At 54.3% G+C, this 57,671-nt stretch carries 40 protein-coding genes, 1 tRNA gene and 1 pseudogene (2 of these 42 only partly in view); 10 read left to right on the top strand and 32 right to left on the bottom strand.

The window, feature by feature from the left end; genetic code table 11:
• Positions 1-1,396: the 5' portion of an amidase gene (locus tag HZZ01_RS02700; protein ID WP_179895401.1), read on the bottom strand. It extends 41 nt beyond the left edge of the window; only the first 1,396 of its 1,437 coding nucleotides appear in the window; its start codon is at positions 1,394-1,396; its stop codon lies beyond the left edge, outside the window.
• 364 nt (positions 1,397-1,760) lie between these two features.
• Between HZZ01_RS02700 and HZZ01_RS02695 the strand changes: the two genes are divergently transcribed.
• Positions 1,761-2,330 (top strand): hypothetical protein, encoded by a 570-nt coding sequence (locus HZZ01_RS02695; protein WP_179895400.1) that lies wholly within the window; start codon positions 1,761-1,763, stop codon positions 2,328-2,330.
• Positions 2,314-2,541, top strand: a complete 228-nt coding sequence (locus HZZ01_RS02690; RefSeq protein ID WP_179895399.1) for a hypothetical protein — start codon at positions 2,314-2,316, stop codon at positions 2,539-2,541. Before HZZ01_RS02695 ends, HZZ01_RS02690 begins: the two co-directional genes overlap by 17 nt.
• Before the next feature lie 92 nt (positions 2,542-2,633).
• On the opposite strand, the gene HZZ01_RS02685 is transcribed toward HZZ01_RS02690, so the two are convergent.
• The 24 genes from HZZ01_RS02685 to HZZ01_RS02570 form a co-directional block, all read right to left on the bottom strand.
• Positions 2,634-3,476 (bottom strand): oxidoreductase, encoded by an 843-nt coding sequence (locus HZZ01_RS02685; RefSeq protein ID WP_179895398.1) that lies wholly within the window; start codon positions 3,474-3,476, stop codon positions 2,634-2,636.
• A gap of 97 nt (positions 3,477-3,573) precedes the next feature.
• Complete coding sequence (locus HZZ01_RS02680; protein ID WP_179895397.1) at positions 3,574-5,355, bottom strand: thiamine pyrophosphate-requiring protein; 1,782 nt, start codon at positions 5,353-5,355, stop codon at positions 3,574-3,576.
• A gap of 62 nt (positions 5,356-5,417) precedes the next feature.
• Positions 5,418-7,376: a hydantoinase B/oxoprolinase family protein gene (locus HZZ01_RS02675; protein ID WP_179895396.1), complete on the bottom strand. Its 1,959-nt coding sequence runs from the start codon at positions 7,374-7,376 to the stop codon at positions 5,418-5,420.
• A gap of 1 nt (position 7,377) precedes the next feature.
• The gene (locus HZZ01_RS02670; protein WP_179895395.1) at positions 7,378-9,423 is read right to left on the bottom strand and encodes a hydantoinase/oxoprolinase family protein; all 2,046 of its coding nucleotides are present in this window, start codon (positions 9,421-9,423) and stop codon (positions 7,378-7,380) included.
• 18 nt (positions 9,424-9,441) lie between these two features.
• Positions 9,442-9,888 (bottom strand): GNAT family N-acetyltransferase, encoded by a 447-nt coding sequence (locus tag HZZ01_RS02665; RefSeq protein WP_179895394.1) that lies wholly within the window; start codon positions 9,886-9,888, stop codon positions 9,442-9,444.
• Between the two features lie 242 nt (positions 9,889-10,130).
• Positions 10,131-10,643 (bottom strand): Lrp/AsnC family transcriptional regulator, encoded by a 513-nt coding sequence (locus HZZ01_RS02660; protein ID WP_090959808.1) that lies wholly within the window; start codon positions 10,641-10,643, stop codon positions 10,131-10,133.
• 166 nt (positions 10,644-10,809) lie between these two features.
• Positions 10,810-12,126, bottom strand: a complete 1,317-nt coding sequence (gene gabT / locus HZZ01_RS02655) for a 4-aminobutyrate--2-oxoglutarate transaminase (protein WP_003852389.1) — start codon at positions 12,124-12,126, stop codon at positions 10,810-10,812.
• 113 nt (positions 12,127-12,239) lie between these two features.
• Positions 12,240-13,373, bottom strand: coding sequence for a M20 aminoacylase family protein (locus HZZ01_RS02650; protein WP_179895393.1), 1,134 nt, complete (start codon positions 13,371-13,373; stop codon positions 12,240-12,242).
• A gap of 1 nt (position 13,374) precedes the next feature.
• Entirely contained in the window at positions 13,375-14,301 is a 927-nt protein-coding gene (locus HZZ01_RS02645; protein WP_179895392.1) for a glyoxylate/hydroxypyruvate reductase A, read from the bottom strand.
• Entirely contained in the window at positions 14,301-15,143 is an 843-nt protein-coding gene (locus HZZ01_RS02640) for a GNAT family N-acetyltransferase (RefSeq protein ID WP_179895391.1), read from the bottom strand. Before HZZ01_RS02640 ends, HZZ01_RS02645 begins: the two co-directional genes overlap by 1 nt.
• A gap of 11 nt (positions 15,144-15,154) precedes the next feature.
• The gene (locus HZZ01_RS02635; RefSeq protein ID WP_179895390.1) at positions 15,155-16,486 is read right to left on the bottom strand and encodes an FAD-binding oxidoreductase; all 1,332 of its coding nucleotides are present in this window, start codon (positions 16,484-16,486) and stop codon (positions 15,155-15,157) included.
• A 123-nt stretch (positions 16,487-16,609) separates the two neighbouring features.
• Positions 16,610-18,274 carry an ABC transporter ATP-binding protein gene (locus HZZ01_RS02630; protein WP_179895389.1) on the bottom strand — a complete coding sequence of 555 codons (1,665 nt, stop codon included), beginning with the start codon at positions 18,272-18,274 and terminating at the stop codon, positions 16,610-16,612.
• Positions 18,271-19,122 (bottom strand): ABC transporter permease, encoded by an 852-nt coding sequence (locus HZZ01_RS02625; RefSeq protein ID WP_179895388.1) that lies wholly within the window; start codon positions 19,120-19,122, stop codon positions 18,271-18,273. Before HZZ01_RS02625 ends, HZZ01_RS02630 begins: the two co-directional genes overlap by 4 nt.
• The gene (locus HZZ01_RS02620; protein ID WP_179895387.1) at positions 19,119-20,075 is read right to left on the bottom strand and encodes an ABC transporter permease; all 957 of its coding nucleotides are present in this window, start codon (positions 20,073-20,075) and stop codon (positions 19,119-19,121) included. Before HZZ01_RS02620 ends, HZZ01_RS02625 begins: the two co-directional genes overlap by 4 nt.
• A gap of 25 nt (positions 20,076-20,100) precedes the next feature.
• On the bottom strand, positions 20,101-21,708 hold the full coding sequence (locus HZZ01_RS02615; protein WP_179895386.1) for an ABC transporter substrate-binding protein: 1,608 nt from the start codon (positions 21,706-21,708) through the stop codon (positions 20,101-20,103).
• 83 nt (positions 21,709-21,791) lie between these two features.
• Positions 21,792-23,069 carry an FAD-binding oxidoreductase gene (locus HZZ01_RS02610; RefSeq protein WP_179895385.1) on the bottom strand — a complete coding sequence of 426 codons (1,278 nt, stop codon included), beginning with the start codon at positions 23,067-23,069 and terminating at the stop codon, positions 21,792-21,794.
• 10 nt (positions 23,070-23,079) lie between these two features.
• Positions 23,080-23,748, bottom strand: a complete 669-nt coding sequence (locus HZZ01_RS02605; protein WP_179895384.1) for a haloacid dehalogenase type II — start codon at positions 23,746-23,748, stop codon at positions 23,080-23,082.
• 28 nt (positions 23,749-23,776) lie between these two features.
• The gene (locus tag HZZ01_RS02600; protein ID WP_179895383.1) at positions 23,777-25,246 is read right to left on the bottom strand and encodes an aldehyde dehydrogenase; all 1,470 of its coding nucleotides are present in this window, start codon (positions 25,244-25,246) and stop codon (positions 23,777-23,779) included.
• Positions 25,247-25,691: 445 nt separating this feature from the next.
• Complete coding sequence (locus tag HZZ01_RS02595) at positions 25,692-27,149, bottom strand: NAD-dependent succinate-semialdehyde dehydrogenase (RefSeq protein ID WP_179895382.1); 1,458 nt, start codon at positions 27,147-27,149, stop codon at positions 25,692-25,694.
• A gap of 160 nt (positions 27,150-27,309) precedes the next feature.
• Positions 27,310-28,269 (bottom strand): HTH-type transcriptional regulator Cbl, encoded by a 960-nt coding sequence (cbl, locus tag HZZ01_RS02590; protein ID WP_179895381.1) that lies wholly within the window; start codon positions 28,267-28,269, stop codon positions 27,310-27,312.
• Positions 28,270-29,156: 887 nt separating this feature from the next.
• Positions 29,157-30,074, bottom strand: coding sequence for a nitrogen assimilation transcriptional regulator NAC (gene nac / locus HZZ01_RS02585; protein WP_090959775.1), 918 nt, complete (start codon positions 30,072-30,074; stop codon positions 29,157-29,159).
• Positions 30,075-30,529: 455 nt separating this feature from the next.
• Positions 30,530-31,555: an ABC transporter permease gene (locus HZZ01_RS02580; RefSeq protein WP_175501452.1), complete on the bottom strand. Its 1,026-nt coding sequence runs from the start codon at positions 31,553-31,555 to the stop codon at positions 30,530-30,532.
• Positions 31,556-31,578: 23 nt separating this feature from the next.
• Complete coding sequence (locus HZZ01_RS02575) at positions 31,579-33,063, bottom strand: sugar ABC transporter ATP-binding protein (protein WP_179895380.1); 1,485 nt, start codon at positions 33,061-33,063, stop codon at positions 31,579-31,581.
• 32 nt (positions 33,064-33,095) lie between these two features.
• Positions 33,096-34,019, bottom strand: coding sequence for a sugar ABC transporter substrate-binding protein (locus HZZ01_RS02570; protein WP_179895379.1), 924 nt, complete (start codon positions 34,017-34,019; stop codon positions 33,096-33,098).
• Positions 34,020-34,524: 505 nt separating this feature from the next.
• Between HZZ01_RS02570 and HZZ01_RS02565 the strand changes: the two genes are divergently transcribed.
• Positions 34,525-34,600, top strand: a tRNA-Asn gene (locus HZZ01_RS02565).
• 16 nt (positions 34,601-34,616) lie between these two features.
• On the opposite strand, the pseudogene HZZ01_RS02560 reads toward HZZ01_RS02565, so the two are convergent.
• A pseudogene (locus tag HZZ01_RS02560) lies at positions 34,617-35,522 on the bottom strand (ArdC family protein).
• 436 nt (positions 35,523-35,958) lie between these two features.
• Between HZZ01_RS02560 and avs3a the strand changes: the two are divergent.
• From avs3a to HZZ01_RS02545, 3 genes are all read left to right on the top strand, one after another.
• A complete protein-coding gene (avs3a, locus tag HZZ01_RS02555) occupies positions 35,959-42,237 on the top strand; it encodes an AVAST type 3 anti-phage nuclease/ATPase Avs3a (RefSeq protein WP_179895378.1) in 6,279 nt (2,092 codons plus the stop codon).
• Positions 42,179-42,904 carry an AVAST type 3 anti-phage proein Avs3b gene (avs3b, locus tag HZZ01_RS02550; protein ID WP_179895377.1) on the top strand — a complete coding sequence of 242 codons (726 nt, stop codon included), beginning with the start codon at positions 42,179-42,181 and terminating at the stop codon, positions 42,902-42,904. Before avs3a ends, avs3b begins: the two co-directional genes overlap by 59 nt.
• Positions 42,905-43,190: 286 nt before the next feature.
• Positions 43,191-46,577: a VPA1262 family protein gene (locus HZZ01_RS02545; protein WP_179895376.1), complete on the top strand. Its 3,387-nt coding sequence runs from the start codon at positions 43,191-43,193 to the stop codon at positions 46,575-46,577.
• 416 nt (positions 46,578-46,993) lie between these two features.
• On the opposite strand, the gene HZZ01_RS02540 is transcribed toward HZZ01_RS02545, so the two are convergent.
• Together HZZ01_RS02540 and HZZ01_RS02535 are read right to left on the bottom strand one after the other, a co-directional pair.
• Positions 46,994-47,395 carry a cell envelope integrity TolA C-terminal domain-containing protein gene (locus HZZ01_RS02540; RefSeq protein WP_179895375.1) on the bottom strand — a complete coding sequence of 134 codons (402 nt, stop codon included), beginning with the start codon at positions 47,393-47,395 and terminating at the stop codon, positions 46,994-46,996.
• A 109-nt stretch (positions 47,396-47,504) separates the two neighbouring features.
• Positions 47,505-47,777: a hypothetical protein gene (locus HZZ01_RS02535; RefSeq protein ID WP_179895374.1), complete on the bottom strand. Its 273-nt coding sequence runs from the start codon at positions 47,775-47,777 to the stop codon at positions 47,505-47,507.
• A gap of 477 nt (positions 47,778-48,254) precedes the next feature.
• Between HZZ01_RS02535 and HZZ01_RS02530 the strand changes: the two genes are divergently transcribed.
• Complete coding sequence (locus tag HZZ01_RS02530; RefSeq protein WP_179895373.1) at positions 48,255-50,168, top strand: methyl-accepting chemotaxis protein; 1,914 nt, start codon at positions 48,255-48,257, stop codon at positions 50,166-50,168.
• Between the two features lie 125 nt (positions 50,169-50,293).
• Here HZZ01_RS02530 and HZZ01_RS02525 read toward each other — a convergent pair whose 3' ends face one another.
• From HZZ01_RS02525 to HZZ01_RS02515, 3 genes are all read right to left on the bottom strand, one after another.
• On the bottom strand, positions 50,294-53,392 hold the full coding sequence (locus HZZ01_RS02525) for an efflux RND transporter permease subunit (protein WP_179895372.1): 3,099 nt from the start codon (positions 53,390-53,392) through the stop codon (positions 50,294-50,296).
• Entirely contained in the window at positions 53,389-54,504 is a 1,116-nt protein-coding gene (locus HZZ01_RS02520; protein ID WP_179895371.1) for an efflux RND transporter periplasmic adaptor subunit, read from the bottom strand. Before HZZ01_RS02520 ends, HZZ01_RS02525 begins: the two co-directional genes overlap by 4 nt.
• A gap of 617 nt (positions 54,505-55,121) precedes the next feature.
• The gene (locus tag HZZ01_RS02515) at positions 55,122-55,388 is read right to left on the bottom strand and encodes a hypothetical protein (RefSeq protein ID WP_179895370.1); all 267 of its coding nucleotides are present in this window, start codon (positions 55,386-55,388) and stop codon (positions 55,122-55,124) included.
• Positions 55,389-55,587: 199 nt separating this feature from the next.
• Here HZZ01_RS02515 and HZZ01_RS20915 point away from each other — a divergent pair, with 199 nt between their 5' ends.
• Both HZZ01_RS20915 and HZZ01_RS02510 read left to right on the top strand, forming a co-directional pair.
• A complete protein-coding gene (locus HZZ01_RS20915) occupies positions 55,588-55,722 on the top strand; it encodes a hypothetical protein (RefSeq protein ID WP_255434088.1) in 135 nt (44 codons plus the stop codon).
• A gap of 72 nt (positions 55,723-55,794) precedes the next feature.
• The gene (locus tag HZZ01_RS02510) at positions 55,795-56,493 is read left to right on the top strand and encodes an RluA family pseudouridine synthase (protein ID WP_179895369.1); all 699 of its coding nucleotides are present in this window, start codon (positions 55,795-55,797) and stop codon (positions 56,491-56,493) included.
• 16 nt (positions 56,494-56,509) lie between these two features.
• Here HZZ01_RS02510 and HZZ01_RS02505 read toward each other — a convergent pair whose 3' ends face one another.
• The gene (locus HZZ01_RS02505) at positions 56,510-57,049 is read right to left on the bottom strand and encodes a DUF2058 domain-containing protein (RefSeq protein WP_179895368.1); all 540 of its coding nucleotides are present in this window, start codon (positions 57,047-57,049) and stop codon (positions 56,510-56,512) included.
• Between the two features lie 151 nt (positions 57,050-57,200).
• Between HZZ01_RS02505 and HZZ01_RS02500 the strand changes: the two genes are divergently transcribed.
• Positions 57,201-57,671, top strand: the 5' portion of a protein-coding gene (locus tag HZZ01_RS02500) for a TetR family transcriptional regulator (protein ID WP_179895367.1). It continues 162 nt past the right edge of the window; the window shows 471 of its 633 coding nt (coding positions 1-471); its start codon is at positions 57,201-57,203; the stop codon falls past the right edge of the window.

The raw sequence follows: 57,671 nt of genomic DNA, 5'->3' as shown, positions 1-57,671 counted from the left end.
TGCGCTCGAAAGCGGCACTGGCAGCCAGCACTAAAGCATCATCAAGATGACGTCCGACAATCTGCAGACCGACAGGCAGGCCGCTGGCGGTGAAACCGGCGGGCACAGACGCGGCGGGCTGACCGGTGAAGTTGAACGGGTAACAGAACGAGAGCCAGTGATCGTTACGGACCATACGGCCATCAATGATCTCCGGTCCCTGCATCCCCAGCGGAAACGGCGGCACCGCCAGCGTGGGGGTGATCAACAGATCAAAGCGCTGCATAAAGCGCCACAGGCTGTTGCTGACCGCTTTGCGGGTGGCGATGGCATCGGTGAAGTTTTCCGCCCGCCAGTCGCGCTGCAGCATGGCGACCAGATGCGGCGACATCTCACTGCCCTGCTCCGCCATCATCTGGCGCATGCCGGTGAGATCGCTCTCCATCGCCACCAGCGCGCCAAAGGCGGCGGCTGGATCAGGGAAGCCAGGATCGGCCAACTCCAGTTCTGCCCCGATTTCAGCGGCGAAACGCTTCACCGCTGCGCTGACCACCGCCCGTACTTCCGGGTCAACAGCCACATAGCCAAAATCTGCGCTGAAGGCGATGCGGAGTTTACCGGGCAGATGTTGCGTTGTGCCCAGCCAGTCAACGTCGCTGCAGGGAATAGAGTGGCGGTCGCGCATATCCGGCCCCGCCATCAGCGACATCATCAGCGCGGCATCGCGTACGCTGCGCGTCATCGGCCCGATATGCTCCAGCGACTCCCAGCTCGACACGCCGGGATAACGTTCATCACGACAGCCGGGCCACAGCGGCACCCGGCCCATCGACGCCTTAAACCCAAAAATACCGCAGTGCGCCGCCGGAATGCGCACCGAGCCGCCGCCGTCGCTGCCCAGCGCAATCGGACAGAGCCGCGCCGCCACCGCCGCACCCGATCCGGCGCTGGACCCGCCTGGCGTCATCGCCAGATTCCAGGGATTGCGTGGCGACGGAAACAGCGGATTGTGTCCGACTCCGCTGTAGCCAAATTCCGGTGCGGTGGTTTTGCCCAGCAGAATAGCGTCTGCGGCCAGCAGGCGCTCCACTGTGATGTCGTCATCTTCCGGGACGAACGCTTTGTACGCCGCCGAACCGGAGGTGGTTCTGACGTTTGCGGTGCAGATGAGATCTTTTACCGCCAGCGGTACGCCCGCCAGCGCGCCCAGTGTTTCTCCGCGTGCCCGTCGGGCATCCACGGCTCTGGCCTGTTCCATCGCCCGTTCCGGCGTCGGCGTACAAAAGGCCTGTATTGCCGGCTCCCGCCGCGCCATCCGCGCCAGCGCCGCCCCGGTCAGCTCGCAGGCCGAGACGTCCCCGCTGCGGATCAGCGCGGCCATCGTGGTGGCATCTTCGTCTAATAAGGAGTCAAACATGGATTACCTCGCCAAAAGTGTACCTGTCAGCGAGTGCATGAAGCGTGCCAGATAGCCGCGAAGTACGGGTCTGAGACAGGGATGCGAGGTGGAATACGGGCTGGGATACAAGATCGAATTCTTATGATGTCAGAAGCGGGCCGCTGTTTATTTTTTCAGCACAGTGATGGCGCAGGGCTGCGCGATAAGGGTGCGTAACAGCTGAATGGTTTGCGGGCTGGCTTACAAAACTATGTCGATAATCAGCAACAACGGCTGAAACGCTGGAATGAATAGCCATCTTTTTAATAAGGATATTTGATGTTACTGAGCAGGCACTGAAAATCGAGTCTCAGGGATTCATAGGCTGCGGCAGGGATGATAAGTGCGCATTGAAGAAGATATTTATCTTGAAACCTTCGAGTTCAGGCGAAAAAGATTCATTTACGATCGCCAGGTTTATCACAGCTATGTGTTTGTTGTCGGTAATGAGGCTTACACCGTCATCGTTGGCGACCGGATAGATGAACAGACCTTTACCCGTATCGGATACCGGATGCCACCCGGTATTTCCTTTCCGGTTAACGGCCTGGCTGAGGTCTGTTTTGACGTGTTCGATGGTCTGGAATGCCTGGGTGATTTCCGCCATATCAACATTGCCGGATTAGGTAGTGCTGTCGTTTTAAAAAGCGTAGTACTCGCGTTAATAACACACCATGAAAGCTTCTCTATTGGCGGTTTTGTTTTCCAGCCTGCGTCAGGAGAGATTGTTGACCGTAATCGTCCCACCCCCCTTGAGGAGATCTACGACGCAATGCTTGGGTTAAAAAATGAACTACGCTACAATCGCCGGACAGGGTTGCCAAAGAAAGCGCCGCAACCTTTAATCCCGGACTGTTTCCGGGCTTATAAAGTAGTGACTACAGGGAGAGCTTGCTATGTCGTTTTACAATAAACACGATGACACACCCCCTTTGGCTCCGGTCGAAACCAGATATAAGGAGTTAAGGACACTATTGGTCGCTGAATGGCTGGCCAGGCCGGATCTGCCCGCCATTAAAGCCCAGCTAGCGCAGTCGAAAAAACGATCGTCGTCTGCCCTGTTACGCCGCAAGCTGAAAGCGCTGAATGCGCGTGAAATGCAGAAAGCTAAAATCAGCGCTTAGCTTTTAAAGGCCCGATAAACGGGCCTTTCGTATTTTTATCAACTTCAGACTCACCTGCAGACGGCTTTCCGCCCACCACAGTGCATTCACCTCTATTCCGGAAAATCCGTTTCCACAGACGTCTTTTTCCACGCGTCGATCTCAGCCAGACGCTCTTTGAGCTTGCTGGTCACGGCCTCATGTCCCCAGGCGCCCATCACCAGATGGCGCGGCGGATTATCATGTTCGGTGATGGCGATCATTGCTCTGGCAGCCCGTGCGGGATCGCCCTTCTGAGTGCCACTGTATTCGGACGTTGCTTTCATCCGCGCCGCAGCTGTCTCTGCATAGTCCGGGAGCGTGCTCGGCGTCTGATGCAGTGAGCGTCCGGCCCAGTCGGTGCGGAACGGGCCGGGTTCGACACAGGTAACGTGAATACCCAGCGGACCGGCTTCCAGCGCCAGCGAATCGGACCAGCCTTCCACCGCATGCTTGCTGGCAGAGTAGTAGCCTGAGCTGGCAAAACCTATTAAGCCTGCCACCGAGGTAATGTTGATGACGTGACCGCTGCGCGCCTTTCTCATGGCGGGCAGCACGGCGCGGGTCAGGGCAAACAGGCCGAAAACGTTGGCATCGAACTGCGCGCGGATTTCGCTTTCCACACCCTCTTCCACCGAACTCTGGTAACCGTAACCGGCATTATTCACCAGCACATCCAGGGTGCCGAACGTGTCAATTGCCGCTTTGACGGCCTGGTCGATGCTCGCCTGCTGGGTCACATCCAGCGCCACCGCCAGTGCGTTGTCGTGTCCTTCAACCAGATCGGCAATGGACGAAGTGTCACGCGCCGTTACGACGACCTTAAAGCCACGCGCGATGGTCTGCTGCGCCAGTTCACGACCAAAACCGGTCGAACATCCCGAGATTAACCAGACAGGGCTGGAATGAGCAGTCATAACAAGACTCCCGTTGAGTGTGATTAGGGGGATAAAACCCGGACGCGAGGGCATCCGGGAATAAAGGTTAGTGAGACGCGACCGCCCCACTTAGCCCTTAATGCTTTTTATGAAACAGCTGGCTGGCGGTGTCGCTGATAATCTGCGCTGCGCCGCGATCGCCCTTCACCATTGATGCCATAAAGGCTTTCGCCTGCTTAAAGGTGATGTGTGGCGGTAATGGGGCGACTTCAGGATCGGTTTTCACCTCCAGCAGGACCGGGCGATCGGCGCTGAGCGCACGCTGCCAGGCACCGGCCAGATCGTCAGGCTTATCGACAAAGATGCCGATCATCCCCAGCGACTGTGCAAATTCGGCATACTTTACGTCCGGCAGCTGCTGAGAAGCATCGAAGCGGGGATTACCCTCCATCACGCGCTGCTCCCAGGTAACCTGATTAAGATCCTGGTTGTTGAACACGCAAACGATCAGACGTGGATCGGCCCACTGCTGCCAGTATTTCTGAATGGTGATCAGCTCGGCCATGTTGTTCATCTGCATTGCGCCGTCACCCACCAGCGCCACCACCGGCTTTTCAGGGTGCGCAAATTTAGCCGCAATCGCGTAGGGCACCGCCGCGCCCATACAGGCCAGGCCGCCTGAGAGCGAAGCGCGCTGCCCCTGCTTCACCCGATAGTCGCGGGCAAACCAGTTGGCGCAGGAGCCGGAATCCGAGGTAACAATGGCGTTGTCCGGGAGTTGTGGCGACATCTCCCACACCACCCGCTGCGGGTTGACCGGATTGGCCGGTGCCATCGCACGCTCTTCCATCAGCGTCCACCAGTCACGTACCTGAACCGCAATATCCTCCTGCCAGCTGCGATCCTCTTTGTGCTCCAGCAGCGGCAGCAGCGCGCGCAGGGTTTCTGCCGCATCGCCATGCAGGTTCACTTCGCTGGGATAGCGCAGTCCCAGCATGGCGGGGTCGATGTCTATCTGCACCGCACGTGCCTTGCCCTCTTCCGGCAGAAATTCCGTCCACGGGAAGCCGCTGCCAATCATTAGCAGGGTGTCGCAGTTTTGCATTAAATCGGATGAAGGTTTCGTGCCGAGCAGGCCAATCGAGCCAGTCACAAACGGCGCGTCGTCCGGCAGTACATCTTTGCCGAGCAGTGCTTTTGCCACACCCGCGCCCAGCACGTTGGCAACCTGCACCACTTCAACAGCGGCGTTGCGTGCGCCTGCGCCAATCAGAATCGCCACTTTTTTGCCGGCGTTGAGCACCTCGGCGGCGCGTTGCAGATCCGCCTCGTAAGGAATAACTTTGGGACGCTGATAGCCGCTGCCTGAATGGGTGAAGCCGTGCAGATGCTGCGGGGGCTGCCACTCTTCATCCTGAATATCTTTAGGGATGATGATCACCGCCACGCCATTTTGCGCTTTGGCGATGCGCACGCCACGGTCCAGCAGATGACGCACCTGCGTCGGGGTTGAGGCTTCCTGAACAAAGTTAGCCACGTCCGAGAAGATGCGATCCAGGTTCATCTCCTGCTGATAACTGGCACCCCGTGCGGTCGCTTCCGCCTGTCCGGCAATCGCCAGCACCGGGGCGTGATCCATTTTGGCGTCATAGAGTCCGGTCAGCAGATGGGTTGCGCCCGGCCCGCCCGTAGAAAGGCAGACGCCCAGCTCCCCGGTGAATTTGGCATGCCCGGCCGCCATAAAGGCTGCCATCTCTTCGTGGCGCACCTGAATAAATTCGATGCCATCGCCTTTGGCGTTAGCGCGCTGAATGGCCCCCAGCACGCCGTTGATCCCGTCTCCCGGATAGCCGTAAATACGTGTGACGCCCCACTCTTTCAGGCGCTGGACAAAAAAATCACTGGTTTTCATGCTCATCGTCGCGTTGTCCCTTGTAGTCCATGCAGACTTAAAGCGTAGTAGACGATGCACCAGGACTCTTAATTGTTCGACATTGCCGGATATCGCTGACGCAACGCACTGAATATTTGATTCATATCCGCCGTTTCGCCTGTCTCCGCCACCGCCCGGAATATCTGGGTTTTCAGGAAGTGACGCCAGCTTACCGGCGCTTCCGCAAGAAAGAGGGTAAGTAAGTGATACCGCTGTGGTGTCCAGAGCGTTTCGAAGCGACGTCGTGCTTCGCCGTGCTCAAAATGATGCGCGGCCTGCTGCGGCATGGCGGCGCGCAGGCGCGCTGTTGCCGCCTGATCCACGCGGTTATCTGTTACCACCACGCCATACTGCGCCCTGGCTGCCGCGACGCTGAGATAGCCGCAACGGACATCCTGCATGACCGCCTCAATCTCGCGCTGCGACGGCAAACCGTAACCGCCCGCGCCGGGTCCGCGCACGTCGACCACGTCACCTGGCTGGCATTGGATCACGTCAGTGTTGCCGTGATTGATAACCTCACCGTCACGCCGGGTCCTGAAATATGACAGCGCCCCGCTCTGTCCGCCCACCACACCCGCCGAGGCAAATACCGACCGGTTGCGGTTGCGCGCGGTAATGGTGGTATTGGGCGAGAAAATCTCGAAGGACATTTCGGTCGCTAAGCCGCCGCGATAGCGACCGGCGCCGGCACTGTCCTGCGCCAGTCCGTAGCGATGAAAGCGAATCGGCACTTCCGCTTCGTTGATCTCAATCGGGGTATTTTTCAGGAAAGCAGAAAGCCCGCCAGAACCATCAGGCCCGTCGTGACGCGGCGTGCCGCCCGCGCCGCCGCCCACCGGGCCCAGCGAGGCGACCACGCTCCGGTTCTGCGTCTGGGTACGAATGTTCATGATGGAGTTGCCGCCCGGTGAATTCGCAGGCAGACGGTCCGGCATCGCCAGCGAGAAGACGCCGACAGTAGCGATCTGCGACAGCGCACAGGTCAGCGAACGCATGCCCACCGCCGCAGGCGCTTCACAGTTCATCACGGTGCCTGGCGGCAGGATCGCCCGGGTCGGCCGCAGCGTACCGGCGTTCAGCAGCAGCGAGCGATCAAGGGTAGAGAGCACATAGGTGACGCCCACCAGTGCCAGCGGATGCCGCTCACGTCCGCCGGTCGGCATGTTCAGCGACGAGGCCAGCTGCGGGTCGCTGCCGGTGTAGTCCAGCTCCAGTTGATCGCCCTGCACCCGCAGAGTAATGGCGATACGACAGGGATAGCCGCCCTCGCCATCTTCATCGGCGTAGTCGGCATAAAAGTATTCGCCGTCAGGAATGGTGCTGATAATGCTGCGCGCCTGCGCTTCGGCATAATCGAGAATGCCCTCGATGCCCTGCAGGAAATCATCGAGGCCAAAGCGGGCGATGATGTCATGAATTTTACGCTCACCGACGTTCACCGAGGCCAGCTGTGCCTTGAAATCGCCCCAGTTCTGATCCGGCACCCGCACATTGAGGCGCATGATACTGGCGACCTCTTCGTTGAGCTGACCCTGACGCATGATCTTCAGCGGCGGAATGCGGATCCCCTCCTGCACGATATCGGTCAGCGAGCGCGACAGCGAGGCGGGCACCGCGCCGCCGACGTCGGTGTTATGAATATGACCCACTACGAAGCAGACGATTTCGCCCTGGTGGAACACCGGTTTCCAGATGTGGATGTCGGGCGAGTGGGTCGCGACGTTCCCGGCGTAGGCGTCGTTAGTGATGCAGATATCGCCGTCGGCGTACTCTTCTATCAGCGCCAGCACCGGCGCATAGTCGATGCCGCTGTACCAGGGCGCGCCGAAGCTGCGTGGCGAGGCAAATGCCAGCCCGCTGCGGCTGACAATCTGGCAGGAGAAATCTTCCGTCTCTTTAACAAACGTCGAGTGTGCGGTGCGCATCAGGGTAAAGGCCATCGCATCGGCAGCGGCGGCGCAGTAGTTCGCCAGGATCTGTAAATTACGTCCATCAATCGCCATGTTATGCCTCGCTCGCCGTGATCAGCAGATTACCGAATGAATCGACCGTGACGCCCATACCGGGCGGCACACAGGTGGTGCAGTCATCCTGGGCGATGATGACCGGACCCTCAATCTGATGCCCGGCACGCAGTACCGAACGCAGCACTAAATCCACCTGATGCCAGCCGCCATCCATCCACGCCCGGGTCTGCTTCAGTACCGGTACCGGTTCTGTGGCCGGATCCAGCCGGTTAATCACCGGTTTTGGCGTCGGTGAGGTAATGACCAGCCGCAGGTTGATCAGTTGCACCGGCGCCTGCGGATCGCAGTGACCAAACAGCTGCTGGTGCTGGCGGTCAAAAGCGTCATGCAGCGCTGGGAAATCCGCCTGCGTCAGCCAGCTCGCCTCCAGCGTCACGTCGATCTCAAACGACTGACCGCGATAGCGCATATCCGCGCTGAATTGCAGGCTGTAGGGCATGTCGCTGCCGTGCTCCTGCGCCAGCCAGCCGCAGGCGCGCTGCTGCAAGGCTTCGGCTTCACTGGCCAGGGTGTCGGCTAACGCAGGCGTCAGGTCGCCGTAGAGCGTGCGAATAAAGTCATTACGGATGTCCGCGACCAGCCCGCCCAGCGCGGACAGCACGCCCGGCGTCGGCGGCACAATCACCCCTTTCATGTTCAGCTCGCGGGCGAGAAAGCAGCCCATCATCGGCCCCGCTCCGCCAAAAGCGAGGAACCAGAATTCACGCGGATCGAGGCCAAAGCGCGACAGCAGACCACTGGTATCGCTGTACATACTGGAGATCGCCAGCTGGATAGCGGTCTCAGCGGTTTCCTCTACGGAAATATCGAGCGCATTGGCCAGCGGCTGCCAGGCCGCACAGGCTGCGGCGACATCCACAGTGACCGCGTTATACCCCAGCGCACCGTGGCCCATCATGCCGCAGGCGGCAAAGGCATCGGTGGCGGTAGGCTGGGTCCCGCCGCGCTGGAAGCAGACCGGACCCGGCAGAGAACCGGCACTGTCCGGCCCCATCTGCAATACACCCTGACCATCAATCCACGCCAGCGAGCCGCCGCCCTGACCCACCGAGGTAACGGCAACAGAAGGAATGAAGATCGGAAAATCTCCGATAATTTCGCCGTTGCCCTGCGCCACTTTGCCATCGATGATCACCGCCACGTCGGCGCTGGTGCCGCCGATATCCAGGCTGAGAATTTTGTCAAAACCGCAGGCGCTGGCCAGATAGCTGGCGCCAATCACCCCGGAGGCGGTGCCGGAAAGCACCATCTGCACGCATTCCCGTTTCGCCTGATCAACGCCCATCACCCCGCCGTTGGATTTGGTGATGCGCGGCGGCGGCTTCACACCGAGCTGTTTCAGTGCCTGCTCAAAAGATTCGAGGTAGTGAATGACCATCGGCTGCACGTAGGCGTTAATGGTGGCGGTGATGGTGCGTTCATATTCGCGGATAATTGGCCAGATATCGGCGGAACAGGAGGTCAGCAGTTCAGGCGCAACCTCGTCGATAATTGCCTTTACTGCCGCTTCATTGTGCCGGTTGCGGTAGCTGTGCAGCAGCGACACGACAATGCCCTGACAACCTGCGGCGCGTGCCTGCTCAATGGCGTCGAGCACGCTCTGACGATCCACCGGCTGCAGCACGTTGCCGTGGGCATCGCTGCGTTCACGGATGGCAAATACCCTGTCGCGGGTGATGAGCGGTGCGGCACGCCGTGAGAAAAGGTCATGGATATGCGGAATTTTCAGCCTGGCCAGCTCCAGCACATCGCAGAAGCCCTCGGTGGCGAACAGCGCCAGCCGCACGCCGCGCCGCTGGATCACGGCGTTAATGCCTACCGTGGTGCCGTGGGTGAAGTAGCCAATCTCAGCGGGATCGATGCCCTGATGCTGCTGAAACTGCGCCAGCCCGGTCACGATTTCACTGCCGGGCTTGTCCGGGCGCGACAGAACTTTCAGTGTGTGGATCTGGTTAGTTTGCTGATCGAGCACGGCGAAATCGGTAAAAGATCCGCCAATATCCACGCCAACGCGGTATCGCATATCGGGTTAACTCCAGTGTCAGGAAGGGGGAAATTCCATCAGCGTTCCGGGATGTTGCACCACACGCCAGCCAAGCCGCTGATAGACCTGATGGGCATCCTGGGTTGACAGCATCCAGCGATGCACCGTTTGCAGCTCCGGATGTTCACGGACGCAGGTCGCCAGCCAGCTGCCCAGCCCGTGACCGCGCCAGTGTTCATCAATGATCACGTCGCACAACCAGCCAAAACGGGTGTAGTCAGTGATCAGTCGGGCAAAGCCAACCTGCGCCTGCTGGTGATAGAGGCCAAACGGCAGCGAACCGGCAATCGCCCGCACAGTTTTGGCCTGCGGCTGGCCTTTAGCCCAGTAAGACTTTTCCGCCAGCTGGACATGGATCCAGTCCAGGTCGAGCCACTGGCGATCGGTCGAGACAGTGAACGCATCGCGCTGCCACTGCTGGTCAGCAATCTGTAATGAGTCCATGACAACTCCTTGTATCGGTTGAAAACAGTGTAAAAGGGTTTGCCCGACGGTTGAGGCTGTAGCGCGCCACAAAACCTGGCACAGCCGTTGAATTTGGCAGCGGAAAGAAATTTTATGCTGAGGAGAATCGGGCAGATTTAAGCGGTAAACAAGGTGAAGGGGTAAAGCTAAAAAGCAGTGACAAAGCGGGACAGCGGTGACGGCCCTCTCTCCGGTGAAAGTGAAAGAGGGGCGACCGACTGTTATGCGCCGAACTCCACTGAGTTGTGCTTGCTGATCAACGATCGCAGCGGCACGCTGCTTTTCATGATGGGGGATTTAATCACGATATAACTGAAGTACTTGTCGATGCCGATCTGCGCATCCAGCATCTTCTCAATCACTTCCTGGTAGTGTTCAATGCTGCGGGTAATAAAGCGCAGCAGATAGTCATAGCCGCCGGTGATCAGATGACACTCCATCAGCTCATCAACGTCGCGCATTGCACTTTCGAATTTCATGAAATCTTCGCGGCGGTGGCCGGACAGGGTGACTTCGGTAAAAACGGTCACCGAATCGGTAATGCGGGTGAGATTAATGTGTGCTTCATAACCGGTGATAAAACCGGCCTGCTCCAGACGTTTGACCCGTTGAAGACAGGGACTGGGCGAAAGGCCTACGGCGTCGGCGAGGTTAACGTTGCTGATACGGCCATCTTTCTGGAGTTGCACCAGGATGTTGATGTCGATGCGGTCGAGTTTCATTAAGCCGTTCATAGCACCCCCCTCATTGTCAGAGCCTGTCGGGCCAGGCGCTTAATCAAATGTTCAGAACCTCCCGAAGATATAACACGCTTTACCGTAAACGCGCCAGCGCTTCGCAGTGGTTATACCACCGGGAGGTTTTAAAATTACTTTAACAAAATCAATGAGGAATACAGATTTAACCCAACCGTCCTGTGGCGCGCGCCAGCGCAATATCAAAGATATGCAGCGCCTCTTCCAGCTGTGAGTCGGTGGTCACCAACGGCGCCAGGAAGCGGATGGTGTTGCGATGCAGGCCGCATTTGATCAGCAGCAATCCTTCCTGACAGGCACTGTCGAGGATCTTCTGGGTCAGCGCCGCATCCGGACGACCGGTTTCGAAGTCGAGAATTTCCACCGCCTGCATAAAGCCCACGCCGCGCACATCACCAATGCAGGCATATTTATCTGCCAGCTGTCGCAGACGGGCATTGAGCTGTTCACCGAGCTGACAGGATCGCTGCAGCAGGTTCTCATGCTCAAACAGATCCAGTACCGCCAGCGCCGCCGCACAGCCCAGCGCATTACCGCCGTAGGTGCCGCCTAACCCGCCGGGTGTCGGCGCATCCATGATCTCCGCACGGCCCACCACGCCGGAAATCGGCAGCCCGCCACCCAGGCTTTTCGCCAGGGTGATTAAATCCGGTTTGATTCCCAGTTGCTGGAAGGCGAACATCGTGCCGGTGCGTCCAAAGCCGGACTGCACTTCATCACAGATCAGCAGAATGCCGTGCTGGCTGGTGATACGGCGTAACGCCTGCATAAAGGCTGGCCCGGCGGGCAGGAAGCCGCCATCGCCCTGCACGGGCTCGATGATAATGGCCGCGACGCGCTCCGGCAGGATCTGCACCGCGAACAGCTGATCCATCGCCTTCAGGCAGTCTGCTTCGGTAATGCCGTGCAGCGGGTTCGGGAACGGCAGACGGTAGATATCGCCAGGGAACGGGCCAAAATTCTGTTTGTAAGGCGCGGACATGCCGGTCAGGGTGACCCCCAGCAGGGTGCGTCCATGAAATGCCCCATCAAAAGCAATGATGCCGGGGCGCTGGGTGTGTGAACGGGCAATCTTCACCGCGTTTTCTACCGCTTCAGCGCCGCTGGTGAAGAAGACGCTTTTATACGCTTCATCGCCACCGACCAGTTTGTTCAGCCGCTGCGCCAGCTCGATGTAGCCCGGATAAGCCACCACCTGAAAACAGGCGTGAGACACCAGCCCGAGCTGGCGGGTCACCGCATTGACCACCGCCGGGTGATTGTGGCCGACGTTCAGCACGCCAATCCCGCCGACAAAGTCGAGATAGCGATTACCCTCCACATCCCACACTTCACTGCCTCTGGCGCGTTCGATCACCAGCGGATGGGCGGTAACGACACCGCGCGGCACATTCTGCTCGCGTGCATCCAGTAACAGGCTGTTATCGGAATATGCTTGCTGTTCTGCCATGACATTCTGCATTTTAAACCCTCATCCACGTATCGTTCGGTTGGTTCAAGTATCGCAATCTGCTGGTTTCTCACGCTGCCGTAATTGCCCGGGCAGCGGCATTTCCTGTCAAAATCCCGCTGCATTCAGCAGGGAAATTTCTCTGCCAGCGCCTGACGAATCAGCGTGACAAAAACGTTAATGCCATGCGGGATCAGCGCATCGTTGAAGTCATAAGCAGCATGGTGCAGCGGCTTGCAGGGTGCCGATCCCAGCCACAGATAGGCACCGGGCCGCGCCTGCAACATAAAAGCAAAATCTTCCGACGTGAGCGCGGGTCTGGGCGCGGCCTCCGCAGGAATGCCCGCCTGCTTCAGCACCTCCAGGCAAAACTGCGCTTCCGCCGCGCTGTTAAGGGTTGCCGGGTAGTAACGCAGATAGTTCACTTCTGTGCGCAGGCCATGGGCGGCGGTGATGTGCTCCGCCATCTGGCGCAGCCGCGTTTCAATCGTATTCTGTGCCGCCGGGCTGAAAGTGCGCACCGTGCCGGTGATATTTGCCTCTGCCGGGATCATGTTGTGCGAAAAACCGCCCTGCATTCGGGTGACGGTGAGCAGTGCCGTTTCGCACGGATCCAGGGCGCGCGCGACCAGCGTATTCAGCTGCACCACCAGCTCACTGGTCGCCAGCAGCGTATCGTGAGTCAGGTGAGGCTGTGCGGCGTGACCGCCTCCGCCCAGCACCCGGATATCAAAGCGGTCAGCCGCCGCCATGATGGCGCCGGGCCGGGTCTGTACCTGCCCGAGCGGCAGTTCCGGCCAGTTATGAATGGCGTAGACTGCTTCGCAGGGGAAGCGGCTGAAGAGGCCGTCATCGATCATCGCTTTCGCGCCTGCCAGCCCCTCTTCGGCGGGCTGGAAGATAAAACAGACGCGGCCATCAAAGCTGATATCGCGCGCCAGTTTTTCGGCGGCCCCCAGCAGCATCACGGTGTGACCGTCGTGGCCGCAGGCGTGACTCACCTGCTCTGCCTGGCTTTGCCAGTCGGTGCCGCTCTGATCCTGCATCGGCAGCGCATCCATGTCGGCGCGCAGGCCGATCATGCGTTCACTGCTGCCCTTCTTCAGTATCCCGACCACGCCGGTTTTACCGATACCGCGATGCACTTCAATGCCCAGCTGTTGCAGGAAATTCGCCACGATGTCGCTGGTGCGCTGCTCCTGAAAGCCCAGCTCCGGGTGCGCATGCAGATCGCGGCGCAGTGCCACTAAATGTTCCATCTTAATATCCTCGCGAACGATCAATCTCACCGTGCAGCGGCTCGCCACGCTGGTAACGCCGCAGGTTTTCCAGCAGGGCCGCAATGGCGCTCTCGTTCTGCGTCTGGCTGGCGATGTGGGGTGTGAGCCAGATGGCGGGATGGTGCCAGAAGGGATGACCCGCCGGTAACGGCTCCGGGTCGGTGACATCGATCACGGCAGCACGGAGCTGACCGCTCTCCAGCGCGTCGAGCAGATCGTCATGATTCAGTTGCGGGCCGCGCCCGGCCTGCACCAGCGCCGCGCCCTGTGGCAACTGATTAAACAGGCTGCGGTTAAGTAAACCGTGTGTGGTGTTAGTCAGCGGTAGCAGGCAGACCAGAATCTCGCTGTGTGCCAGAAACGCCTCAAGTTGGTCGTTACCGTGCCAGCAGCGGACGTCGGGAATCTGGCGTGGTGTGCGGCTCCAGCCTGCGCAGTCAAAGCCCAGCGCCACCAGCTGCGCTAATGCGGCCTGACCCAGTTCACCCAGGCCCATCACGCCTACCCGACGCTGCGCGGCCGGTTTTGCCGCGTGGGTCAGCCACTGCTGCTGGCGCTGCTGATGGAAATAGCGTGGCATGTCGCGATGCAGACCAAGCACGGCGAAAGTGACATATTCCACCATGCCCTGCGTCAGGCCAGGCTCGATCATCCTGATCACTGGCAGGTCCGGTGGCAGCGCCCTGAAGTCAAACTGATCGGCGCCCGCACCCACCGAGAACAGCAATTTCAGCCGGGGAAACAGCGCCGGAATGTCAGCGGGTGGCTGCCAGGCAACCAGCGCCTCAACCTGCTCTGGATCGCCGGTTTCAGGCCAGATATGCAGCTGAATGTCAGGCGCATGCTCTGCCAGCCAGCGTTGCCAGATCCGGCCACGTTCCGGCTCCGATTTATAGACGATATGCATCAGGCCATTGCCTGCGTCATCAGTCCAAACGCCTGCATCCCCTTTGGCGTCCAGGGCGTGCCGCGCACCATAGTGGGGGGGGCATCGACCTGAGGGATGCCCAGGCTCTCAAGCCAGGCGGCCATCGGCAGCGTTGCATCCGTGTCGATGCGCAGGAATTCACCCTGCAGCGATTGCATCAGCGAGGCGACCAGCGCCTGAGCGATCGGGAAGTCCGCCGCGATGACCGGGCCTATCGCCCAGCCGTGACCAAAGCGGCGCAGGCTGGCGAAGCCCTGAATCTGCTGTGCCGCGTCCTCTAAAAGCACCGTCTGGCAGTCGCGCAGTAAATGCGCAATAAGCGCAGGACGATGCATACCGTTTGCCTGCTGATCCCGTGTCACCAGCGTGGCGTGATCGGCCTGAGTCGCGGGTCGCAGTTGCATTCCCGCCGGGATCACCATGTCCGGCAGTGTCGTCACTGCTCGGGTCTGGTGCTGGCGAATCTCACCGCAGCTGACAAAGCCAAGCTTTTCATACAAACCTTTGCCCATTTCAGTCGCGTGCAGACGCACATTACAGTCGGGCAGTTTCTCCAGTTGCGCCAGCATCAGCTGTTTTCCCAGGCCGCGCCCCTGCTGCTGATTATCGACAATAATCATTCCCAGCGTGGCGGCCCTGTCTCCCCAGCGCCAGAGTACGGCGCTGCCAATCAGCCTGCCCTGCTCTTCAATTACCGTGCCCTCGCCCAGTTGCAGCGCCAGCTGCCAGTCTTCGCGTCGGTGGGGCCATTTCAGCGCCTGCGTTAAGGCGTAACACTGCTCGATATCGTCTGGCGTCATTGCGCGTATTATCAGGCTCATTACAGGTCTCCTTACATCATGCCTGGCGTTTCAAGTCCGCTGCCGTCAACCAGACGGCTGTAGCGGTAAGGTGTCGGATCAACAATCGGTGTGGCTTCGGTGGCAAGGTCGGCTGCCAGTCGTCCGGCACCCGGTCCAATACCAAAGCCGTGGGCGCTGTAACCCGCCGAGAGCACCAGCCCCGGCAGTTTCGCCACGGTAGAGATCACCGGAATCGCGTCCGGGGTGCTGTCAATCATGCCGCCCCATGACTGCGCCAGCCGGAGATTTGCCAGTGCCGGGTATTCACGCCGCATCGCCGCCAGGCCCTCTTCCACGATGTTTGCATCGGCAGCCGGATCAAGAATACGCATGCGCTCAAACGGCGACTCGCGGTCAAATGCCCAGCCGCCCATCGCTTCCGGGCCGTTGAAGAACGGCGAAAGGCCAAGATTCAGGGTGAGATTCTTGCGGCGGCTTTTAAAGGTCGGATAGAACTGGCGGGCATAACGCAGGCCCTGCGCGCCCGGCTCCAGACGCCCGCGCCCTGACACTGAGACGGTGTAACTACCGTCCATTTGCGGCCGACAGGCGAAGCCCGGCGTGTAGAGCGGCATGGCGATCGCCTGCTCAATGGGCTGCGTACGGAAAGCAGTGCCAATCACATTGCCCAGCGGCAGATCGATGCCATGACGACGGCAGAACATCGAGGTCCAGGCCCCGGCGGCGCAGATGACCCGGCTGGTTTTGATCAGACCGCGTTCAGTCCAGACGCCACTGACTCTGCCGCCGGCGGTATCCAGCCCACGCACCGCGCACTGCTGAAACAGCAGCGCACCTTTTTTCAGCGCGCCCGCCACCAGCCCTGGCGCGGCCAGACGTGGCTCAGCATGACCGTCAGTCGGCGCTGAGAGACCGCCCCGCCAGTTTGTGGTGCTGCCGGGCGTCATCGCTTTGGCCTGCTCCGCCGTGAGAATCGCACTGTTTACGCCATAGCCTTTTGCCATCTGGATCCACTTATCCCAGGCCGCGATGTCCGACTCTTCCTGCGTGGCATAAACCAGCCCGCTGCGGCGGAACCCCAGCTCTTCGCCGGTTTCATCGTTCAGCTCACCCCAGCGTTGCAGCGCATAGATAATCAACGGCAGTTCACGCTCATCGCGGTTCTGCTGGCGACACCAGCCCCAGTTGCGGCTTGATTGCTCTGCGCCTACCAGGCCTTTTTCAATCAGCACAACCTTCAATCCCTGCTTCGCCAGCTCCCAGGTGGCTGCGGCACCGGCGATACCGGCGCCAATCACCACCACATCAGCGGACTCGGGGAAATTCGCACTGTCCTGTACATAACGAATCGGTGCAGGCATAACACAATAACCTCTGTTGTCATTCTCTGGTCTGGCGCAGAGCGGCATCGCCGCCGAACGCTGACCCGCGCCGCCTGCACAGCAATAAAGGCTGTTCAGGCGGGTAAATCAGAGCGCGCTAACTCACTCTGCTTTTAAAATCTCTTCATGCTCATCCAGCCAGCCCTGACGCAGCTCCGGCACCGCGCGCTTCAGCCGCTCGAAATACAACTCACTGGTCGGCTTGTCGTAGTCGTTACGTGCCAGCTGGGTGACGATGCGACCACTCTTCATTACCACAATTTCGTCACACACCGCGCGAACGGCATGCATGTCGTGGCTGATGAAGATCACCGAGAGTCCCAGCTCGCGGCGCAGTTCGCTGATTAAGTCGAGCACGGCGGCGGCAACCACGGTATCGAGCGCCGAGGTCACTTCATCACACAGAATCAGGTCCGGTTCTGCCGCCAGCGCACGCGCCAGATTGACGCGCTGCTTCTGTCCACCGGAAAGCGCCCAGGGACGTCGCCACAGCACACTGCGTGGCAGCTTGACCAGATCCAGCAACTGATAAAGTCGCTGCTGGCGGGCTGCCCCGCTCAGGCCATGAAACAGCGTCAGCGGTCGCGACAGGATACGTTCAACACTGTGGGCCGGATTCAGTGCGGTATCCGCCATCTGGAACACATACTGAATGCGCCGCAGCTCGTTGTCAGGGCGTTTTTGCATATCGCCCGCGATGTAGTGGCCGTTAAACAGGATGTGGCCGTGACTGGGGGCGTTAAGTCCGGCAATGGCGTGCGCCAGGGTGGTTTTGCCCGAGCCTGATTCACCGATAATGCCAATCGCCTGCCCCTTCCACAGTTTGAGGTTAATCTCCTCAAGAATGCGCACTTTCGAATGGCCTTCGCTGTCGCGCGGGCCATAACCTGCGTTGAGGTCGCGCACTTCCAGCAGCGGCTGAATATCGGCAGCGGCCGGGCACCAGTTGCTGGGCCGCTCTTTCTGCCGCGCGGCATCCATCAGTAAGCGGGTGTACTCCGCCTTTGGGGCGCCAATCAGATGCTCAGTGCTGCCATACTCCGCCATTTTGCCGCGCAACAGCACCAGAATCCGGTCGGCCATCTGTGCCACCACGGCCAGGTCATGGCTGACGTAAATCGCGGTAACGCCACGCTGCACCACCACGCGTCGAAACGCTTTCAGCACTTCTACCTGGGTGGTCACATCCAGTGCGGTGGTCGGTTCATCCAGGATCACCACATCCGGATCGCCAATCAGCGCCATCGCCGTCATCAGACGCTGTAGCTGGCCGCCCGATACCTGGTGCGGGAAACGATCGCCAATGGTCTCGGGGTTCGGCAGAGCCAGTTCGCGAAACAGGCCTATCGCCTTCTCTTTCGCCGCTTTGCGCGTCAGGGTGCCGTGAATAACCACCGGCTCAATCACCTGGTCGAGAATTTTCATCCCCGGATTAAAGGACGCCGCCGCACTCTGGGCGATATAGGCGACTTTGTTGCCGCGAAAGGCGCGCAGCTGGCCCGGCGTCAGGCTGTTAACATCCGTGCCAGCAACGTGAATATTCCCTTCGGCAATGCGGCAGCCGCTGCGGGCATAGCCCATTACCGCCATGGCGATGGTGGTTTTACCGGAGCCGGATTCGCCTATCAGCGCCAGCACCTCACCTTTCTGCACGGTAAAATGAATGTCAGAAACCAGGTCGATCTCTTCACCGCGATCGGTCTGCGCGGTGACACGCAGTTTATCGACCGAAATCACCGGCATAGCAGTATGTGGTGTCACGTTCATGCTCCCTCCCTCGCCAGCGTCATCGGACGCATCGCCTGCAGACTGTCAATAAACAGGTTGGCACCAATGGTCAGGCTGGCAATCGCCAGCGCGGGCATCAGTACCGCAGGCGAACCGTCAAACAGCCCCTGCATGTTTTCACGTACCAGCGTGCCCCAGTCGGCGTACGGCGGCTGCACGCCCAGCCCCAGGAAGCTCAGGCCGCTCAGCAGCAGCACGATGTAGACAAAGCGCAGGCCGAAGTCCGTCAGCATCGGATGCACCATGTTGGGCAGGATGTCGTGTATGGCGATATACCAACGGCTTTCGCCCCGCAGTCGTGAAGCGCGAACATAATCCATGCTGCGCAGCGAACTGGCCATGGCAAACGCGATGCGGAATGCGCCCGGCCAGTAGGTGAACACCGCCGTCAGGATCAGCATCGGCAGCGAGGAGCCAAACACCGCAACGATCATCAGCGACAGGACTTTGCCTGGCAGCACCAGCAGGGCATCGTTGACGCGACCGAGTAACTCCTCCAGCCAGCGTCCCGTCACCGCCGCCAGCAAGGCCAGAAGCGTGCCGATCAGGCTGGCCAGCAGCGCCGCACTGAGTGCCAGGCCGATAGAGAATTTCGCGCCATAAAGGATACGGCTCAGCATGTCGCGTCCCAGATAGTCGGTGCCCAGCAGGTTATCCGCCGTCAGGCCGCCCATCAGCGGGCCGCCGCCGATGTCATCAATGCTGTGCGGCGCCAGCGAGGTGCCGAACAGGGCCATCAGCAGCCAGAACAGCGACATCATCAGACCCAGCCGACCCGACCAGGAGAGTGACTGTAAGAAACGCCAGGGCAACAAGAGAGTATTCATGCGCTTCTCCATTTCGGGTTAAAGGCAATAGTCAGAATGTCGGCCGCCAGCAGCAGTACCAGGTAGCAGGCTGCAAACAGCATCACGCAGAGCTGCACCACCGGCAGGTCGCGGTTACTGACCGCATCCACCAGCTGGCTGGCCAGTCCGGGATAGCTGAAGATAGTTTCGATGATGATCACCCCGCCAAACAGATAGGAGAGGCTGAGTGAGATCGCGTTGGCGATGGGTCCGACGGCGTTGGGCAAGGCGTGACGCAGCACGGCGCGAAGCGGTGACACCCCTTTCAGCAACGCCATCTCCAGATAGGGGCTGTCGAGCTGGTTGATAATGGCGGCCCGCGTCATGCGTGCCATCTGCGCGACCAGGACGCAACAGAGGGTCAGCACTGGCAGCGCATACGCTTTGAGGTAGCTCAGCAGGCCGCTATCCGGACTGCCGAACGACATCGCCGACACCCAGTGCAGCTTCACGGCGAAAATCAGCACCGCCACCGTCGCCACCAGAAACTCCGGCACGGCGACTGTGGCCATGGTGCCGATGACCAGCGCCCGATCGAGCCGGGAACCGCGATGCATTGCCGCGATAATGCCGATGATTAGCGCCATCGGCACGCAGATCAGCGTGGTGATACCCGCCAGTTCAAAGGTGGCGGGAATACGCTGCGCCACCAGCTGCGAGACGGGCAGATGGCTGGCAAACGAGGTGCCAAAGTCACCCTGCACCATGCCTGTCAGCCAGTGGATATAGCGCATCAGCAAAGGCTGATCGAGACCCAGTTGCTGCCGTAACGCCGCCACCGTTTCCGGCGTGGCGTTCTGGCCGAGGATCATCTGCGCCGCGTCACCCGGCAGCAGGCTGGTGATGAAAAACACCACCGCCGAGACGATAAGCAAAGTCAGGATGCCCGCGCCAATCCGCCGGGCAATCAGGAACAGCATGTATCGGTTCATCGGCGTACTCCTTACTCAGATAAAATCAGGCGGTCAGCCACGCAAACTCATGGAAGCGATAGCCCATCATCATGCCTGACGGCCAGGCTTCGACACCTTTGACCTTTTTGCTGTAACCATCGGTGGAGCTGATAAAGGTCGGGATGATCGTGCCGCAGTGGTCATAAATCAGCGTCTGCATGTCGCCATACATCTGTTTGCGTTTTGCCTGATCGCGTTCACCGCGTGCGGCGACCACCAGCTGATCAAACTGGGGATTTTTCCAGCCCGACTCGTTGTTCGGTGCGGTAGAGAGATAAAACTGTGAGAAGAGCATGTCGAGCGTCGGACGCGGGTTTATCGAGCCGTATCCCACAGGATCTTTCATCCAGTGCGAAGACCAGTAACCATCATACGGTACGCGTCGCACTTTCACGTTTAGCCCGGCCCCGCGCGCCATCTGCTGGATCAGCTGACCGCCTTCGTTGGCCCCTTCGATATTCGGTGTGGTGATGATCTCTACTGTGGATCCAGCCATGCCCGCTTTTTTAATGTGGAACTTCGCTTTTTCCACGTCGAGCGGACGGGGTTTGAGGTCGGCGTTGTAGAGCGGATGCCACGGCGGCACCGGGGTGTCATTACTGACGTCGCCGTAGCCCTGCAGCACCGTTTTCACCAGCATTTCGCGCGGCTGCAGGTATTTCATCGCCAGAACAAAATCTTCGTTATTACCTGGCTTCACGTCGGTACGAATAATCAGATTGGTATACATGCCCGATTTACTCTCCAGCACCCCAAACTCACCGCTGGCTTTAATGCGCTTGCAGTCAGCGGCGGTCAGGGTTGAGACCATCTGCAGATCGCCCGACATCAGGGCATTGACGCGTGCTGCGCCGTCGGTGACGCCAATCAGCTCCACCTCATCCAGATGCGGCAGACCAGACTTGTAGTAGTTGGGATTTTTGGTGCCGATGGTGCGCGTTCCCGGCATAAAGGTTTTGCAGACAAACGGCCCGGTGCCGATGCCTTTACTGAAGTCGGTCGTGCCGTCCTTCACGATCAAAAACGGTGGCGTCGCCAGCATATAAGGGACGTCGAAATTGGCGCTGTTCAGCTCCAGCTGCACTTCGTTATCGTTGATGGCACTGAAGGTTTTGAACTGATCGGCCAGCTTAAAGGCGATCGAGGCGATGGCCGGATCTTTGTGGCGGCTGAGCGAAAAGATGACATCTTTGGCGGTCAGCGGTTTGCCGTCATGAAAGGTCACCCCTTTACGCAGCTTGATATGCCAGGTGATCCCGTCGCTGGAGTCCAGCGATTCGGCCAGCGCGGGTTGCGCCATCAGGTTTTTATCCAGTTCGGTCAGCCCGCTATAAAACATGAACTGCCGGGTGTAGTCCGCGCTGTTGTTACTTTTGGCCGGATCGAGCGTATCGGTGGCTGAAGCATTCGACATCGCCGCACGCAGTTTACCGCCTTTGACCGGCTTGTCGTCTGCCAGTGCCGCCCCGGAAAAACCGATCATCCCGCTGCTCATCACCGCGCCTGCGGAGAGGATTTTCATCAGGCTGCGACGTGACAGTGAGCCTTCGGTGATCATGCGCGTCAGTGCCGGATTTACCGCATCAGCGTCGTTATTATCAAATTTACTCATCTCTGTACCCTCAATAGTCAGGCGAACCGGGGATCATTTTTCAGGCAGTGCTGGACATCTGGCGGCCAGCACCCGACGGGATGTTATGAAAGGCGATCCTTTGCTTTGTAATAGAGTCCTGCGAGCGGTAAAAACCAGGGCTTGCCGTGATAACCGGGCAGCGCGGGCCATGCGTCGCGCTGCCAGGGATTTTCAGTGCGTTTTTCGGCCAGCAGATCGGCCATCACCCGCCCCATCCACACCGACATCTGGGTGCCGTGACCGCTGTAGCCCAGCGAATAGAACAGGCCATCCTGTTCACCCGCATGTGGCAGACGATCCGCAGTCATGTCGACCATGCCGCCCCAGCAGTAATCCACCTTTGCCTGCCCAAGCTGCGGCAGCATCTGCGTCATCGCGTGGCGCAGAATTTCGCCGCTGCGCGAATCTGATGTCGGGTTACTGACGGCAAACCGGGCGCGGCCACCAAACACCAGACGGCTGTCAGCCGTCGTCCGGAAGTAGTTGCCGATATTCAGCGAGGTGACGTAAGTCCGATTATTGGGCAGCACCTGGCGCAGCAACGCCGGGTCGAGGGCTTCGGTCACCACAATAAAGCTGCCGACCGGCACGATGCGGCGCTGGAACCAGGGAAAAGGACCGACATTGGAGCAGCCGGTCGCCATCAGCACTTTATCCGCCAGAATCGTACCCTGCGCGGTGTGTATCCGATGCTGATAGCCCTGCAGGCGGTCTAACTTCGTCACAGCATGATGTGGGAAAATCTTCGCGCCGCTGCGGGCGGCGGCTTCCGCCAGCCCGATGCCAAACTTACCCATGTGCATCTGGCCGCCACGCTTCTGCAGCAGGCCGCCGTGGAAGTCGTCGCTGGCGATCTCGTCGCGCACCGCCGTTTTGTCGAGCAGTTCAATCTCAGGGTCGACAGTGCGGCGCATCAGTTCATACGCCTCCCGCAGCCCCGCCATGTGCGACGCTTTGCTGGCGAGTTTGAGCTTGCCGCACAGCCGGAAGTCACAGTCGATCACTTCATCCTGGATCAGTTGCTGGACGTAGCTCACCGCATCGTCAAATGCCCGGTAGAAGCGGCTGGCCTGCTCCAGACCCTGGCTTGCCACCAGCGAGGCGAAGTTCTGCGCCACACCGGTGTTGCAGTGGCCGCCGTTGCGCGCTGAGGCCTGGCTCATCACGTCGCCACTCTCCAGCAGCACCACACTGATGCCGCTACGCGCCAGGCTAAGGGCCGTTGAGACGCCGGTGAAGCCGCCGCCGATTACCACCACATCCGCCTGGGCGGGCAGCGGCTCGCGGGCGGCACCGGTAAAGGCCGGAGCGGTGGTCTGCCAGAACGATTCCAGTTTCATGGGGTGTTCCTCAGAGTCCGACGACGCCAGGCAGGCCGCCGATATCTTTGATTTCGGTGTACTGGTAGTACGGATTCGCGGGTTCATGACCGCGATTGACCCAGACTTTGTTTTTGATGCCGAGATCGTGGGCGGTCATCAGGTCATAGCGGAAGCTGGAGGAGACATGGAGGATCTCCTCCGGACCGCAGCCGAGCTTATCGAGCATGTACTCAAAACCTTTCATCTGTGGCTTGTAAGCGCCCGCCTCTTCCGCCGTGATGGTCAGGTAAATGGGTGCGCCCAGACGCGGTTCGTGGTGCGGAATCAGGTCTTTCATCGAATTGGTCAGCAGCACCAGCGGAAACTCTTTAGCGACTTTTGCCAGCCCGGCGGGCACGTCGGGATGCGGTCCCCAGCTGGCGCAGTCGGTGTAGATAAAGTCGCTGTCGGCTTTATCCCACTTCACGCCCCACTTTTTGCAGGTGCGCTGAATCGCATTACTGACGACGTCATAATAGGGTTTCCATGCGCCGAGCACCTCATCCAGCCGGTAGCTGGAAAAATCAGTGGTAAAGGCGTCCATTGCTTCCGGGTCGACGCGGTCGCTGAAACAGCGCTGTGCCGCGCCCGCCATATCGAAGCGAATCAGCGTGCCGTAACAGTCAAACGTGATGAATTTCGGTTTAAACAGTGCCATATAACACCCTCGTCATTGTCAGTTGCGCTTAGAAATCGATGAGTACACTCTTCTGGCGCTGGCAGGCCTGAAACGCCTGACGCCCTAAATCTTTCCCAATGCCGGAACCGAGAAAACCACCGGTCGGAATGATGAAGTCACCGGAGCGGCCATAGCGGTTGATCCAGACGGTGCCCGCGTCAATGGCCCGCATCGCCCGCATAGCACGTGGCAGGCTCAGCGTGTGGACACCGGCGCAGAGGCCGTAAGTGTCATGGGCGGCCATCGCCAGTCCCTGCTCTTCGTCGTCAAACGTCTGTACCGTCAGCACCGGACCAAAAATTTCCTGCTGCACCGCCGGATTATCCTGTGCCACGTGGCTCAGCAGCGTGGGCTGCCAGAACCAGCCATCACCGGTATGGGCAAAACGCTCTCCGCCCACCAGCACCTCTGCGCCCTGCGCTTTAGCCGCCTCAATCACCGAGCAGACTTTGTTACCCTGACGTTCGTCGATCAGCGGCGCATAGCGGCTCTCTTCCTGCCAGGTGACGCCCGGTTTGAGTTCGCGGCAGAGCTGGGCCAGCCGCTCAACCAGCGGATCGGCAATATTGCGCTGCACAATAAGACGGGTGCCCGCCACACAGGCCTGGCCGCCGTTGGCGGTAAAGCCGCGCAAGATGCGCTGAGCCAGCACCTCAAGGTCACCCGCGTCATCAAACACCAGTTGCGGGCTTTTCCCGCCCAGCTCCAGCGTCACCGGTTTCATACCGTGCTGCGCGGCATCGCTCATGATGCGTTTTCCGGTCACGGTCGAGCCGGTAAAGGAGACTTTTCGCACCAGCGGATGGGTCACCAGCGCGCTGCCGGTCACCGCACCGCTGCCCTGTACAATGTTCAGCACGCCCGCCGGCAAGCCTGCCTGGATCGCCAGTTCGGCCATGCGCACGGTTGAAAACGGGGTCAGTTCAGAGGGTTTCAGCACCACTGCGTTACCCGCCGCCAGCGCCGGTCCGCATTTCCACGACGCCATCGACAGCGGGAAATTCCACGGGGTAATCGCGGCGATGACGCCATAAGGTTCGGCAATCAGCATGCCGAGGCTGCTGTCGCGGGTAGGAAAGAGGTCGCCGCTGTATTTGTCGGCGCATTCGGCATAGAAGCGAATCGCTTCGGCGGTAAACGGAATTTCGTGCAGCACCACGTCGCTGATTGGCCGGGTGGAGCCCAGCGCTTCGAGCTGTGCCAGCAGGGTGTCCTGCTCAATCAGATCGGCCCAGCGGCGTAACACACGGCCGCGTTCGCGCGGCGGACAGCCGGACCAGCCGCTGGTTTTCAGTGCCTGATGCGCGACGGTAACAGCGCGATCAACATCCTGCGGCGTGGCGTCCTGCAGCGTGGCATAGACGCTGCCATCAGAGGGGCGTTTAACCTCAAAGGCTGCGCCCTGGCTCTGGCAGTGCTGGCCGCCAATATAATGGCCAGCCGGAAGAGAAACTTTTTCAGGGTCGAAACTTAACATGGAAGAATTCCTTATTTGTTACACCCATAAGTTGCTGCCTAATTAGCGTTTTCAGCGGCCGGTTTCTGCGGTGTTAATAAGCTAATGCAGAAAGTATGCCAGCCGGGCAAAAAATAAAAATGCGTTTAAAACAGCGCAAAAAAATTTTCTGCCGTATTGTCAGGCGTTTTTTTGCGGAATTGCCGAACAATTAAACAGATGATTTACTTCACAAAATTTATGCGCCTTGCTGGTGCAACCTGCACGGATATTGCACCACAGCGGATATTCCGGGTCAGGCTGCTCATTACAGTGCCAGGTCCCCGCCGCTTTACCGATGCACATCACAACCCTGATAAATTCTTTCTTTTTTTAAGACTATTATTTGACGCCGAAGAATTTATCCTGAGCATCAGACAAAAAAAAGCCAGCCGGTTTTCCCGGCTGGCGTGCTATTACTATTTAATTACAGACTGCCAATGTGAAATGTCTTCTGTTCCAGATATTCATCCATTCCGTAGCGGGAACCTTCCCGGCCAATACCAGAGAGTTTCACACCGCCAAACGGCGCGACCTCCAGGGAAATAGCACCGGTATTAAAGCCGACCATGCCAAACTCCAGCGCTTCCGCGACCCGCCATGCCCGCCGGATATTCTCGGTAAAGAAATAGGCACCCAGCCCGTAAGGGGTGTCATTCGCCATCGCGATCGCCTCCTCTTCATCACCAAAGACAAACAGCGGCGCGACCGGGCCGAATGTCTCTTCATGGGCGATCCGCATACTGGACGTGACCCCACCGAGCACCGTGGGCTCTACGAACGTGCCATTACCCTGGCTGATGCCGCCCGTCAGCAGGGTTGCCCCCTGACTCAGCGCATCGTCGATGTGACCATTCACTTTCTCCACTGCGCGGCTGTTGATCAGCGGACCAATGGTGCTGTCCGGCGCAAAGCCATCGCCCACTTTCAGCGTCGCAACCGCTTCCAGCAGTCGGGCAGTGAAGCGTGGATAGATGCTTTTCTGCACCAGAATGCGGTTCGCACAAACGCAGGTCTGTCCGGCGTTGCGGAACTTGCTGAGCATGACGCCGGCGACCGCAATCTCAATATCGGCGTCATCAAACACAATCAGCGGCGCGTTGCCGCCCAGCTCCAGGCTCAGGCGCTTTATGCTGTTAGCACTTTGCTGCATTAATAGCTGCCCGATGCGGGTCGAACCGGTAAAGGAGATTTTACGTACCGTGCGGCTTTCAGTCAGCGCCGCACCAATCTCCGTGGGCAGGCCGGTCAGCACCTGCAGCACGCCTGACGGAAAACCCGCACGTTCTGCCAGCACTGCCAGTGCCAGCGCTGAAAGCGGCGTTAACTCTGAAGGTTTAACGATAATCGGGCATCCGGCGGCGAGCGCTGGCGCAACTTTGCGGGTGATCATTGCAATCGGGAAGTTCCACGGCGTGATGGCGGCGGCAACCCCCACTGGCTGTTTCAGCACCAGAATGCGGCGGTCCTCGCTGGGCGCGGGAATGGTGTCGCCGTAGATGCGGCGCGCCTCTTCTGCGAACCATTTCACAAAGCTGGCACCGTAGAGCACCTCGCCTCTGGCTTCCGCCAGCGGCTTGCCCTGCTCGGCAGTCATGATGATCGCCAGATCATCAGCATGTTCAACAATCAGCTGATGCCATTTTTCCAGTAGCGCGGCACGGCTGGCATTGGGGGTTTTGCCCCAGCTGATGCGCACCGTTTCCGCATAGGCTATCGCCTGCTCCGTCTCCGCCCGGCCAAGTGCCGGAATGGTGGCCAGCGTTTCACCTGTAGCAGGATCGGTGACCGGCAGCGTAGCGCCCTGATGCGCATCCTGCCAGTGCCCGGCAAACAGCGCCTGCTGGCGCAGCAGATCGCTGTCTGTAAGTGTTAATCGCGACATAGCATCCCCTTGTGGTCAGTTAATTCCACTTTATCGTGCCGGGTCAGCGCAGGATGTTGTTATGCGGGATGAGAAAGGTCCGTGAAGGAGTTTTTTGCAGTGATTTGAAATTTTATGCCGTGCGGGAACGGGGGCGCATCCGGCGGGATGCGCAGTGTGATTAAATCTGGAAGTCGATAACCGGTTCGTCGTCACTGCCGTATGAGAGTGCCTGGCGTTTGATCTCCTCCAGCGACAGGTTGGCGTTGCAGAGCTCCAGGAACTGCCAGACGTAATTGCGCTGCAGCTGACCGCGTTTGAGGCCGAGCCATACGGTGCTGGCATCGAACAGATGCGTGGCATCCAGGCGTTCCAGATCTTCATTCTCTTCGGTTTCACACGCCTGATCGGCCAGTATCCCGACGCCCAGACCGAGTTTTACATAGGTTTTCACCACGTCAGAGTCCTGAGCGCTAAGCACGATATCGGGTTTTAAGCCCGCCGCCTGGAAGGCGCGGTCAACCCGCGAACGCCCCGTAATGCCCTGCCGGTAGGTAATAAGTGGATAGCGGCCGAGGGTGCTGAGCGAGACCGGCTGGTTCTGCACCAGCTCATGCCCTTCAGGCACCAGCAGGGCGTGATGCCAGCTGAACCACGGGAATGCGGCCAGACTGCTGTTATTGACCAGCATTTCACTGGCGATGCCGATATCCGCTTCACCCGCCAGCAGCATGGTGACGATTTCCTGCGGCGATCCCTGATTCAACTCAAGACGGACGTTGGGATAGAGCTGACGGAACGCTTTGATCACTTTAGGCAGGCTGTAGCGTGCCTGAGTATGGGTGGTGGCGATGGTCAGGATGCCGCTGGTTTCATTGGTAAAAACATCAGCAAGACGTCGTACTTTCCCCGCTTCGTCCAGTATACGTTCAGCAATCGTCAGCAGCGCTTTGCCTGGTTCTGTCATCCCCAGCAGTCGCTTGCCACGCCGGATAAAGATTTCCACGCCCAGCTCATCTTCCAGATCACGGATGTGCCGACTGACACCCGACTGGGAGGTAAACAGCGTGTTAGCGACTTCCGTTAAGTTAAACTCACAGCGGGCCGCCTCGCGGATGATTTTAAGCTGCTGGAAATTCAAGATATTTACCTCCCTCTACCTAATCTGATTTCCTGATGGTAAGAACTATTATTGATAACCGGAAATACTAAAAAATTTGGCTTTATGACTTTAGGGAATAAATGGGTGGGATTGTTCGCTGCGCGAACGGGCTTGCTGCGGAGCTGAAGCTGATGTTTGTTCGCTGCGCGAACGGGGCTATGAGAAGGTTTCGTTCGCCTGGTGAGCCGGGCAGTTTCAGACACGCCTCTGCAGGCGACCAACAAGGGGGCGCCAGTCGCCGCGCCCCCTTGACCCCGCGCTCCGGCCTGCTTCACCGCCGCTTCGCGGTTCCTTCGCCTCTTCCGGATTTCTTACGGACCGCCGGGACGCGCCATCCCTGGCGCGAACCCGCCTCTTCGCGGCATCCCTGCCGCTCGTCCTGAAATCCCTCATCCGCTCAGCGGTTCTGACGGCCTCCCTGAACCCCACGTGGTTATCTCTTAATTTTTATGTTGGGTGATTTATCGCTGTGAGTATCAGGGATTAACTTCCTGAACCCGCAGGCAGCTCTTTATGACAGAAAACTTAAAGAAAATTCAGACGGGGGTTGGGAGAGGCATCCGAAGCGCTGAGGAACAACCGGAGGCCAGGATGAGCCGACAGGACGTCGGCGAAAGGACGGCTCGCGCCAGGGAGGGCGCGTCCGGACGGTCCGTGGGCCGCAGGACGTGACGAAGGCACCCCGCACAGCGGGGCGCGCAGGCAGCCGGACGCCGGGATTGTTAAGGGGCGGGCGTCCGCCCCTTGACGCGTCCGCCTGCACGGACGACCTGAAACTGCCCACCGCCTGGCGGGCGTAACCCGCTCAATGCTAACACGCTGTAATGAGAAACCTTTTAATTGCCAGCCCGCTGCAAGCGCCTCCTCTAACCGACTAACATCAACTCCCGCTCCTCGCTCAGCGGTTTATTCAGCAGCGACAGCAGGATATTTTTTACTGCCTGTGCGGAAGGCGACAACGGTAAACGGGCAGAGATATTCAGCGACAGCGGCAGGCTCAGTGACGGACTATTGATGCGTGACATCCAGGCATCCGTTGAACCCACCAGCGAACGGGCGGCAGATTCAGGTAATACGGTGACACCCATGCCGCTGGAAATGGCTGAGGTCAGGGTTGAAATTGATTCGATCTCACCGATGATTCGCGCACTCAGGCGACGCAGAGAAAACGCCTCATCAACCCGCTTGCGCACGGCACTGTAGTCACGCGGTAAGAACAGGCTCATCTGCGCCACATCGGCCAGATCCACGCTGGCACCCGGGTAGTCGGTGGCACCCACCAGGAAGAGGTCCTCTTTCATCAGCGGCATGCTGTTGATGCCGGCAGTCGGTGCGCGATCGTACAACACTGCCATATCCAGCTGACCGTTCATCACTTTCTCATTCAGCACGCTGCCGCTGTTTTCGTGCAGGTAGACCAGCACTTCAGGAAACTGATCGCGGACGGTTTGCAGCAGCGGCATAGTCAGCGATGAGGCTGCCGTGCCCGGTGCCAGACCAATGGATACCTGACCACTCAGCACCTGACCGGCGTTAATGACCGCTGTCTGGGCCTGCTCACACTGACGCAGAATGGTACGCGCATGGCCATAGAGAATCTTACCGGCTTCCGTTGGCGTGACGCCGCGCTTGGTGCGGATCAGTAATTGCTGATCCAGCTCATTCTCCAGCGTCGCGACCTGCTGACTGAGTGCAGGCTGTGCGATGTGCAGCACTTCTGCCGCCTGCGTCAGACTGCCGATATCGACGATTTTCACAAAGTACTTCAGTCGTCTTAAATTCATCTTGCCTCCGTCACTCACCCCGAATAGCGAAATGGGTCTGATCCCATCGCCCTGATAACGGAAATTTTGCAAGATGCAGGCCAGGTTTAAATGACACCCGCTTTTCGCCAGCCAGATTTTTCCTAACGGCCCGGAAAATAAGCGTTTCTGATTACCTCTTAAGAGTTAATAAGCATCAGGAATGCCTCATCAGGTTGGGTGACGGTGTCGGGCGCACTGTGATAGTGCAGATGCTGCGAGTCAGACGTGCAGAAAAGTGATGACAGTCTGTACAGTTTTAGTGCAGTGGAAACGCATTGCACCTGATGAAAGCCTGCGGGGCCTGAAGCGAAGCGTGATGAAGGGGGGTAATGATGTAACCGTTATCAGCGGGATTTCTTATCGCTGACAAATACTGAAGGGTAAAAAGTCATCGTTGCCTTCTCCCGCATGTGGAAGAAGGCAACGCCTGCTGCTTAACGTTTTTTACGGTTACGGTGCATGTCGATAGAGACCGCAGCCACAATGATCATCCCTTTAATGATGTCCTGAATATACGCATCGACACCCACGAAGGTGAAGCCGCTTTTGATCAGGCCGAGGATCACTGCGCCAATAAGTGTACCGGTGATCCGTCCCACGCCACCCATCAGGCTGCTACCGCCGATAACAGCTGCGGCAATCGCATCCAGCTCGTAGGACATCCCCATACTCGACTGGCCACTGCTGACACGCGCCGCCAGTACCACACCTGCCAGGCCAGAGAGTGCGCCGGCAATGGTGTAAACAATGATCAGATACTTGTTAACGTTGATACCGGAGACTTTCGCCGAGGTCATGTTGCCGCCGATGGCGTAAACATATTTACCGTAGCGGGTGTGTTTCAGGGCGATGTGGAACAGCAGCGCCACCACCAGGAAAATCACCACAGGCATAGCACCCTGTCCGATTGAGGTAAAGCCATCGGAAAGGAAGCTGATCGGATTGCCCTGGGTGTAATACTGCGCCAGACCGCGTGCCGATACCATCATGCCGAGCGTGGCGATGAAAGGCGGAATACCGGTTCGGGTAATCAGCACACCATTGACCACACCCGCCAGCAAACCGACGCCAACACCAGCCGCAATAGGGATTACCGCAGGCATATTTACCAGCGACGGATACATCGGCGACAGACTGTCAGAGGTCTGTGCCAGGCTCGCGGCCACTACCGCCGCAAGGGCGATGATGGAACCCGAGGAGAGATCGATACCCGTAGTGATGATGACCTGCGTTACGCCAACGGCGATAATCCCGATAATCGCCACCTGCAGGACAATCAGGATCAGACGGTTGGTGTTGAGCAGAAAAGACTGGTCACGCACGTACCAGCCGAACATTTCAAAAATCAACGCAATCCCCACCATCACCACAAAAATGCCGGTGTCTTTCGGCAATTTATGACGCAGGCTGGCAAAAAAAGAGGGTTGCTGCGGGGCTGCCGGGGTGGCAGTGGCTTTCATATTGCTCATAGTGTTCTCGCGCCTCACTCGGATGCCAACGACAGAATGGTTTCCTGATCGGCTTCTTCTTTATTGAGGATGCCGGTTATACGCCCGCCGTGCATCACCATCACCCGGTCGCTCATGCCAAGGATTTCCGGCAATTCAGAAGAGACCATGATGATAGCCACGCCACGGTTGGCGAGTTCACTGATTAAGCGGTAAATCTCCGCTTTTGCACCGACGTCAATGCCGCGCGTCGGTTCGTCCAGAATCAGAATCTTGGGTTGTGCCAGCAGCCAGCGGGCAATCAGGACTTTCTGCTGATTACCGCCGCTGAGGTTGTTGATGATTTGATCCATGGTCGGGGTTTTGATGTTAAGGCGGCGGATTTGATCCATGCAGTCCTGCGCCATCTTCACATGGCTGACAAAACCGCTTTTGCCGCTGTACTCCGGCATGTTGACGATGCTCATGTTCTCCATCACCGATAACACCAGAAACAGCCCGGACTTTTTACGGTCCTCAGTGAGGAACGCCATGCCCTTTTCAATCGCCGTTGAAGGTGAGTCGATCGTCACCGGAACACCATCAATTAAGATTTCGCCGCTGTCGAAACTCTCCATGCCGAACAGGCTCTCCATCACCTCACTGCGACCGGCACCCACCAGTCCGGCAACGCCGAGGATCTCCCCCCTGCGCACACTGAAGCTGACATCGGTGAAACGATCCTTACAGGTGAGATTACGCACCGTCAGCACCTCTTCCCCGATGGCATTGTTGAATTTCGGGAACAGCTGGGTCAGTTCGCGCCCTACCATCTGGGTAATCAGCGACTGGCGGGTATATTTCGCCGTCTGATCGCTGGCGATCCAGGTGCCGTCGCGGAAGATACTGACTTCATCAGTGATGGTGAAAATTTCATCCATCTTGTGGCTGATGTAGATGATCGCTTTGCCCTGCTCCCGCAGGTCACGAATGATAGTAAACAGGTGCGCCACTTCAGTTTCCGTCAGCGCTGAGGTCGGTTCATCCATAATGACGATGTCTGAATCCCAGGAGACCGCTTTGGCAATCTCGACCATCTGCTGTGACGCGATGCTGAGTTCGCCCACCATCTGTTCGGCTTTCAGACGAATATTCAGGCGGTTGAGCAGTTCCTGAGTTTTCTGATTAAGGCGGGCGTGATCGACAAAACCAAATCTCATCGGCTCACGACCCAGCCAGATATTTTCAGCGACGGTCATGTAAGGCACCAGATTGAGTTCCTGGTGGATCATTGAAATGCCGGAACGCAACGCGTCCATCGTGTCCTGAAACTGCACTGGCTCCCCTTTAATTTTAATCGTGCCCTGATCGGGACGATACATCCCGATCAGGCACTTCATTAAAGTGGATTTGCCCGCGCCATTTTCGCCCATCAAGGCATGTACCGTTCCCGGACGCACCCGCAACGACACATTGTCGAGGGCTTTAACGCCGGGGAAGAACTTGCTGATGCCTTCGGCTTCAAGCGCAAACGCGTTCATACATCACCTCCGTACAGCTGGGTCGGGAACGATTATTTCAGGTTACGGTTAGCAAACTGTTCCATATTATCTTTGGTAATCAGCTGGTAAGGGATGTTGATCACTTTCTGCACTTTCTCACCGTTCACCAGTTTTACTGCCGTCTGCACCGCACCTTCACCCTGACCCTGCGCATCCTGGAATACCGTGGCGACCATCTTGCCCTGCTTCAGCATCTGCAGCGCATCCGGGGTACCATCGACGCCAGCGATCAGGATTTTGTCCGGGTTTTTACCCAGGGCCTGCAGCGCACCGATTGCCATTTCATCGTTGTTTGAGGCAATGGCATTGATCTGATCACCCGCCGTCATCCAGTTACTGACCACATCCACCGCGTCGTTACGGGTAAATTTGGCAGTCTGTTTCTGCACGATTTTGATACCAGGGAATTTAGCCGCAACTTCTTCCACGCCCTTGGTACGGTCGCGGGTCGCTTCATTCGCAAGGTCACCCATCAGAATCGCAACGTTGCCTTTGCCGTTCATTGCTTTAGCCAGTGCTTCCATCTGTAAGCGCCCGGCCAGTTCTGAATCAGAACCGACATAGGCCATTTTGCCCGTCAGTTCAGCCTGTGGACGGCGGTTTACGAAGATCAGCGGAATCCCCGCTTTGCTCGCCTGATCCATAATCGGTTTCACCGCATTGGTGTCGACCGGGTTGACGATCAGGGCATCAACACCCTGACCGATGAAGTTTTGAACCTGCTGCAGCTGCTGTGAAACGTCGCCCTTTGCATCCTCAACCTGCCCTTTGACGCCATCTTTCTGCATCTCTTTCTGCATTGAAGTACGCAGAATGGTGAGGAAGTTGTCATCAAACAGCGCCATCGAGACGCCAACGGAAATATCTTTTGCCATAACCGCGGCAGGTAACATGCAGGCTAACAGTGAGGCGACAATCGTTTTTTTAATGTTCATAGGGACCCTTCTTATTTGTTAACTTGCTCAGCGGCTGTGACTGCGAATGAAAAATATCTTTTACATTCACCCAGCCTGTCTGGCGTCTGTTTCGGGAAATTTGAGGTAAGACTTTAGGTTCTGGCTATTTTTGTGATCGACCACTCCTTTTCACAATCACTTGATCTACCGACAGTTAGTTTCAATACGCGCTTTCATTTTCGGACGATGATAACGAACGTGATGATAAGCAGTTTATTTATTCCATCTAATCTCTTTTTGAAATTTTTATCATAAAAGCACTGAAACGCTTGTTTTAACATCGGCAAATAACAAAACTTTGACATGCCTCTAACATCTACTGAGAAATGCCCGCAAAGTGAGATCCTGCTGGCAGTTTGAAAATCCAGCAGAATCAGGTAAAAATCACCAATCCGCTGCTTTTACGAGCATCTGAACGCAATTCAGTAAACAGGGCTTTGACAAGCGGGATTAGCGCCGCTAATATTCGCCCCGTTCAAGCGATTCCTCTGTAGTTCAGTCGGTAGAACGGCGGACTGTTAATCCGTATGTCACTGGTTCGAGTCCAGTCAGAGGAGCCAAATTAGAAAAGCCTGCTCAAGGAAACTTGAGCGGGCTTTTTGCTTTGGTACGATTGGTGAATCTCTTACTGACTTGGATTTTATCCACCAAATAAAGATGCTCTATGGACGCCGCACTGGCAGCCTTGAAAATATAGTGTTTGTCGTTCTTCAGTGCTTTCAGACAGGAAGTGATATAGCTTTCATGCTGTACCTTTCTATCAATCCACAGTTCTGCCATCAAGGATGCGATCCCCGACTCTGCGATCAACTCTTCAAACGCATACCCCTTACTACCAAATTTCCCTTTCATATCAAGGTTCAGCCGACTTTTACCCCATTCCAGCGAACAAGCTCATGCAGGCCAGTTGCGTAGAAATTGGCAGTATTGGCAATCAGATATCGTTTCGGTAAAAGGTTTTCGTCGATTGACGGTACAAAAAAGGCATTCTGTCCCTTCTCAATGATGGTTACACCGCTTTTACGGAAAAGCGCTTCCGCACGCGGTAACGACTCAAAGGTCTCTGCCGAGCAAACTGCTTCCTCACTCAGGGGCAAACCGTCAATTGGCTCAATATTAAACACGGTGAACGTCTTCAGCATCGGGATATAGCAAGTTTCTCCGTCGTCATTTTTCTTTTCCAACATGGAATAGAGAATCGCGGTAGTGCCATGCTCTCCCATACGTACTTGTCCGCTATACGCGCCATCGGTTGCGAAGTTGGAGGCAACCCAGACATGCCCGGCGCTCGTTGCCACGGGCAAGACCACGGTTTTACACTGGCTCAAGTGATGCAATGATGTTGTAGGTGACGGTCTGATAAATATCTGTTCTGGTTTGAGAAAATTTCGTTTTTGAGGAGCCTGACTGCTCCAGCGGGGATCCGCTGGTCGCCGCTGCGGTATTAGGGGCGCCAGTCTGGATATGCAGGGAAATCGTTATGGTTTTTTCTTCGTCAGTAGTGCGATTTTCGCCTTCGTATCGCCTGACAGTCGCTTTCTCTATATCGTTCTGGCCAGCAAGGGCCGAGAATGCGTGCCATTTACCCTTGCGGGACGGGTTGTATTGGGAAACGATTAAGCGGAAGCAGATAAGAAGAACGAAAAACGCACGGGAGAAAAAACTGCCCCATGCATAGCCGGGCGTAGCGCCCCTTGGTTCGCAGAGGTGAAATTGTTTGGGGTTTGGGGTTTGGGGTTTGGGCGAATGATTTTAGTTCTTCGTGATAAACGTAGATAAATGGTCATCAGTGCCGATTAAGACGGGAGCGTTTACGCCGCTAAGGTCTATTTCGCATCAACTCCATCGTGCAGATAGTCACTTAAAATATCAGGGGTTATAATCCCAAAAGCCTATCGGAATCTAAGGATACATTTCAATGTCAGACAGCTTGCTTGTTCGAGCCAGTAGGGATGGAGATCAATTTCACTATCTTTGGGCTGCCCGCCGAGCCCTCCGATTGTTAGACCCTAAAGCGTCTTTAGCTGCAATTACAATTGAAGGTGCTTCGACAGCGGAAATGGGATCACAACCATCGGTGGAGGAAGGCGAAGAGATCATTGATATTGCCGAATACTATGGCAGTAATGAGTTCGAGCAAGCGACTACTGTCAGATATATGCAATTGAAGCATTCAACATTACATGCTGAAACAGCATGGCCCCCTAGCGGATTACAGAAAACGATAGAAGGATTCACCAAACGCTATAAAGAACTTTTGAAGCGATTTCCTACTGAATCCTTGCATAGTAAGCTGGAATTATGGTTTGTCACTAACCGTCCTGTGAGTACTAGTTTCAGTGAAGCGATTACCGATATGGCAAATCAACACCCTCCTCGCCATCCAGACGAACTTGCTAAACTTAAAAAATTTACAGGTCTGGATGATCAAGGGTTGGTATCCTTTTGCCAAATGCTTCACATTGAAGAACGACAGGATGGTTACTGGGAACAGCGAAATATTCTCCTGAGAGAATCTAACGGATATCTCCCTGATCTTGACACCCAAGCCCCACTGAATCTAAAAGAACTTATTACTAGGAAGGCGCTATCAGAAAGTGCATCAGATCCAGCGATTACCAGAATGGATGTTTTACGTGCGTTAGGGGTAGACGAAACAGATCTATTCCCCGCACCTTGTCTGATAGAGAAAATTGAAAATGTGATACCTCGAATACAAGAGATTTCACTCGTCAAAAATATTGTTGAGTCTATGGACTCACCTATCATCGTTCATGCTGACGCAGGTGTAGGCAAATCAATTTTCTCAACCCGCATTCATCAACACCTGCCTGAGGGGTCAGTCAGTATTCTGTATGACTGCTTTGGTAATGGACAATACCGCAATGCTTCGGCCTATCGTCATCACCACCGAACCGCATTAGTGCAGATTGCCAATGAGATAGCGTCACATGGCCTATGTCATCCTTTAATTCCGAACGCCAGTACTGACATTTCTCACTATATGCGTGCATTTATGCATCGTATTTCTCAGGGAATTTCCACGCTTCGAGCGTCACATCCTGAGGCAATATTGTGCATTATTGTTGATGCCGCAGATAATGCTCAAATGGCTGCAGAGGAAATCAACGAATCACGTTCATTTATAAGAGATCTACTCAGAGAGAATATTCCCTCAGGAGTTTGTATTGTTGCACTATGCAGACCACATAGGCAGAGTCTGCTCGATCCACGCCCCGGCACGCCCAGCCTGACGTTACAACCTTTCGATCGTAACGAAACTGCCGCACACCTGCGTGGAATATTCCCGGATGCAAATGAGCAGGATGTGGATGAATTCCATAGACTGAGCTCTCATAACCCCAGAGTTCAGGCACTGTCACTTTCGCGACGTTTATCACTGCCAGAAACATTGAGATTATTAGGTCCTAATCCCAAAACGGTGGAAGATACTATCGGAGAAGTACTCGAAGCCGCCATCGGCCAGTTGAAAGATGCGACTGGGCATACAGAACGTACGCAGATCGATTTTATTTGTGCAGCACTGGCGGTACTTCGCCCACTCATTCCTATCGCTATTTTGTCTGCCATCGCCGAAATTGATCAATCCGCAATAAAAAGTTTTGCGTTGGATCTTGGGCGGCCGCTAATCGTCAATGGGGATACTATCCAGTTCTTTGATGAACCTGCTGAAACGTGGTTTCAGGAACGATATCACCCTAAAGAAAAAGAGCTTCGTCAGTTTATTGCCCGACTGACGCCATTAACAAAAAATAGTGCCTACGCTGCGTCAGTATTACCACCGCTAATGCTTGAGGCTGGGCAATTTTCGGAACTCGTCACTCTGGCAATGACATCCCAAGGGTTACCAGAAACGAGTCCTATCGAACGCCGAGATGTTGAACTTCAAAGACTGCAGTTCGCCCTGAAAGCTGCGTTACGCCTTGAGAAGTATCAGGATGCGGCAAAACTTGCGCTCAAAGCAGGTGGAGAAAGTGCAGGCGACAGCAGGCAGCGAAAATTATTGCAGGATAATCTTGATCTGACTGCAAAATTTATGGGCAGCCACAGTGTTCAGGAGCTTATTTCACGTCGTGCCTTTTCTGATACTGGTTGGGTTGGGTCACAAAACGTCTATAACTCTGCGCTTTTATCGGAATTTCCAGAGCTCTCTGGTGACGCCCGTAGCCGACTACGTATTGCTCTGGAATGGTTAGATAATTGGAGTTCACTAAACGATGATGAACGCAGCAGAGAAAACGTAACCGCTCAGGACAGGGCTGTTATGGCGATCGCCTATCTGAATATTCATGGGGCTGATGAAGCGTCAAGAAGCCTTCGCCGATGGCGACCTCGAGAATTATCTTTCAGTGCCGGCATAATCATTGCCAAACAATTACTGGATCACGGCCGTTATACAGAGCTGAACCAGTTATCTATCGCGGCAGGAAATGATCTTGGATTAATTTTAGCTATTGTATTGATTGCCAGAAAATTCCATTACCAATTACCTGAACAATCTATAAAGAGAGGCTATCGTTTATTAGCTAGCTCTCATCTGAAAATCAAAATCAGATACTCATTTGATAATCAGAAAATAGCAGCAATAACCAGCATGATTGAAATGGCGCTACAGCTTAATGTCTGTAATGACAACGAAGCTATAACACTTTTAAACCGCTATTTACCCCAATCCGCTCCGAATGCCCTGTCCTCTAAACACAGTAAAGAACGTGTGCAATATATACGAATGTATGCGCTACGCGCGACATTAACTAACTCACCATTAAGTTTGAGTGATATTGCATCTGAAAAGGTCATTGAAGAGATAAACGCTGAAAGAAAGCATAGTGAATCACAGGAACTTCGCGAATTAAAGCAATATAGTGGTGTGTTAATTCCTTGGTATAACTTATGGGCTAAAGCTCTTTTAGGGAAAGTATTCAAGGCTGAGTTAGACAATCAACTCGCGGATGCAAAAAAGTTATCAGCGGAAATAAAAGGATATTCATACTCGGAGCATTCTTTTAGCAGTGATGAAATAGCTAATATCTGGTTCGATATTTTATCTGAAGTCGGAGATATTAGTTGTGCTGATATCGAACAAATCACTGCATGGTATCAACATAAGGACAACAGGATCTTTACACCGACATTGCACAGATTTTCCCGTCTTTGCTCGCAGATAACTGGGCTTGAAAAATTTTCATTTATCTTCGCGCAACAGGCACTATCTTTGTGGAAGGATGACCACACTGACGCACAAACCAAGGCTGAGAACTATATCGATATAGCTAGATCGCTTATTTTACTCGATAAGTCAGAAGCTCAAGAATATTTTAACCACGCTATTGAAGTCACCAATAAACTCGGTGATGAAAATCTGGAACGATGGGGAGCATTACTTGATCTGGCGGAATACATTGCCGACAAAAACATAGCATCACCAGAAATGGCCTATAAATTCTCACGCTGTGCCGAAGTAACTCGAGAATATGTTGATCGTGATAAACATTTCGCATGGAACGATACGATCAAAGCGTTGTCTGAATTATGCCCATCTTCCACTCTGGCCATCATTAGTCGTTGGCGAGATCGTACGTTTGGTGATCACCGAAGTATACTGGCGTTAACGATAGAACAACTAGTAAAGAAAAATAAAATCAATCCACTTGATGCAACAGCATTAATCCCCTTCCGGGAAGAGTGGGACGAAGATAAGTTACTAATAGCTGCTCTGCCTTTATGTAAAAGCGATCAGGACAAACAAACGCTTTTTCAATGGGTTTATAATTACATCCAATTCACCTCACCGCGTTCAGAAAAATTAACACGAATTAAAACCATAGCTTTGTCCATCGGAATAAATATCACTGATCTTAATATAAACATTTCAGTTGAAGATCAGTCCAGATCAGATTTGGAATCAACAAGCGACCACACCACTGAAACTGACGAAAAATCTAAAGCAGCATGGCAAAGAGTTTTCAACATGTTTGATTTATCTACATCCCAAGGGATTTCTATTGCATACCAAAACTTCCGTCATGAACCTGATCTCTATTCAACCGAGTTATTTATTCAAGAGGCGATAACTCGTATTAGTTTTGGCAAAGAAAAAGACTTTATTAACGCTTTTGGTAAATTATCTGAGATCAGCCTTTATAGCTTCGGGGCTTTTCTTGAATCCATCCCTGAGGAATGGACAACCCGGTTAAGCATAAAAACAGCTATTGCTTCAGTAACCAAAAGTTACTGCCAGCGTTTCTGCATGCTTATTAGAAAGCATCGCTACTACGAAGTGTTCCCTTTTAAGGTTGCCAGCGAACTTTCCGGGCTCAATGAAGATGAGTTAATCAGTATTGTTCTAAATGCGACATCTGAATCACCAGAACCATCAGATTCACGACAACTGTTTAGCCTAGTAGGGCTTTTGGTTAATAAGTTGCCCCCAGAAGAAGCATTAAATGTCCTATCTTATGGGCTGGACTTATTCAATGAAGTATTGAAAGAGGAAGATGGTGATGGTCCATGGGGACCAACATTAATTCCCCCAACTCAGGTAGAGGATTCTCTTGCGGGGTATATATGGGCCAGGCTAGCGTCGCCAGAATCAACTGTTCGCTGGGAAGCCGCTCATGCCGTTTTTATGCTCTGCCGATTAGAACGTTCCGAAGTGCTTCAAGCAATATTTCAACATGCTGAAAATTGCTCAACACAGCCCTTTTGCGATCGCAATCTTCCCTTCTATAACCTCCATGCTCAATTATGGTTATTAATTGCTGTTGCACGTGCCGCGCAATATGACGGAAAAGCGCTGATACCCTATACCGATTATTTTTATCGCTACGCGACAACTGAACAACCACATGTATTAATCCGCCTTTTTGCCGCCAGAGCCCTGCTCGCGCTTAATGAAGCTGGATTGATATCTATAACCGCTCAAGAAAGAGACAACCTTTCCAACATAAACCGGTCAACGTATGATCCAACAGTGAGTGACTCTGAAAGTTTAGTGGGCGAGGATTCATACATTTTTGGTATTGATTTTGGCCCATATTGGCTGGAACCTTTAGGCCGCTGTTTTGGAGTATCTCAAAAACAGCTTGAACCCGAAATGTTACGCATTATTCGCGATGATTTTGATTTTAAAGGAACCCGTAACTGGGAAGAAGATGAGCGGAACAAACGGCGTTATTATCGAGACAGAGATAATTATCACAGCCATGGTTCCTATCCACGTGTTGATGATTACCATTTTTACCTCTCCTACCATGCAATGTTCATCTCGGCTGGAAAACTATTGGCAACCAAGCCATTAGTGGATAGCCGTTACGATGAAATAGATGACGTTTTTCAGGATTGGCTAAAAAGGCATGATATTTCACGTAGTGATGGGCGCTGGTTAGCCGATCGGCGAGATCCACAACCCGAAATCAGGCCAAGCTGGATTAATGACACTTCTGGTAATCTCAATGAATGGCTAGGATCAATTTCAGAAAACATTTTTGACAAAGCACTAAATCCCGCTGCTGGATTGTTGACCGTATGGGGGCACTGGTCAGAAAGCTGCTCTGACAGAAGAGAATCTGTCGCGGTTTATACTGCACTTGTATCACCGGAAAGTTCATTCTCTTTGCTTAGGGCATTGCAAACTACTGAAAATGCATATGACTACAAAATTCCTGACGCAGGAGATCATTTGGAAATTAAACATCCCCTTTTTCAATTAAAGGGATGGGTCACAGATACCGATAAATACAATGGGATTGACGAATACGATCCTTGGGCAGGCGATGTGAAATTTCCAGTGCCAGAGCCTGCACCATTTATTATTAAAGCAATGAAATTGGCTACGGATGAAGATCGTAGAGTGTGGCTCTCAGCCCATAATACCGAGCCAGATATGATATCCAGTATATGGGGCCATCTATCAGAAAAAAATGAAACCGAGAAACCAAGTGGTTACAGACTTTGCGCCTCGGTGGATTTTATCAAAAACGTGTTAACAACATTAAACATGGATCTCATTATAGAGGTTGATGTAAATCGCTACTCGCGGAGTGACAGATATGGACGGAGTAATGAAGATGAGCTCGAGAATATCCCCACAAGTACTAGAATCTTCCTCATCAAGCATGACGGAACCTTCAGAACGTTATACGGCAATTATAAAGCTGGGGAAAAAGCTGGTTGAAGAACTTGCGTTAAATGACTCTGTTGATACATTAGGCCGTTGGATGGCACACCATATCGCGGAACTGATTTACGACGCAGAAAATACCACAGATGAAACTGCGCGCATCGCGAAACAGTTGAAGATCAGGGACTCTGTTTGGGCCTTCTGGGCTAACCGCTATGAACTGCCGATTGGTAATAAACCATTTAAGGAACTTGAGCCCATCCTACGGGCTTTAAGAAGTCTTGACCCTGAAAATCAGCAACCGAGATATTTCTTCCCCTACCCAGGACAAGCTAATATAGAAAAAGAATCTACTGAGTCACAAAAATGGTTAAAAACCGCAGAAAGCATCGATTCGACATCCAAAATCCTGATTGATTATTGTCTTTCTTTAGCCGCAGAAAATGCTATTGATAAATCTCAAGAATGGGTGGAACTGGCACAAAAAGCTGGGTTAGACGAAGATATCGATCTAATTGAATTTCGTGTTTTTCAATTACGCGGCAATCCGTCCAACAAAAGTAATCCCAATAATGTGCAAAGGCGAATCTTAGAGAAACGGCAAAAAAAACTTGCAGCATTTCTTTCATTGGCCACTCAGTTAGACGTACAACTAAAATCACAACTTGAAGCCCTACCAGCAATTGAAGATGCGCAAACAGAAGATGATACAACTTTTTGACATTACTAATTTTAATGATTAGTACGGCTTAGTAAGGCAACAATTTAACAATCTTACTTTTTATCTGTTCTGAATGCTGAATGAAGCTCTGGGGAGCACGAAATGCTGATTGACGGAATACAAAAGCCCGCAACTTCATAATTTCCTGATTTACTCGATATTGATAGAGTACCGAATAATGACTGAAAAACGGAAATCTCAAAAAAGCACATTGAACTAAAACCGGCATAAAACTGACACATCATCACTAAGAAGTTGTCTACTTCACTTATCTTTTGAGGGAACTATGAATTTTGATAATTTAATATCAGATCCGCGTTTGTATGACATATTTGGAGCGGACAAGCAAGCCTGCGCTCTCCAGATTTGGCTTATGGAATTCAAGAGTGCTGAGGAAACACAGGTTAAATGGCTTTATGGCCGTGCGCTTCCAGCAGATTTTATTGGTAGCCAATGGAGAGGTAATGTTAATGGAAAAATGATAAAACTGTCAGAACAAGATTCTGTTCGCGTCCTCCCATTTACTGTTTATATTTCAGCTAGTTCTCTGAAACACTTTGCTGAGAGCTTAATTAAAGGTTCAACGCTCCACGATGCCAGCATCGCTGCAAACATCAATGCCGATGAAAGAACTGTTAAAATTTTTAAGTTCGTAACTTTTAAACCAGACATATGTGTTCGGCCCGTAATGCATTTACCGACACGTGATCATTTCAAATCCGTGACAAAAAGACTCAGTCCCAGTTCATATGCCAGTTACGACAGTGGGGCCATCTCCTTAGTAAGTAAAGCATCTCTGTTTGAGAGTTTCGGCAGTAGGAATGCAGTTCATGTTGCAAGAATTGCTTGTGATTCAATTGATGCCGATACCGGTATGGCATTCGCTGAATATGACGCCTGGCGTTTTGGTGATTTTGAATTCCTTTGTGCACCAGCACTCAACCGTAAAGAAACCTCTCGAGTTTCTTTTAAAGCTAAAGGTGAGTTTGCTTCACTGACACTTTTTGAATCACTTACACACTTTCCAGCCAAGCTTCTTGTAATTATTAAATCCTTCAGTGGCGGCTGCCTGCAATCGACGCATGTAACAACCATAGACAAAAACGAAACCTACCCTATCACGAAGCGATTTGATGTGGATTCATTTAAAAAACAAACCGCTACTGCCTGTACTCTTGAAATCTTGGCACAACCAGATGATACCAACGAAGCATTTATGTGTGTTTTAAATGGATATACATTTAATCGCAGCATGAATATGAATTTAAATGTACATCAGACAATTAGAACCGCAGGTAAGACTGACTGGCTGGCAAAACAGGTCCCCAAAGGAGAACTACACAGACTTGAAAGTGCATGGGAGGTAAGTCGTTCAACCACACATTCACGACACGTTTACGGTGATTATCAGGACGACCAATGGGTTGATCTTAATTATTCTATTGCAAGGTCTCTGACTCGTTTGCTCCCGAAAAAATCAGAATCTCAATTCTTTCCTAAACTTTCCGACAGTAGAGGCATGAGCCGTCTGGAACTGGTGGCGTGGCTCCGCAAGACTTTCGATGCATATCCCGCCGCACAAATTGCCTGGTTTGATCCATACATGGAGGATGTGGGTATAGACCTACTCAATCGTATGGGGACGGAAGCTGGGGACTATTTAGTTTTTACTTCCGAAAAGCCGCAGAGTTCTACCAATTTGCAGAAAATCAATGCCATAATACAGGTCGATGTCAGTAAAGAAATTAATGAAAGCTCCCAACAAATTACAGACTCTCAAGCCACGCAAGATCGTATCCAAAAACTAATTCAGAAATGCCAGGAATGGGGAAATTCTTCTTTTGGTAACGTGCATCTGCGTGTTGTTGCACTGCCTGCAGAAAAAATACATGATCGTATGATTCTTGTTCGTTCTCCTCAAGGTCTCCCTGTTGTGGGTTACCATGTCTCAAACTCTATACAACTGGCAAATGAGAATAATCCATTGCTGGTAACATCTATTCCCGGAGATGTACTGCCAGATGTTTTCCGTTATATGGATGATCTTATTGAATCGTCACTACATACGGCGGAAGAATCAAAAATCGAGAAAGTGATTTTCGATTCGAGGAATCATGATACTAATCCCGGAACAGCTAACTTCAAGTATTTGACACCGTTTGATTTTAATCACAGTGGTGATGTTTTTTTCTGGTGGCTAAATCTCCCTGAGATGAAGGGATTGTACGGTGAAAAGCTTAGAGAAACGGCTGAAAAACTGGATTTGTACAAAGATGATAGCCTCAATGAGCAGAAATTTGGCGACATTCCTTCACACTTCTGGGAAAAGGGATTTGATCTGGAACCATTCAACAGCACTTGGGATGCTTTTGGTAATATTCTAGCCAATTTACCTGCAGGTGAATTGTACAGAATGGGTAATAGACCGTTACTGTCATCCCTAGAGGATAAACTTGTTCAATACCTTGACGCTAACAGGCAAATACATCTTGATCACAGGAAGCACTCAAGGTTACTCATAGACTATGACAGATACCTTGATAAAGATCTTCACTTTTGGCTCAAAGATGGCGGTTCACCGGAGCGAATTTTTAGCTATTCCCCCGGAAGTTACCTGTATGGAGATTATTACGCAATTACACTCATGTGGATGAAATCACCAGTTAGGTTTATCAGGTGGCTTTCTGAACAAATCAACGCATGGCCACGTGGTAATGTTGAGTGGGCTAAATCTCAAGTTCGCCTGTATGACCTTATCACGACAGCCCTCCGCCATATATGTGTTGACCCATATCACGGGAATCGTCAGGAATCCGTAAACGCACTTATATCAAGTGGCACCCCTATTTTACAATGGATTGGCCTGCATTTTCTGAGCGACCAAATAAAGAATAATGATGATGCAATACAACATTTTGACAAATTAGATTGTTTCAGTACCAAGGAAAAACTCTACATCCTTTGTTGGCTGATTAATGAGGCGAATTATTTTCAATCAGATAGTCGCGAAGCACTCGTTAAACACTTGGGAACGTTAATTCAGCAACCATTAGCGGATCAGGAATTTCAGGAACTGCTCGAGCCTGTTCGCGGCCATTCTGGAAGGTTGCATCATATGACAGCATGGATTTTGGAGGCACTGCTTGTTCCAATGCTGGAACAAGGGGTAGTTAATCCACGCCAGATAGCCAGCCAGTGGCTGGAAGACCTAATTGTACAATGGAGACCGGAACAGCATATATTTTTCGATATGAAACGTGAAGGTGCTTTCACTGATGAGTTGGCGATTATTTTCAGTTGCTTAAACGAAATAGATCAGTTGAGAATTATTAATAACATCGAGAAAGTAGCTGATAAGATGGCTCGTAATATCAGAAAACCTATTTCAGCTCAGGTGGACTGGAGAATTTATAGTTACTCACATTTTGTGAATTTGTGGATTTTTGCATTGTCCAGTAGGTTGCAACTCTTCACAAAAGCGCCCAAGGTTGAAAACGCCATAATATCAATACAGGACGAATGCAATTCCCTGATTGACCGCCTATCACAAAACTATCGGGACGTTCTGTCTAATGATGAATTGATAAAGTACTCAATGGGCGATCCTGAGCAACTCCGTAATCATCTTCTTTTGGGTGTAGTTAGCAATATCGCAAACAAGGGGCAGGAGTGATCATTTAGTTTCCGTAAATTGCAGGATGGTAACCAATAACGTCATAGCAATCATTTTAGGGGGTCATTTTGGTGGTCTTGACAAATCAGTTTTTTTTAATTTAACTTGATATTCAGCCAGTTAATGGCAAAGGCGATCCCAGTCAGAGGAGCCAGAATTAGAAAAGCCCGCTCAGGGAAACCCGAGCGGGCTTTTTGCATTTCTGTTTTCAGTCAGGGCGAGCCGTCCGGCAGCGCCGCCGCCGCGTAGCCTCCATCGCAACGACGTAGCGCAAGGTGAGTGTGTTATCGCGGTGCTGTCGCTTAAAGGGGATCCGTTTGATGAGAGAGGACATCAATGTGGTTTAATTATCGGCGAGGCATGAACGGCCCGCGACGATAATTAACGTTCTGATGGTGAAAACGACCTCTACAGGCTCAGGGTTGCCCTTCCATATTCCAGCGAGCCGATCCCATCACATCGAAAACATGCTGGTCGGTGAACGCCGGGAACCGGGCACGTTTTGCGGCCTCTGTCAGTGCCTGACAGTAATCTTTGTCGCCCCCTTTCACGATGAAATTATCCAGGGTGCCATCAATGTTGAAATCCAGATGCGCATTACAGCGTTTTCCATTCCAGGCATGTGGCTTTGACAGCGCGGCATCCAGTGCTTTCTTGATGCCCGACGCCTGCTGACCATAACTATCCTTGTCCCCCACTTTACCTGATCGTTTATAGCTGCAGCTTTCGAGCGCGGTCTTTTTATCACATTCGCGGGGAGCAAGAGGCGTGCAGCCTGCCAAAGCAACAGAGAGCAGTATCAGGGTGATCGTTTTCATATAAGTCTTTTTAAGGTCATGACCGGGCAAGACGTCCTGTGTTGATGCGGTGCCCGGCTGGAGTAGATCGTCAGTCGATTATTTTCTGAAAATCTGCCTGCAATCAGGGTTATTTTTTACGCCAGAAGAGAAAGGCAGCCAGCGCGGTGAGCACACCAATCAACGGCATCGTACCCGCACCTGCCAGAAAGTTATGTCGATCAATGGCATTCTCTTTTCTGATATCTGCAAACCGTGCAGCGGCCTGCTTTTCATCGGCAGCATGCACTTCCTCATCTTCTTTCTTATATCCCTGCGCCAGCAGATCAGTGGCACGGTTCACGTCTGATCGTGCCAGGGCAACGGTCTGTTTTCCCTGCGTATAGAAACAGTAGTCTGGCATTGGCTATGCTCTCCCTTAATAGTCGGATTTCTACTCTATCGGATAGGACCCGTAATCGGTAGCAGTGATTATGCAACAGAGCCAGTCACGATATTGGGTTCTGACATTTATGCCTGTGCAATGCTTTGGTTGGTTTAACACTATTGAATAGTTATCCCTGAAAAACCATTTACTTCAACAATAAGCGTCACTACGAGCCACGAACTTTTAGATTTGATCAGGATCAATAAATATTCATATAATTTCAAAAAAATAACGAACCCGAAAAAACAGTATTTTTTTCAAAAAATTAAGCATCAAACCTCTTACTTTGAAACCCAATGATTGCTTACCAGAATAGTTTCTGGTGAATTAATTAGCGTCCCATGCAATCATAAATAAAATTAAAGCTTCATCCCACCTGGTCGATAAGAAGATCATCTTAGATTAGTTAATTTCCTTTTTTCTATTTCTGAAACCTCATTAAAGGTGAACCTCATGGGTCTTGCTCAACACATCTCCAATATTAAGATAGGGAAGAAACTGGGCGTCGGTTTTATCGTCGTCATTGCTGCCTCGCTTGCCATTACCTTTATTGCTTTCGATTGTTTCCGCAGTATTAAAGACAACTCTGCCCGCCGCACAATTACCGTGGAGATGGTGAATACATTAAGCAAGGCACGCCTCAATCGCACCCTCTACCAGTACACCAAAGACCCGAAATTTGCTTCGCTGAACGCTCAGGCCCTGCAGGCGTTAGATGTCCTTTATAAACGACTGGATAAATTCAAGTGGGATGAGATTGGTCAGCAGAAAGTCACGCTGATGGGACAGTTGCTCACCGATTATCAGAACCAGCGTCAGAAGTTCGTGACTTCAGCGGAAGCGACATCCGCCGCCCTTAGTGCCATTAAACCGGATGCCCTGTTCACGCTTGCGCATCAGTTTGAATCGCTTGATATGAGTCTGGCACCCGATGCAGCGCTACCGGTGATGCACATGGCTGCCGCGCTGTTTGATGCAACTAATGTTGAAAAAGCGTTTCTCGATAAACCCACTCAAGCCAGCAGAGATGCCGTCATTGAGGAATACACGGCACTCAACACCCTGAGTGAGAAACTGGACAGTTTTGCCCAGCCCAGTCTTAATGACGCCACGCGCAATGTGATCAACACGCTTGCGCAGCAACGCCAGGCTTTAACACGCTATGTTGATGCTTCGGAAAAAGAAAAGGGTGAATCTGCAGGCCTGACGGCTTCTGCAGAACGGCTCAATACGGCGGTCACTGAGACCTTTGCCTTCCAGTCCCAGCTCTCGGCCGAATTTATCAAACAGGCAGAGTGGCGCATTGCGTTTGCTGCGCTGATTGGTGTCGTTCTGAGCCTGCTGATTGCCTGGCGGATTACCCGCAGCATAACGCTACCTCTTAAAGAAACGCTGAGCGCTGCGCAACGTATTGCCAGCGGTGATTTAACAACCTCGCTGAAAACCACGCGTGGCGATGAGTTTGGTCAGTTGATGCAGGCAGTGGATGCCATGAACCTCAGCCTGCAAAACATCATTGCCAACGTGCGCGATGGTGTCAGTAGCGTGGCGCGTGCTTCGGCAGAAATCGCAGCGGGCAACACCGACCTGTCATCCCGCACTGAACAGCAATCTGCTGCCGTGGTTCAGACGGCTGCCAGTATGGAAGAGCTCTCCTCGACGGTGAAACAGAATGCGGAGAATGCCCATCATGCAAGTCAGCTGGCGACAGATGCGTCGGTAAATGCCGGACGCGGTGGAGAGATTATCCGTGACGTTATCGTCACCATGAACAGCATCAGCCAGAGTTCAGGCAAAATCGGCGAAATCATTAACGTCATCAACAGCATCTCTTTCCAGACAAATATCCTGGCGCTTAACGCCGCCGTTGAAGCAGCACGTGCCGGTGAACAGGGTCGCGGGTTTGCGGTAGTGGCTGGTGAAGTCAGGAATCTGGCCCAGCGCAGTTCACTGGCCGCCAAAGAGATTGAAACGCTGATACGCGAGTCACTGGATCGGGTTCATGACGGTTCTGAGTTTGTGGAGCGCGCCGGAACCACGATGGATGACATCGTCCGCTCTGTCAGTCAGGTCAAAGACATTATGGGTGAAATTGCTGCCGCATCCGACGAGCAAAATCGCGGCATTTCCCAGATCGCCACCGCAATGGCCGAGATGGATACCACCACGCAGCAGAACGCGGCGCTGGTTGAAGAGTCTTCCGCTGCTGCCAGCTCACTGGAGTCTCAGGCAGACGAACTGGAAAAAACGGTAGCCGTGTTCCGTCTCTCTCCAGGGCAAAATCGGGTCGCTCCTGCCCAGGCACCTCGTTTAGTGCCTGCATTGCCCGTGACGGCATCCGCAGATGCCAGCTGGGAAAGCTTTTAACCGTCTTTAATCCTGCCGTAAAGATGCGGCGAGCAGCCAGCCTGGTGTCAATAAGGCTGGCTGCCTGGTCTGCTGGTCCATGCCCGGCGCACTCATTTCAGTTATGCCGTATAGCCTTTGCCTCTTTAGCGATTAATGATCTGCCGATGGGCGTCATGCTCCTGCTGTGCGCCCGGACGGATTCTGAACCAGATGGCATACATGGCAGGCAGGAACACCAGCGTAATGAGCGTGCCGACTAATGTGCCGCCAATCAGCGTGTAAGCCAGCGTGCCCCAGAACACAGAATGGGTCAGCGGGATAAACGCCAGAATGGCCGCCAGTGCAGTGAGAAGAACCGGTCTGGCACGCTGCACTGTCGCCTCAACCACGGCATGAAACGGGTCCAGCCCCTCCTGCTCGTTGTGATGGATCTGCCCAATCAGAATCAGGGTGTTGCGCATCAGAATGCCTGACAGTGCAATTAACCCCACCAGTGCATTAATTCCAAATGGCTGATTAAACAATAACAGCGTCGGCACCACGCCTATCAACCCCAGTGGTGAGGTCAGGAACACCATGATCATCGCTGACATCGAACGCACCTGCAGAATGATGATCAGCAGCGTCAGCGCAATCATAATCGGGAACAGCGGCACCATCGCTTTGGTTGCTTTACCTGACTCTTCAATCGAACCCGCCTGCTCAATCCGGTAGCCCGGAGGCAGCGCATCGATGACCGGCTGAAGCTGTTTCAGGATGGCGGTGGAGACATCCGGTGGCTGAAGATGATCGGCGATATCACCGCGCACCGTAATGGTCGGCGTACGATCACGGCGGCGCAGCAGCGGATCTTCCATCTCTACCTTTACGTTGCCAATCTGCGACAGCGGAATGCGCTGCCCCGCTGAGCCAACCAGCGTAAAGTCCGCGATTCTGGCGGGATCGCGCCGGATATCTCCCGCGGCACGTCCCATGACCTGCACCGAACGGATATCTTCCCGCACCGCGGTGATCGGCACGCCTGATAGCAGGAACTGCAGTTGCTGCGCGACCGTACTGGATGTCAGCCCCACCGCCTGCAGGCGATCCTGATTCAGTGTGAAGTGCAACACGGGCACGCGCGGACCCCAGTCTGTGTTAACTGTCCGCATCATCGGGCTGGCAAGCATAATGCTTTCGACCTTGCTGGCGATGTCGCGCAACACAGCAGGATCTGGCCCCATCACCCGGTAAGCAACCGGATAAGGTGAATAAGGCCCAAACACCAGCTGCGTTGCACGAATACGCGCTTCAGGTGCCAGCCCCTCTGCCGCCGCCTGACGCAGTCGCACTTTCAACGCATCACGCGCATCCTGACTGTCAGTCAGTACCACAATTTTCGCGAAAGAGGGATCGGGCAGCTCAGGCGCCATTGCCAGATAGAAACGGGGTGAGCCCTGGCCGACATAGGTAGTGACGATTTTTGCTTCTTTCTGGTTTTTCAGCCAGTTTTCCACTTTGGCTGCGGCAGCACTGGTCTGTTCAATCGCCGTGCCATAAGGCATCTGCACTTCGATTAACACTTCAGGACGATCTGAGGCCGGGAAGAACTGCTTTTTCACCGCGCCCATTCCGACAATCGCCAGCGTAAAAAGAACAATAACGCTTCCGGCTACCCACCACTTCCGGGCAATGATGCGTGACAGTACGCCACGGAAACGGTTGTAGTGACGGGTGTTATAGATAGCCGCATGGCCACCCTCAACAGCCCTGATGGCCGGCAGCATTTTCACGCCCAGATAGGGCGTAAAGACCACGGCAACGATCCAGGAGGCGATGAGGGCGATGCCCACAATCCAGAACATGTTGCTGGTGTATTCACCGGCCGTCGAGGGGGCAAAGCCATTCGGCATAAAGCCCACCGCCGTGACCAGGGTTCCCGCCAGCATCGGGGCGGCCGTGTGGCTCCAGGCATAGGCAGAGGCTTTGATGCGGTCATACCCCTCCTCCATTTTAACCACCATCATTTCAATGGCGATAATGGCATCATCGACCAGCAGTCCCAGCGCCAGGATCAGTGAGCCCAGCGTAATCCGGTCAAAGTTTTTTCCGGTTGCCTCCATAATCACAAAGACAATCGCCAGGGTTAAGGGCACGGCGGCAGCAACAACCACGCCGACGCGCCAGCCCATGCTGACGAAGCAGACCACCATCACCACCAGCAATGCCACAAAGAACTTGATCATGAACTCATCAACCGAAGCGCTGATATTGACCGCCTGATCGGTGACTTTGGTCAGTGACATGCCCAGCGGCATACTCTCATTGATACGGGCGGTTTCAGCATCCAGCGCTTTGCCGAGATCCAGCCCGTTCCGGCCTTCACGCATGATGATGCCCAGCAGCAGCGCTGGCTCTCCCTGATTACGCACCAGGAAGGTGGCCGGATCCTCATAGCCCCGCTCAACGCTCGCCACGTCAGAAAGTTTCAGCGTTCTGCCCTGTGCCACAATGGGCGTTTCACGGATTTTCTCCAGCTTGTTGAAGGCACCATCCAGACGGATAGCGATCTGCGGGCCTTTTGCCTCTATCGACCCGGCAGGGGTCAGCGCATTCTGGCTGTTAAGCGCTGAAAAAATATCCTGAGGCGTGATGCCCAGCGTCGCCAGGCGATCGTGAGAGAAAGAGACAAAGATGCGCTCTGACTGTTCCCCAATCAGATTGACCTTTTTGACCCCGGGCACGTGTAGCAGGCGCTGGCGCAGGGATTCTGCATCGCGCACCAGCATGCGCTGCGGCTCGCCTTTCGCTTTGAGCGCAAACAGCGCAAAGGTCACATCAGAGAATTCGTCATTGACCATGGGACCAATAACACCGGCTGGCAGGCTTGTCGTGGCATCGTTGAGCTTTTTACGCGCCTGGTAAAACTCCTCCTGCACGTCTGACGGAGGTGTACTGTCCTGTAGCGAGAGCAGAGTAATAGCCAGACCCGGACGGGTAAAAGTTTCGCTGCGGTCATACCACTTCAGCTCCTGCATTCGCTTCTCAAGTGGCTCCGCTACCTGATCCTGCATCTCCTGCGCGGTGGCACCCGGCCAGGCGGTGATCACCGTCATCTGTTTGACGGTGAAAGGGGGATCTTCTGCCCGTCCCAGCCCAAAGAAGGAGAGGATACCGGCGACGGTGATCAGGATGATAAGAAATAGGGTGATCGAGCGCTCGCGAACCGCCAGCGCGGAAAGATTGAAGCGTCCATGGCTCATGGCTGGCCTCCTGCAATGCTGCCATCACCCTGCCGGGCAGTCCGGACAACTTCAGCCTCATGCAGCAGATGTGCCCCCAGTGCGGCCACCTGTTCACCCGATTTAAGGTTGCCGGTCACCTGTGCCGCATCATCTCCCAGACTGAGTACATGAACCGGGAGCCACGAGACCTTAGCGGGCTGATCGGAAATGCGCCAGACACCGGGGCCTTTACCTGCATCATAGAGGGCCGCTAATGGAACCTGCATCACCGGATGGGCATCCTTCTCTTCGGCAATACGAAGCGTGACGGTGGACCCTAAAGGGGCATTGGCCAGCGTGCCAGCCAGCACATAGCGCGCTTCAAAGGTGCGCGTTACCGGATCAGCAGCGTCAGAAAGCAGCCGCAGTGTCGCGGCAACCGGTGGTTGTCCGGTGCCATACAGGGTGGCCAGCGCTGCGCTGCCGGGCGCAGGGCGCAGCGTTTCCGGCAGTTGCACGATCGCCTCACGCTGCCCTGCCCTGGCTAAACGCACGACCGCCTGACCCGCCGCAACAACCTGGCCGGGTTCTGCCAGCGTGTCCACAACCACCCCATCTGCATCTGCCAGCAACACCGCATAGCCGGTAGCATTCTGCGCTACGCTTGCCTGGGCCTGGGCCGCGCTGAGCTCTGCACGGGCCGTCTCTGCCGCTGCTTTAATCTGGTCATACGCCGACGCGGAAACTGCACCCGTAGCAACCAGCCCGCGGTAGCGCGCTTCATCATTGATCGCCTGTCTGGCGCGAGCCCGCGCTGCGGCGACATTCTGTTGTTGCGCCTGCGCCTGCAGGCCCAGATCGACCGGATCCAGACGCATCAGCGGCTGACCGCGTTTCACGCTCTGGCCGGTATCCACCAGACGTTCAAGAATTTTTCCCTGAACCCTGAATCCTAAATCGCTTTGAGTCCGTGCAACCACGACCCCGGTATAGGCCTTTGAGCGACTCTCCGCCCCGGCACTTATCACCGTCGCCGTCCTGACCAACGGCGGTTGATTACGCGGATCCTGCGTACCCGAGGAGTCATTACAGGCCACCAGAGCCAGCGGCAATAAGCTAACAGCAAGGAGGGCAGGTTTGAGCCTGAGCATGGTTTACCTTTCGCATTCATGAAGAGAGTCAGCGCATTCTCAGACCAGTGACCAATAATGTCAACAGTCACAACTCTGGTGAATCCACTTCTGAGTACGTTCTCAACCCGACAGGATCAACCGATGAAACCGTTGCTATGCACTCTACTGCCTTTGCTCACCCGTAAAACAGTCAGGTTTCGACGGAGAGGTTAAGTAAAATGCCAGGGGTTTTACGGGTAATGGTGTTGCAGGATGATGGAAATTGAGTGACCAAAGTATGATTTAGTCATGCGCATTTTTCTCAGGAACTGCCGACGTCATCTTTACGCACCGGGGCATGGATCAGCACCTGCCAGATGCCCTCTTTCTTCGCGGAACAGGGCTGACCCCAGGCCACGTTGAAACGAATAAGGTTTCTGAATTGGGAGCAGGTTAAATACGGCGGGTATGCCGGCGCTGAGAAATCAAAGGGAGGGGTATGAAAGCCACCGGCCAGCTTAGCGGATGGGTGGACAGGAGGAAGTGTCGTCCCTGACATTTTCTCCGGCCGGTATACGCTTTCGCGCAACCGTTGAGGTCATCCGCTTCGTCGTTTTCCGGCCGGAGCCGGACTACGTCCACTGGCATCAGTTCTCTTACTGGTAGTTCAACTCTTCGTTCAGGCCTGCAAGCGTCTGCAGGTACGGCACCTGTTTCAGCGCAGCTGTCGGTGACTCAAAACTCGTCAGCCAGTTTCTGGCCTCGGTGATTTGCGCCAGTCGCTTCGCGTTGCTTTCGGATTTCGCCATACAACCCAGCTGAGTAAAGAGTGTTGCGATACTGATTTCTTTCTCACCCAGGGCAAGGCTGAGTGCCGCTTCGCCAATAATGACGTGGCCTTTCTCGTTGTTTTGAAATAACACAGAAAATCCTCCATTAGTACGAATTGATGACAACCTCACCAGAGACTGTAGTCGTAAAAGTGAGAACTGCCCGAATTAATCACTGAAAATCATGCAAGCTACTGATCAAATGTACTTAATGTTTTTTTCCGGATTGTTCTGTTTGTCTCTGCCGTCCTTCCTGCCAGACTGGCGGGTCTTATCAGCCCTGGATGCCACCATGAAACTCTCTGTTCTTCTCACGTTGTTAGCCGCAACGGTATGTTCGGTATTTGCTGCCAATGGCGGATTCGCAACGCATCAGGCCAGCCAGTGGCTCTCCACGCAAAGCGGCGAAACCATGACAGAAGAATGATCGCGTGGCCCGGCGTCGTCAGTAACCGGGTAATCGGTTATGATCCTGTGCCCTTTACCTGCCGGATACCCGATGTCTGCCATTATCGATACGTTTATCGCCCCACCCTGCTTTGATGAAATCACACTCCTCTTTCAGGACGCGCATCTGCTGGTCATCAACAAACCCAGCGGGCTGCTGAGCCTGTCCGGCAAAAACCCACAAAACCTCGATTCAGTGCATCATCGGCTGGTGACGCTTTTTCCCGGCTGCACGCTGGTTCATCGGCTCGATTTTGGCACCTCCGGGCTGATGGTCGTCGCACGCAACAAGGCGATTAACGCTGCTCTGTGCCAGCAGTTCAGCCAGCGCAGCGTGAGCAAAACCTATCAGGCACTGCTGTGCGGACACCTTGCCGCTGACGAAGGGATGATTGATGCCGCGATAGCCAAAGATCCGGCGCAGTTTCCCCGGATGGTGATATGCGCGATCCAGGGCAAACCTGCGCGATCACGCTACAGGGTCATTGAGCGCAGTGATTATCAGGGAAAAAAGGGAAAGGCGTTGCCGGTTACACGGGTTGAACTGACACCAGAAACCGGACGCACCCACCAGCTGCGCATTCACTGTCAGCAGCTGGGGCACCCGATTCTGGGCTGTGATCTTTACGGCGGGCTGTTGATGCCTGGTGCTGAGCAGGCGGAAAGACTGATGCTGCACGCCAGTGCGCTGACGTTTGTTCATCCTGTCAGCGGCGAGGTAATGCATCTCTCTGCCGACAGCCCGTTTTGAATGCGTTAACGTGTCATTACCACATCAAATCATCAGGCACTTTGAAATCCGCATAAGGATCATCTTCGTCCTGGGCTTCTTCGCTTAACGCGCTGTTTAATACGATGGCGCTGGCATCACGCTGGGCAATTTTATCCGCCACGCTGGCCGGGATGATAGCGTACTGGTGCTCACCTTTCGCGTCAGCCGCCAGGCGGGCAATCGCGAGACGGCCATTGATTAACTGAGTCTGCGTCGGCTTATCCACCATGATCTTTTTAATCAGGTTATTGTCGGTGAAATTGAAGCTGATGTTGCCTCTCTCTACGACCATTTTGTTCATTTCAATCAGCTGCCTGACCTGCGCTTTGTACTCTTTCGACAGCACAGCCAGCTTCTGCTGCTCGTTCAGCTGCTTATCCCGCTCAAGCTGCGCTTTCTTGTTATCTTCCACTGCCGCTCTGGCTTCGCGCGCCTGAACCCTGGATTTCTTTGCTGTCCGCTGAACCTTGTCCATTTTTTTGCTGGATACTAATCCCGCTTTCAGCATCTGCTCTTGCAAGGTGAGTTTTGTCATTGTCGTCTCTGAACCTGTTAAATATTGTCCGGGATTATACCTGCAATCGTCCGGCGTGTGCCAGGTTGCCGCATTTGCTGCGCTCGCGGTTGCGGGCAGCCTCCCAACACTGTGCTAACATTCCCCGGTCAGAATCACCTTATTGAGTACCATGTCAGAACTAACAAAACGTAAAAATGACCCCGAAGGGCTGAAGAAACGCATTATTGCAGGGGCGCTGAAAGCCTTTGCTGAGTTTGGCATGCAGGGCGCCAGACTGGAGCAGATTGCGGAACATGCGCAAACCACGAAACGCATGGTCGTCTATCACTTTGGCAGCAAAGAGCAGCTTTATATCGAGGTGCTGGAGCAGGTTTATCAGCAGATTCGTCAGCATGAAACCGGCCTGAATCTGGCGGCGATGGCGCCGGAACTGGCGATGACGCGCCTGGTGGAAGCCAGCTTTGACTATCACGTTGCCCATCCCGATTTTATGCGGCTGGTCTGCAGTGAGAACCTCCTGCGCGGTCGTTATATATCCCAGTCGCCGCAGATTAAAGCACTTAACCGCAGTGCGCTGGATCTGCTGGATGACATTCTGGCACGCGGTCAGCAGCAGGGTGTATTCATTGCTGATGTGCAG

The organism is Pantoea sp. WMus005, assembly GCF_013415305.1.
GTDB classification, from domain to species: Bacteria; Pseudomonadota; Gammaproteobacteria; order Enterobacterales; family Enterobacteriaceae; genus Pantoea; species Pantoea rara.
This window is presented reverse-complemented; position numbering and strand designations above follow the sequence as displayed.

Excerpts from the sequence above, each read along its gene's own strand:
- HZZ01_RS02650 (WP_179895393.1), bottom strand. The coding sequence starts at position 13,373 with ATGGAACATTTAGTGGCACTGCGCCGCGATCTGCATGCGCACCCGGAG.
- HZZ01_RS02580 (WP_175501452.1), bottom strand. The coding sequence starts at position 31,555 with ATGAAAGCCACTGCCACCCCGGCAGCCCCGCAGCAACCCTCTTTTTTT.
- HZZ01_RS02620 (WP_179895387.1), bottom strand. The coding sequence starts at position 20,075 with ATGAACCGATACATGCTGTTCCTGATTGCCCGGCGGATTGGCGCGGGC.
- HZZ01_RS02570 (WP_179895379.1), bottom strand. The coding sequence starts at position 34,019 with ATGAACATTAAAAAAACGATTGTCGCCTCACTGTTAGCCTGCATGTTA.
- HZZ01_RS02675 (WP_179895396.1), bottom strand. The coding sequence starts at position 7,376 with ATGGCGATTGATGGACGTAATTTACAGATCCTGGCGAACTACTGCGCC.
- HZZ01_RS02610 (WP_179895385.1), bottom strand. The coding sequence starts at position 23,069 with ATGAAACTGGAATCGTTCTGGCAGACCACCGCTCCGGCCTTTACCGGT.
- HZZ01_RS02685 (WP_179895398.1), bottom strand. The coding sequence starts at position 3,476 with ATGACTGCTCATTCCAGCCCTGTCTGGTTAATCTCGGGATGTTCGACC.
- HZZ01_RS02530 (WP_179895373.1), top strand. The coding sequence starts at position 48,255 with ATGGGTCTTGCTCAACACATCTCCAATATTAAGATAGGGAAGAAACTG.
- HZZ01_RS02615 (WP_179895386.1), bottom strand. The coding sequence starts at position 21,708 with ATGAGTAAATTTGATAATAACGACGCTGATGCGGTAAATCCGGCACTG.
- HZZ01_RS02690 (WP_179895399.1), top strand. The coding sequence starts at position 2,314 with ATGTCGTTTTACAATAAACACGATGACACACCCCCTTTGGCTCCGGTC.
- gabT (WP_003852389.1), bottom strand. The coding sequence starts at position 12,126 with ATGCAGAATGTCATGGCAGAACAGCAAGCATATTCCGATAACAGCCTG.
- HZZ01_RS02670 (WP_179895395.1), bottom strand. The coding sequence starts at position 9,423 with ATGCGATACCGCGTTGGCGTGGATATTGGCGGATCTTTTACCGATTTC.
- HZZ01_RS02660 (WP_090959808.1), bottom strand. The coding sequence starts at position 10,643 with ATGAACGGCTTAATGAAACTCGACCGCATCGACATCAACATCCTGGTG.
- nac (WP_090959775.1), bottom strand. The coding sequence starts at position 30,074 with ATGAATTTAAGACGACTGAAGTACTTTGTGAAAATCGTCGATATCGGC.
- HZZ01_RS02635 (WP_179895390.1), bottom strand. The coding sequence starts at position 16,486 with ATGCCTGCACCGATTCGTTATGTACAGGACAGTGCGAATTTCCCCGAG.
- HZZ01_RS02600 (WP_179895383.1), bottom strand. The coding sequence starts at position 25,246 with ATGTTAAGTTTCGACCCTGAAAAAGTTTCTCTTCCGGCTGGCCATTAT.
- HZZ01_RS02640 (WP_179895391.1), bottom strand. The coding sequence starts at position 15,143 with ATGAGCCTGATAATACGCGCAATGACGCCAGACGATATCGAGCAGTGT.
- HZZ01_RS02630 (WP_179895389.1), bottom strand. The coding sequence starts at position 18,274 with ATGAACGTGACACCACATACTGCTATGCCGGTGATTTCGGTCGATAAA.
- HZZ01_RS02575 (WP_179895380.1), bottom strand. The coding sequence starts at position 33,063 with ATGAACGCGTTTGCGCTTGAAGCCGAAGGCATCAGCAAGTTCTTCCCC.
- HZZ01_RS02520 (WP_179895371.1), bottom strand. The coding sequence starts at position 54,504 with ATGCTCAGGCTCAAACCTGCCCTCCTTGCTGTTAGCTTATTGCCGCTG.
- HZZ01_RS02605 (WP_179895384.1), bottom strand. The coding sequence starts at position 23,748 with ATGGCACTGTTTAAACCGAAATTCATCACGTTTGACTGTTACGGCACG.
- HZZ01_RS02535 (WP_179895374.1), bottom strand. The coding sequence starts at position 47,777 with ATGCCAGACTACTGTTTCTATACGCAGGGAAAACAGACCGTTGCCCTG.
- avs3b (WP_179895377.1), top strand. The coding sequence starts at position 42,179 with ATGACGGAACCTTCAGAACGTTATACGGCAATTATAAAGCTGGGGAAA.
- HZZ01_RS02545 (WP_179895376.1), top strand. The coding sequence starts at position 43,191 with ATGAATTTTGATAATTTAATATCAGATCCGCGTTTGTATGACATATTT.
- HZZ01_RS02505 (WP_179895368.1), bottom strand. The coding sequence starts at position 57,049 with ATGACAAAACTCACCTTGCAAGAGCAGATGCTGAAAGCGGGATTAGTA.
- HZZ01_RS02510 (WP_179895369.1), top strand. The coding sequence starts at position 55,795 with ATGTCTGCCATTATCGATACGTTTATCGCCCCACCCTGCTTTGATGAA.
- HZZ01_RS02540 (WP_179895375.1), bottom strand. The coding sequence starts at position 47,395 with ATGAAAACGATCACCCTGATACTGCTCTCTGTTGCTTTGGCAGGCTGC.
- HZZ01_RS02595 (WP_179895382.1), bottom strand. The coding sequence starts at position 27,149 with ATGTCGCGATTAACACTTACAGACAGCGATCTGCTGCGCCAGCAGGCG.
- avs3a (WP_179895378.1), top strand. The coding sequence starts at position 35,959 with ATGTCAGACAGCTTGCTTGTTCGAGCCAGTAGGGATGGAGATCAATTT.
- HZZ01_RS20915 (WP_255434088.1), top strand. The coding sequence starts at position 55,588 with ATGAAACTCTCTGTTCTTCTCACGTTGTTAGCCGCAACGGTATGTTCG.
- HZZ01_RS02525 (WP_179895372.1), bottom strand. The coding sequence starts at position 53,392 with ATGAGCCATGGACGCTTCAATCTTTCCGCGCTGGCGGTTCGCGAGCGC.
- HZZ01_RS02625 (WP_179895388.1), bottom strand. The coding sequence starts at position 19,122 with ATGAATACTCTCTTGTTGCCCTGGCGTTTCTTACAGTCACTCTCCTGG.
- HZZ01_RS02665 (WP_179895394.1), bottom strand. The coding sequence starts at position 9,888 with ATGGACTCATTACAGATTGCTGACCAGCAGTGGCAGCGCGATGCGTTC.
- HZZ01_RS02680 (WP_179895397.1), bottom strand. The coding sequence starts at position 5,355 with ATGAGCATGAAAACCAGTGATTTTTTTGTCCAGCGCCTGAAAGAGTGG.
- HZZ01_RS02645 (WP_179895392.1), bottom strand. The coding sequence starts at position 14,301 with ATGCATATCGTCTATAAATCGGAGCCGGAACGTGGCCGGATCTGGCAA.